At 60.2% G+C, this 41,937-nt stretch carries 28 protein-coding genes; 11 read left to right on the top strand and 17 right to left on the bottom strand.

The window, feature by feature from the left end:
• Positions 1–272: 272 nt before the first annotated feature.
• From HL671_RS35515 to HL671_RS35505, 3 genes are read right to left on the bottom strand one after another with little or no spacing between them, the layout of a single operon-like run.
• Positions 273–1,586, bottom strand: a complete 1,314-nt coding sequence (locus HL671_RS35515; protein WP_210264241.1) for an ABC transporter ATP-binding protein — start codon at positions 1,584–1,586, stop codon at positions 273–275.
• A gap of 31 nt (positions 1,587–1,617) precedes the next feature.
• Positions 1,618–3,354, bottom strand: coding sequence for an ABC transporter permease (locus HL671_RS35510; RefSeq protein WP_172243305.1), 1,737 nt, complete (start codon positions 3,352–3,354; stop codon positions 1,618–1,620).
• Positions 3,355–3,378: 24 nt separating this feature from the next.
• Positions 3,379–5,496, bottom strand: a complete 2,118-nt coding sequence (locus HL671_RS35505; protein ID WP_246706050.1) for a carbohydrate porin — start codon at positions 5,494–5,496, stop codon at positions 3,379–3,381.
• Positions 5,497–7,669: 2,173 nt separating this feature from the next.
• Here HL671_RS35505 and HL671_RS35500 point away from each other — a divergent pair.
• Positions 7,670–7,972: a metal-sensing transcriptional repressor gene (locus tag HL671_RS35500; RefSeq protein WP_283813112.1), complete on the top strand. Its 303-nt coding sequence runs from the start codon at positions 7,670–7,672 to the stop codon at positions 7,970–7,972.
• Between the two features lie 512 nt (positions 7,973–8,484).
• On the opposite strand, the gene mgtA is transcribed toward HL671_RS35500, so the two are convergent.
• Positions 8,485–11,115 carry a magnesium-translocating P-type ATPase gene (gene mgtA, locus HL671_RS35495; RefSeq protein WP_246706048.1) on the bottom strand — a complete coding sequence of 877 codons (2,631 nt, stop codon included), beginning with the start codon at positions 11,113–11,115 and terminating at the stop codon, positions 8,485–8,487.
• A 763-nt stretch (positions 11,116–11,878) separates the two neighbouring features.
• Here mgtA and HL671_RS35490 point away from each other — a divergent pair.
• A complete protein-coding gene (locus HL671_RS35490) occupies positions 11,879–12,187 on the top strand; it encodes a hypothetical protein (protein ID WP_172243299.1) in 309 nt (102 codons plus the stop codon).
• Between the two features lie 35 nt (positions 12,188–12,222).
• A complete protein-coding gene (locus HL671_RS35485) occupies positions 12,223–13,887 on the top strand; it encodes an NRAMP family divalent metal transporter (protein WP_172243296.1) in 1,665 nt (554 codons plus the stop codon).
• 957 nt (positions 13,888–14,844) lie between these two features.
• Here the strand turns inward: HL671_RS35485 and HL671_RS35480 are convergent.
• Positions 14,845–15,150, bottom strand: coding sequence for an AzlD domain-containing protein (locus tag HL671_RS35480; protein ID WP_172243293.1), 306 nt, complete (start codon positions 15,148–15,150; stop codon positions 14,845–14,847).
• Complete coding sequence (locus HL671_RS35475) at positions 15,143–15,868, bottom strand: AzlC family ABC transporter permease (RefSeq protein WP_172243290.1); 726 nt, start codon at positions 15,866–15,868, stop codon at positions 15,143–15,145. The genes HL671_RS35480 and HL671_RS35475 overlap by 8 nt, the downstream gene beginning before the upstream one ends.
• A 24-nt stretch (positions 15,869–15,892) precedes the next feature.
• On the opposite strand from HL671_RS35475, the gene HL671_RS39245 reads away from it, so the two are divergent.
• From HL671_RS39245 to HL671_RS35460, 3 genes are all read left to right on the top strand, one after another.
• Entirely contained in the window at positions 15,893–16,501 is a 609-nt protein-coding gene (locus HL671_RS39245; protein WP_172243287.1) for a CGNR zinc finger domain-containing protein, read from the top strand.
• A gap of 599 nt (positions 16,502–17,100) precedes the next feature.
• Entirely contained in the window at positions 17,101–17,457 is a 357-nt protein-coding gene (locus HL671_RS35465; RefSeq protein WP_246706047.1) for a YciI family protein, read from the top strand.
• A gap of 14 nt (positions 17,458–17,471) precedes the next feature.
• Positions 17,472–18,731: an RNA polymerase sigma factor gene (locus HL671_RS35460; protein ID WP_172243265.1), complete on the top strand. Its 1,260-nt coding sequence runs from the start codon at positions 17,472–17,474 to the stop codon at positions 18,729–18,731.
• A gap of 255 nt (positions 18,732–18,986) precedes the next feature.
• Here the strand turns inward: HL671_RS35460 and HL671_RS35455 are convergent, their stop codons facing one another.
• Both HL671_RS35455 and mntR read right to left on the bottom strand, forming a co-directional pair.
• Positions 18,987–19,664 (bottom strand): response regulator transcription factor, encoded by a 678-nt coding sequence (locus HL671_RS35455; protein ID WP_172243262.1) that lies wholly within the window; start codon positions 19,662–19,664, stop codon positions 18,987–18,989.
• A gap of 348 nt (positions 19,665–20,012) precedes the next feature.
• Positions 20,013–20,474 (bottom strand): manganese-binding transcriptional regulator MntR, encoded by a 462-nt coding sequence (mntR, locus tag HL671_RS35450; RefSeq protein WP_172243317.1) that lies wholly within the window; start codon positions 20,472–20,474, stop codon positions 20,013–20,015.
• A gap of 174 nt (positions 20,475–20,648) precedes the next feature.
• On the opposite strand from mntR, the gene HL671_RS35445 reads away from it, so the two are divergent.
• Positions 20,649–21,962: an Nramp family divalent metal transporter gene (locus tag HL671_RS35445; protein ID WP_172243259.1), complete on the top strand. Its 1,314-nt coding sequence runs from the start codon at positions 20,649–20,651 to the stop codon at positions 21,960–21,962.
• A 1,727-nt stretch (positions 21,963–23,689) separates the two neighbouring features.
• On the opposite strand, the gene HL671_RS35440 is transcribed toward HL671_RS35445, so the two are convergent.
• The 3 genes from HL671_RS35440 to HL671_RS35430 all read right to left on the bottom strand — a co-directional run bounded on the left by HL671_RS35440 (position 23,690) and on the right by HL671_RS35430 (position 30,214).
• Positions 23,690–25,231, bottom strand: a complete 1,542-nt coding sequence (locus tag HL671_RS35440; RefSeq protein WP_172243256.1) for an efflux transporter outer membrane subunit — start codon at positions 25,229–25,231, stop codon at positions 23,690–23,692.
• 461 nt (positions 25,232–25,692) lie between these two features.
• Positions 25,693–28,950, bottom strand: a complete 3,258-nt coding sequence (locus tag HL671_RS35435; RefSeq protein ID WP_172243253.1) for an efflux RND transporter permease subunit — start codon at positions 28,948–28,950, stop codon at positions 25,693–25,695.
• Positions 28,951–28,993: 43 nt separating this feature from the next.
• Complete coding sequence (locus tag HL671_RS35430) at positions 28,994–30,214, bottom strand: efflux RND transporter periplasmic adaptor subunit (RefSeq protein WP_172243250.1); 1,221 nt, start codon at positions 30,212–30,214, stop codon at positions 28,994–28,996.
• Between the two features lie 915 nt (positions 30,215–31,129).
• Between HL671_RS35430 and HL671_RS35425 the strand changes: the two genes are divergently transcribed.
• Positions 31,130–31,345, top strand: coding sequence for a hypothetical protein (locus HL671_RS35425; RefSeq protein WP_172243247.1), 216 nt, complete (start codon positions 31,130–31,132; stop codon positions 31,343–31,345).
• 2,249 nt (positions 31,346–33,594) lie between these two features.
• Here HL671_RS35425 and HL671_RS35420 read toward each other — a convergent pair.
• The 4 genes from HL671_RS35420 to HL671_RS35405 all read right to left on the bottom strand — a co-directional run bounded on the left by HL671_RS35420 (position 33,595) and on the right by HL671_RS35405 (position 36,308).
• Positions 33,595–33,897 (bottom strand): hypothetical protein, encoded by a 303-nt coding sequence (locus tag HL671_RS35420; protein WP_172243244.1) that lies wholly within the window; start codon positions 33,895–33,897, stop codon positions 33,595–33,597.
• Between the two features lie 118 nt (positions 33,898–34,015).
• Complete coding sequence (locus HL671_RS35415; RefSeq protein WP_172243242.1) at positions 34,016–34,819, bottom strand: COG4705 family protein; 804 nt, start codon at positions 34,817–34,819, stop codon at positions 34,016–34,018.
• A gap of 231 nt (positions 34,820–35,050) precedes the next feature.
• A complete protein-coding gene (locus HL671_RS35410; RefSeq protein WP_246706044.1) occupies positions 35,051–35,344 on the bottom strand; it encodes a hypothetical protein in 294 nt (97 codons plus the stop codon).
• Positions 35,345–35,525: 181 nt separating this feature from the next.
• Entirely contained in the window at positions 35,526–36,308 is a 783-nt protein-coding gene (locus tag HL671_RS35405; RefSeq protein ID WP_210264239.1) for a COG4705 family protein, read from the bottom strand.
• A gap of 191 nt (positions 36,309–36,499) precedes the next feature.
• Here HL671_RS35405 and HL671_RS35400 point away from each other — a divergent pair, with 191 nt between their 5' ends.
• A complete protein-coding gene (locus HL671_RS35400; RefSeq protein WP_172243236.1) occupies positions 36,500–37,162 on the top strand; it encodes a response regulator in 663 nt (220 codons plus the stop codon).
• Entirely contained in the window at positions 37,159–38,469 is a 1,311-nt protein-coding gene (locus tag HL671_RS35395) for an ATP-binding protein (protein WP_172243233.1), read from the top strand. The genes HL671_RS35400 and HL671_RS35395 overlap by 4 nt, the downstream gene beginning before the upstream one ends.
• A gap of 160 nt (positions 38,470–38,629) precedes the next feature.
• On the opposite strand, the gene HL671_RS35390 is transcribed toward HL671_RS35395, so the two are convergent.
• Both HL671_RS35390 and HL671_RS35385 read right to left on the bottom strand, forming a co-directional pair.
• On the bottom strand, positions 38,630–38,875 hold the full coding sequence (locus tag HL671_RS35390) for a conjugal transfer protein TraD (protein WP_172243230.1): 246 nt from the start codon (positions 38,873–38,875) through the stop codon (positions 38,630–38,632).
• Position 38,876: 1 nt separating this feature from the next.
• Complete coding sequence (locus HL671_RS35385) at positions 38,877–39,203, bottom strand: conjugal transfer protein TraD (RefSeq protein WP_172243311.1); 327 nt, start codon at positions 39,201–39,203, stop codon at positions 38,877–38,879.
• Between the two features lie 215 nt (positions 39,204–39,418).
• On the opposite strand from HL671_RS35385, the gene traA reads away from it, so the two are divergent.
• Positions 39,419–41,937, top strand: a 2,519-nt coding sequence (gene traA, locus HL671_RS35380; RefSeq protein ID WP_172243227.1) for a Ti-type conjugative transfer relaxase TraA, incomplete at its 3' end; no start/stop codon positions are given.

Below are 41,937 nucleotides of genomic sequence, written 5' to 3'. Positions count from 1 at the left end.
ACACGCCTCATTCGGCAAGGCGGCCTTCACCGGACGGATACCGAGTGTCGGCGCAACGGCACAGTCAATCTGTTCGTGTTCTCGTCACAGAGACCGCCGCATGGGAGAAACATCGTAACGACGAGCGCGCCCAGATCAAATGGATGTTCACGACCGACCAGGCGCGCGCGCAAATTAGGTCGCGCCTATCCCAAAATACTCGACGGAGCAGCGAAAACGAAGAGTCAAAACCTCTGTGTCGATGTACTAGTCTCGTACATCCGACGGACTATTTAGCCCGGGTTCTCGAGACTGAATGTCTCCGACTGCTCGTCATATGCAAACAATTCGGCATAGCGCCCCCACGATACGATGGCCCTGAGTGTATCGTCGGCATCTTCTTCCGACATGTAGTCCTCGAGCTCGTTGCGGAAGCGCGCGGCCGGGGCAGTATGGGCAGGCCGTTCGTCAAGCACGCGCTTGATCAAGCCCATAACGGGCACATAGGCAACCAAGTGCTCGGCAAAGAGTTTTTTGCGTGCGTCGGTCTCAAGATGCGCGAAGCGCTGGCCCGCCTCGGTCAACATCAGGTCGCCTTCGCTCAAATGGGCAAACCGCAGCAACTGCAGGGACTCGCCAAGATGAAGGATCTCATCGGCTTCCAGTTGCAGGTTGCCCGCCAGCACGGGTAGGTCAGCGTGACCATTATAGGGCGCCGCTGCCAGCGTTTCGATCAAGCCCGAGAGCACGTTGGACGACACGTGGTGGATCACCATACCCACGCCGGTGCCTGGAATGCCTCCAGCGGCCGGAGTCGTGGGCTCCGCGCGTTGCGTCATGCGTGCATAAAGATTATCAACAAGCTGTCTGAACGTCGGATCGAGGCGATTGCGTGGGTGCGCCAAGTCGATCTTGAACTCGGCAGCCACTCGTCCGGGATTTGACGAAAACACCAGGACACGGTCGCACATCAATACCGCCTCCTCGATATTGTGTGTCACCATCAGGATCGACTTGATCGGCAATCGGCCTTCGATCCAGAGGTCGATGAGGTCCGTACGCAGTGTCTCAGCGGTGAGTACGTCGAGCGCTGAAAACGGCTCATCCATCAGTAGCAGATCCGGATGCACGACCAGCGCCCGGGCAAAGCCGACTCGCTGGCGCATGCCGCCTGATAATTCCTTCGGGTAGGCGGATTCGAAGCCGTCCAGACCGATCAGGTCGATCGCCGCAATCGCACGCTTGCGCCGCTCGGTCGCATCAATGCCGAGAGCTTCGAGGCCGAGTTCCACGTTTTGCAACACGGTCAGCCAGGGAAACAGTGCAAAGGACTGGAACACCATGGCGACCCCATTCGGTGGTCCCTGGATCACATCGCCGCGGCAAGTCGCTGCTCCCGATGAGGGGGTGATCAGGCCGGCGATGATGCGGAGCAATGTCGACTTGCCCGAGCCGGAGCGGCCGAGCAGGCCAACAATCTCGCCGGAACGGATGGTGAGGTCCACCTTGTCCAGCACCAGGAGATCGTCGCCGGATCCCTTCGGGAAGGAGCGGCTGACGTTGCGGATATCGATCAGTGTGACCGGCGGCTTGTTTGAATCCAGCATGGCTAGGTCTTCTATCGTGAGCTTTGAATCGTCAGCCGAGGCGGAGCCGGCGCTCGCCGAAGGCATAGAGCCGGCGCCAGAACAGCCGATTGAACAGGGTGACCATGATGCACATGACGGTGATACCGAGCACGACGCGTGGGAAATCGCCGTCCTCTGTTGCTTTCGCGATGTAGGCCCCAAGGCCCGCCGCTGAAAGGTGAGTATCGCCCCAGCTGGCGACTTCCGCCACGATGGATGCATTCCAGGAGCCGCCGGAAGCTGTGATGGCACCGGTGATGTAATAAGGGAAGATGCCTGGCAGGATCACCTTCGTCCACCAGCGCCAGCCCGTGAGGTGAAGGCTCGCGGCAGCCTCGCGCAGATCGCTCGGGAAGGCGCTGGCGCCGGCGATCACATTGAACAGGATGTACCATTGCGTGCCCAGTATCATCAGCGGGCTCAGCCAGATGTTGGAGTTCAGGCCGTAGTGCACGATCCAGAGAACAAAAACCGGAAACGCCAGGTTGGCGGGAAATGCGGCGAGGAATTGCGCCAGCGGCTGCACCCGCTCGGCGATCCTGGGACGAAGCCCGATCCAGACCCCGATCGGCACCCAGATCAGCGTGGCGAGGGCAATCAGCACGATCACGCGAAGCAGGGTGGCAAGCCCGCCCAGGAACGCCTCATATACATCCGACAGCTGCAGATTGGCCGAGAGGTAGCTATAGGCTTTGTAGGCCGCGTAGCTTGTGGCGATACCGATGAGGGCGAACCATAGCGCATCGATGAACCGCGACGGCGGAGCATCGGGTTTGGAAGAGGGCCGCAGCGCCTGAGGCCATTCGACGCTCAGATTCGAGAAGGCGCGGTTGAGCGCCGCAAAGGGCAGCGTCAGCGCCCGCAAGGTCTTGGTGCGGCGAAAGAGATCGAGCATCCATGACGTCGGGACCTCGCCGGAGGCGGTCTGCTCGAAGCGGAATTTGTCAGCCCAGGCGACGATGGGACGGAAGAGGAGCTGGTCATAGGCGATGATGACGAGCAGCATGGTGAGGATGGCGTAGCCGATCGCAGCGAGGTCGCGCTTTTCGATCGCCAGCGCCACATACGAGCCGACGCCGGGCAAGGTCACCGTGGTGTTGCCGACCGTGATCGCTTCCGAGGCAACGACGAAGAACCAGCCGCCCGACATCGACATCATGGCGTTCCAGATCAGGCCGGGCATGGCGAAGGGCACGTCGAGTCGCCAGAAGCGTTGCCAGCCGCTCAAATGGAAGCTCTTGGAGGCCTCGTCGAGATCCTTCGGCACGTTCCGGAGCGACTGGTACATGCTGAAGGTCATGTTCCAGGCCTGGCTCGTGAAGATCGCGAACACGCAGGCGAGCTCAGCGCCCAGTACCCGTCCAGGAAAGAGGTTGAGGAAGAAGACGACAGTAAAGGTGAGGAAGCCAAGGATCGGCACCGACTGCAGGATGTCCAGCAGTGGGATCAGCACCATTTCTGCGCGTCGGCTCTTCGCTGCGACCGCCGCATAGATGAAGGTGAAGACGGTCGAGCAGACAATGGCGAGCAGCATCCGCAGCGTGGTGCGCAGCGCATAGAGCGGCAAGTTGGCCGGGTCGAGCGAGACCGGCGAGACATCCAGCGCAGACAGCGGCAGTGTGGTCTGCTTGCCACCGTAGACAATCAGGACCATGGTGCCGACCACCAAGATCAGCGCAACCAGGTCCCAGACATTGGGCCGTGGCGCGCGTGTCAGCACCGCGATACGGAAATCCTGTAGCGTCATCAAACGGCTCCCTCTCGGCAAAGCCTAATATTGTGTATGTAGGCGTACACCCAATACCGAAGCCGGGCCTCGGTCACGATTGTAGGCGGGATTGACGATCAGCTGATAATCAAGCGTGATCCGCGAGGCGAACCACGGAAAGCTGTAATAAGTCTCCAAGATTCTTTCGTCGCCCGGATGCGGAAGCTGCCCGTCGCCGACCAGAATACCGAGACCCCCGGCGTTGAGAAACGCCTGGTGCACTTTGGTGATGCCGTTGTCGACCCCGGCAATTGCCCAGATGTCGTCGTTGCGCCCCCACAGCCGGCCTGACATCGAAAATCCCGCTGCGACGCTGCGGTCGATGTCGGTGAATTCGTAAGCCTCCTTGTGGCCGTCCGCCCATCCCGCGCGGGCGAAAAAGCCGACATTCTCGTTGATCTGCTGCTCCAGGTTCATGCTGATGCCGCCGCGGCTTTGGTAGCGGCGGACCGCGGTGATGTCAGCAGGTGCTCCCGTTACTGCCGCGAGCTGGATCGCATCGTTAAAGCTCCCCATCCCGCCGCGCGTCAGGAAGCCGGTGACGGCGATTTTGCCGGGCTGGCCTAGAATTGAATAGCGACGCTCGATTTCGCCGATCCATTGGAATTGCCCGAAGCGGGAATCCAGCGAGGTCGTGTTCGGCGCGACCGACAGATCGAAGATGCCGCCGCGGAAGGTCCACGGGCCAGTATACCACTCGATGGCGCCGCCGAGCGCGTAGCCCCAGGCGTCGGCCGCATAGTCGAACGTGCCGGTATCGACGATCGACCAGTTCATGAAATCGCTGCGCGGATCGTGGGCATATTTGTTGGTGTCGAAGATGTCGGGGATGCCGATCTTGCCGAGCGTGATCACCAGGCGATCGGACGTGGTCGATCCGGCGAATTGGTTGAAGCCGGAATCGATCTTCTGAGCATCGCCGCCGAGGTCGATGGTCTGGCGGAGGAAAGCGCGATGGAGACGCACGTAAGGATAGTTCGCGCCGACCTTGTAAGCCTCGCCGCTTGGGAAGCCGGCCGCCCCTACCGAACTGCTCAAACCAAAGCCCTGGTCCATCTCCGGATTGACCCAGGCTTCGGCGCCGTCCCAGAGCTTCATGCCGGCGTAAAACGTCGCATCAAAGGTCTCGCGAGCCTGATTCGGATTGAGGCTGTTGGTGCCGACATAGGGCGAGCGAAACGGCGAGGCGTACTGCTCGAGGAGGGTCGACTGGGCGTGGAAAGCGAAACGGTCAGTCTCTAACGCCTCAGGCGTTCTGGTGATCAGCGCCGGTATCGGATTGGTGTCGCCGATCTTGTAGTTTAGCCCGACGCGGACGCTTTGCATGGCAAGGTCAGACTGAAAGCCGTCCGCCGAAGCCGGGAAGAACGTGCCCTTGCGACCAAACCCAGTTTCCAGAAACTCGGCCTTGGCCGACCAGTTTCCAGTGATCGGGATCTCCACACCGACGCCTGCGACCCATCCGAGCCGCCACAGCAGTTTGGACTCCAGCGTGCCCGCAGGTGCGAGACTGCCGGCAGGGGGAGATGCGTCCTGGCTCCGCGTCACCTGGTCATAGGTCCAGGCGAACCCGCCCGTGCCGTAGAGGAGGAAGTGATCGAAGGCATAGCCGACCCGGCCACGGATGCTGCCATAATGGATGACGGATTCGCCGTAGGTAACCTGGCCGATCGAGGACGAAGCGGCGCTCTGGTTGCCCTTCACCGAGTACGGCACCACCACGTCGGAATTTGGGACGCTCACATCGCCTTCGATACCCAGCATGACTCGCGACGGCAGGACATAATTGTATCCACCTTGCAGGCCGAGAACGTAGCTGCCGGTCCCGGCCATGAAATTGAAATTGAGCGGAAGGTCGAACGCACCGTTCAAGGGCAGTCCTCCAGGCCCGAGCGGCGTCGATGTCCAAGTCGTAGAGCCCCTCAGCGCACCCGCATGCGCGCCGATATACCAGCCGGTCCAGTCGTAGGTCGTCGACGTGTAGGGCACGGAGGCGCTGACCGCGAGGTCCGCCGCGAGAGCCACGTGTTCGAAACTAAACATCGCACCAAGCCCGATGCCGACGACGAGCCGTATGCGCCGTCGTCCGCCGGCGCCCCGCTTATCGGCCGCTACCGCCATTTCTCTGGTCTCGTTCGTCATAATTCCGGGCAGCACCGACCGCCAGAAGATAGGGAAACACTGCTCCACGGCGACCCGCGGAGCGAACAGGACGCAGGCACGATTCACCCCCGTCCGTTTCGCAATTGCAACAAGCCTGTTCCGCAGCATGGTGAGATGGCATCGGCAAGTGACGTGCGTGCAACACAGCGATGAGACCGGTCGAGCAAGGTCTCGGCTCTCGAACCAGTCTCGTGCTGCAATTTCTATCGCGCGTTGGCTTTGCTGCCGGATGACGCGCGGGCCCTGGGACAGCCACCTCAGCCTGCCAAGGTGCGAGTACGACGATTGAAAGAAGGTTTTGTGAAATGCGGTGCTGGGCAACCGAGACCCGGAAACAACCGGCCGAGACTTTGTGATGTTCGGGATCATCGCTCATTTTCCTGTCGCCTTACGGCAGGATGAGCGACGCGGGTCATCTATTGACCACGAACGCCTCCACGGCTGCCGCCGGCGCGGTTGATCTCAAGGAGTGACGGCAATACCGATCCAATCGCGTGGAGTGGAGTGACGTTGCCAGAGGTCGTACTGCCCATAGCTCTTTCATCAGGGTTGGGACGCGCTTCGTCATCGCATGATCCGCGACGGAAGCGCCGTCGTCCCCTAGGCTCGGTCTGGAACGAAGTCAAGCAAAAGCGGTCATCCTCCGGGGAGGATAGTGAGCAGCTGCCGGTGCGCCTATATTTCGATCTTTGGCTGATTGCGAATCTCTTCCGGCATGCGCAAAGATTGTACTGGTGCAGCCGAGCGCTGGTCCGCGACGACCCCGGATGAATCAGGCGCCTCGCAGCTCGTTGTCTGTTGCGAGCTGCTCTCAAATCGAAAAATGAACGCACTCCTGTACTTCCGCCGCATTCAGCATTAGACTATTTTTAGGTTTTCTCAGCCGGAACAGCAGCGCAATGTGTCGCATCAGCTTTTTGCTGTTGATCGTGGTTGTCACGATAGCGACCGCGTCGACGAGCAAGGCTGCTGGATCGTTTCAGACCAAGCCAGCCTTCCAAAGTGCGTCGACGACCGGTGTAGCGTCGTCGGTTCCAAGCGCGTCCGGGTCAACTGGATTCCCCAGCGAACTCGGTTGCGGCAGGGGCCGCGTCCGCGATCCTCAAACGCGCGCTTGCCGCGGCCCGGCCGACATCAGGTAGCGTACCGAACGAGCACACCGCTTCGGGTTTAGATGGATCGGGGGAGAAAGGCCCGCCAGCTCGCGGCTAGGGGACCATGCAACAGCCGCTCCGTGCCGGGGCTAGCGGTCGAAATCGGTCGGTTCAAGACTGTGCCGGCTGGCGATCTACTCAAAGATCGCACCACTGTTCGATTGCGCCGTAAGCTGTGCGATCGCCTCGATGCATCCGCTCTCTTCGAGTTCAGTGCTGTCCAGTTGCCGCAGGCTCCAGGCAGGCCCGCCAGTCGCTGACGCTATTGGCGCTTGAATCCAGTGCCAGCTCTCAAATCCGTCGCGGTGCAGAGGCAGATGATGGCTTGATCAATTGGTGTTATCATTTCAAAGATCTCGCTCGGCTCGCTTGCGCTTCCGCCGATGCCCGAGAGCTAACCAAGCTCCCAGCCGCTCCAGCACGCGTGTTCCAGATAGGATAGCCAGCAGACTGCCGTGTGAAATCCGGTGGGTCCGGTGAAGCATCATCGCACAGCGGAGCATTCGGCTGGCCAAGCGAAGCGCGCCGATCGCTCCCCAGCGTCGCGCCTCCAAGATGGCCGCGTTGATCATCTTCCGGCCCTCACCGCTTAAGCCAACGGCCAGGTCCGATCGAGGGAGCGTGATCTAGGCGGAAATCTTCGCGCGACGGTGCTGGGAACCAGCCGGCTTGTGTCGTGCAACTGCCTTGAAGGTCGCTCATCTCCCCCTCCGCTTCGTGCGGCAGGACCGTGAGCTAAAGGCCCGCTTATTTGCGGCGTTGATTCTCACGGCTATGGCCGTCGCAATAGCGACTTCTTGCTACAACGCGGATCGGGCCGGATAGATCGGGGACGCGCTGCCATTGCGAGGACTGCCATGGCTCTCTTTATGGCGGTTGATAGCGACCCGGAACGGAACATTCCGTATCGCCTAGTGGCCCATATGCGCGCGCTCATCGCGAGTCAAGTGGCCCATCCTATCCCCGCGGGAGGATGAATGATATATCCTTACAACGATAGGAGAAAAAAACCAATGCGTGACTATCCTCATCTTGCGATTGCCAGGCGGCTGAAACGCGCCAATGGTCATCTCGAGACCATCATCGAAATGGTCGAAAACAATCGACCTTGTGCTGAGATTGCCCAGCAACTGCAGGCGGTCGAGAGCGCGATCGAAAGCGCCAAGAAGGCGCTGATTCACGACCACATCAGCCACAGTCTCGAACGGTCCTTCAAAACGCACGGCTCGAAGGGGCAGGCAGCGTTGAGAGATTTCAAGCTGATTTCGAAATATTTGTAAGGTAGGCCGCAGCTTCCAGCTTTGACGCCCGTTGACAAGCAAGTTCCTTCGCCCACGAATGACGTGAGTCAGACCTTCCGGCGATCCGACCTTGTGCGTCGATCCGACCTTGTGGCGGATGTTGCCCGGCCGGCACAATCCGCCGTAAGGCGCGCGCTGTCCTCGCCAATCGCGGCGCCATCCCGGCGTGGCGCACGAACGTCCGACAGCACGATCTAGCGGCCAAACCAAATGAGTAGCACACCTGCGAGAACAAGCAGAAAACCACCCTCGTGCCAACGGGTAAGACCAGAACCGACAAACTTCTCTCTCGCAGTGTAAGCGGCCCACAGCACGACGGCTCCAAGCAAGCAGCTGAGAAGGCTGGCCGCTCGCGCAGGGGCGTCTCCAGACCAGAGCATGGACAGGGCAAGTATGACCGCCAACCGAAAGGCCAGTCGCCCCAACGTGGCAGTAGAACCCTGAGTGTTAAGCATTTGGCGTCACGCATAGGCTCGAACAGTAGGGGTATGTCAGAGGCCCCACCTTCGTGTGAACCAAACTTTGACGAAGTGCGTGAGGACTGCATACATCAGCAGCATGGCGGTCACCAGCGGCCAGTAGGTCCACGGCAATGGCGTGAAGCCCAGGGCAGCTCCCGCCCAAGTGAAGGGCAGCGCTATGCCGATCGTACAGATGATGATCGTCGTTGCGATGAGCGCGGGGCTTGCGCGGCTCTCGATGAAAGGGATCTTGGCCGTCCTGATGATGTGAATGATCAACGTCTGCGTCAGCAGTGATTCGACAAACCAGCCGGTTTGAAACAACGGCGCGTTATTCCAGGCATCGAACACAAAAAGCATCATGCCGTAGGTTGCGTAGTCGAATATCGAGCTGATTGGTCCGATAAAGATCATGAACTTGAATATGTTGCCGATTTCCCATTTTCGCGGTGAAGCCACATACTCATCGTCGACATTGTCGGTCGGAATCGTCGTCTGCGAGAAATCATAGAGCAGATTGTTCGTCAGGACCTGAATTGGCGCCATCGGCAGGAACGGCAGGAAGATGCTTGCCCCGAGCACGCTGAACATATTCCCGAAGTTCGAGCTGGCGCCCATCTTGATATATTTCGTGATATTCGCGAAAACCTTGCGACCTTCCGTCACGCCCTCTTGAAGGACGAGGAGACTCTTTTCGAGCAGGATGATGTCTGCGGACTCTTTTGCGATATCGACCGCGGTGTCGACCGAGATGCCGACGTCCGCAACTTTCAGGGCCGGACTGTCGTTGATGCCGTCGCCGAGGAATCCGACCACGTGTCCCTTGAGGTGTAGGGATCGTACGACTCTTTCCTTCTGCTCGGGGTTGAGCTTGGCGAAAACGGTGGTGCGGTCGGCGACCTCGGCCAGTTCGGCATCGCTCATCTGGCCGATCCGGTTGCCCAGCACGATTTCGCCCGCCTCCAGTTGGACCTCGCGACAAATCTTGCGCGTTATGACCTCGTTATCGCCGGTAAGTACCTTGATCTGAACACCTTTTCGCGCGAGCGCTGCGATCGCCTCCATGGCGCTCTCTTTCGGGGGATCCAGGAAGGCGATGTACCCTAGAAGCGTCAGATCTGCCTCATCCTCAACCGAATACGCCGCCTTCGAGGGGGCCATCTCCTTGTAGGCCACCGCAACGACACGAAATCCATCGGAATTTAAGGCTCTGGTCTGCTCTTTGGCTGCCTCAAAATGAGTGTCGTCGAGCCGACCAACCTCACCATTCAGGGAGTAGTTCGAGCAGACGGCGAAGATCTCCTCGACCGCGCCCTTGCAAATGAGCAGATGCTTCGCGCCGTCCCGCCTGACTACCACGGACAGGCGCCGGCGTGTGAAGTCAAAGGGGATTTCGTCGACTTTCGTATAGCCGCCGTCAGCCCGCAATCGTTGAACGAGTTCGGCGTGCGCAAGCACGGCCTTGTCAAGGAGGTTCTTCAACCCGGATTGGAAATGGCTGTTCAAGAACGCGTACAGGAGCACCTCATCTGAGTCGTTTCCCTCGATGTCGATGTGCCGTTTGAGAATAATTCGATCCTGAGTGAGAGTGCCCGTCTTGTCGGTGCACAACACGTCCATTGCCCCAAAATTCTGAATGGCATTCAGCCGCTTGACGATCACTTTCTTGCGCGACATTGCCATCGCGCCTTTGGCGAGATTGACCGTCACGATCATCGGCAGCATTTCTGGTGTGAGGCCGACGGCCACTGCCACCGCGAAAAGCAGCGCCTCTAGCCAATCGTGCTTCGTCAGGCCGTTGATCAGGAAAACGGCAGGAACCATCACGAGAATGAAGCGGATCATCAGCCAGGTGAACCTGTTGATGCCCTGGTCGAAGGCGGTCGGAACGCGGCGTCCAGCAATCTCGTGGGCAAGCTGGCCGAAGAAGGTGTTCCGACCGGTCTGCAAGATCACGCCGGTGCCGTACCCGGAAACAACGTTCGCGCCCATGAAGCAGACGTTCGGGAGGTCGAAGGGGTCCTCGCACGCGGACGTGCTGGATTGGCCGTGTTTTTCCGCAGGCATGGATTCGCCGGTCAGGACGGCCTGATTGACGAACAGATCCCTGGCCTCGAGCAAGCGCAGATCCGCCGGAATCATATCCCCGGCTGAGAGCCGCACCACATCCCCCGGCACGAGTTGATCCATTGGAATCTCTGTGAAGGGGTCATCCGCTCGGACAGGTCCGCGCCTGACACTTGCGGTCGTGTGAACCATGGCGCGCAGCCGGGCTGCGGCCTCGTTCGACCGGTGCTCCTGGATAAAGGCGGTCGTGATCGCCAGCACGACCATCGCAGCGATCACGACGGCAGCGCGAACGTCTCCCAAGAGAAAAGAGACCACCGCGAGCGTCAAGAGCAAGGCGTTCAAAGGGTTGCGCGCGCGGTTCCAAATCTCCTCGGGAATGGTCGGCTTGCGTTCCCGGGCGACCAGGTTAGGTCCATGCTTCTTCAGCCGCGTCGCGGCTTCAGTAGCTGAGAGTCCTCCCGGCGTCGAACCCACTTTCGTGCAGGCTTCGCTCGGCTCAAGGCGGCTTATTGCCGCGAGCCAGCCGTCGTTTGCCGCCACACCAGCACCATGGCGATCAATCGTCTTCGTCGGTTTCGATAGCAAGTGCATGGGTGTATCCGACTGTCGGGACAGCAGGAGCCATACAATCATGATGGGGTGTGGCTCTCTTGCGGGAGATCAAACAGATGGAGGCTTCAGCTATCCCGCGCCTTAGCGGCATGTGGCCGGTGGCGGAGGCGTTCCCGCATGGAAAGTGAGCGCGGGGAGCGGCGGGTCTTGTCGTCCAGATTTGAGAGGACGTCGCGGTGAACGGATGGTCTCGACGTGAGGCATGAAGGTTGGGTGCTCTTCTGATCTGCTCTTTGGCGGTTCGCCGCGAGCTGAGTTGGACCTGCCTGCGCGGGTGCAAAGGCCAGATCGGCCCAATGTGGACTGTATCGCTTCGTCCGGCGGCCGACTGCCTGTCCGCTCGTCGCAGTCGTATCGACAATTATTCGCAGATGAGCAGCGGTCCAGACGGTCCAGCAGCCCCCGCAAACGATCCTCCATGGCGGATGCGGCCTATCCTCCAGGGGGGATAGCCAAATTGCTTGACAGGGTCCGACAACAGGCGTACGGGCCGATCTGTGGTTGGAACCAGATCGTTCTGGACCGCATTGAGGACCAAAGGCAATCCGAGCGGAGTCGAGAGACTCCTGAAAGAACCATGGGCAGTAGCATCTCTGGCATGACCCGCCCCGTAATGGGGCCCGTGATGCCGCAGAAATTCAGAATCGATCGCGACGGCTGCGGCCGCGTGAGGATTGCCGGTCGCGCCTAGCGACCCGCCATGCTCACCATCCCGCCGCGGAGCGCGGGGTGGAGGTGAGCGATGTTCGAGAAATTCGCAAAAATCCGGCGTGGCGTGCAACGGCCGAACGGCCTGCGGAGCGCAGCGGTTGGTTTTTCCCCAATCTATACCAACGACAACCGGCCGGGTTTTGGTACCCAGCGTCCGCGCGAGGCGCTGGTCTGCCGTTGGTCGCTTACCTCTGATGGAGGGCGCCTGGAGTGCCGGTGGGAGTTCGCGGCCATTGCGGACGAGCCACGCGGCAATCAAGGCGAGCTGCCGTATTTTAGCGCTCCGCGCCTCGTTCCGGGCGGCGGGCAAGTGGCTGCGCTTGAGCAGATCGCCTTTTAGTCGAACATCGATCCCGCCAGTTCAGGTGATGCACAATGAACATCATGAATCCTGCTCACAAGGAGGTCAGCCGGGCCGCCGTGCTCGATGAGGCCCATATCGGCGATATCCATGGCGCACTCGGCACCATCCGGCACCATGATCATGGGCCGCGGAGGGGATTCTGGGCGCGATGGAGAACGCTGATCGCGATCCTTGGACCGGGCCTCATCGTCATGGTGGGGGACAACGATGCCGGCGCATTCGGCACCTACACGCAGGCCGGCCAGAATTACGGCACGACCCTGCTATGGACGCTGATGCTGCTGATCCCGGTGCTCTATGTGAACCAGGAGATGGTGGTGCGCCTCGGCGCGGTGACCGGGGTCGGTCATGCAAGGCTGATCTTTGAGCGCTTCGGCAAGTTCTGGGGTGCGTTCAGCGTGATCGATTTGTTCCTGTTGAACGCACTGACGCTCGTCACCGAATTCATCGGGATCAGTCTGGCCTTGCGCTATCTCGGCTTGCCGCAGTTCTGGGGCGTGTTGGCCTCGGCGCTGATCGTGATGCTTGCGGTCAGTACTGGTAACTTCCGCCGTTTCGAACGATTCGCGATCATCCTCGTCTTCGGTAGCCTCCTGCTGGTGCCTGTCGTCCTGATGGTTCATCCGCCGGTGGAGCAGATCGCGTCTGACCTCTTGGTGCCGAAAATGCCGAAGGACGGCAATTTTAGCGAAGTCATGCTGCTGATCATCGCCGTCGTCGGCACTACGGTTGCGCCCTGGCAGCTGTTTTTCCAGCAAAGCTATCTCATCGACAAACGGATCACACCACGCTTCATCAAATACGAACGCTGGGATCTTGGCTTGGGCATCGCGCTCGTTATTCTGGGCGCGGTCGCGATGATCGGCTTCTCGGCGGCGATTTTCGCGGGACGGCCTGAGTTCGGCAACTATACCGATGCATTAGGTACGGCAGTCGGCTTGGAGAAATATGCTGGCCGTCTGCCAGCGGTGCTGTTTGCGCTCGCCCTACTGGACGCCAGCATTGTCGGCGCCGCCGCGGTCTCGTTGTCCACTGCTTATGCAATCGGCGACGTATTTTTTCTGAAGCATTCGCTGCATCGCAAGCCATCCGACGCAAAAGGCTTCTATGGCGTCTATTTCGCGCTGATCATCGTGGCCGCTGTACTCGTGCTGACACCGGGGACGCCGCTCGGGCTGTTGACGAACGCAGTCCAGACCCTGGCTGGTGTGTTGCTGCCGAGCGCGACGGTGTTCCTGCTGCTGCTATGCAACGATACGGCGGTCCTCGGCCCCTGGGCGAATTCGCGGATGCTGAACCTTTTCACAGGGGCCGTTATCGCGGTGCTGGTGATGCTGTCGATCATTCTTACGGCTTCCATGCTTTTTCCGGACATTGGCGAGCAATGGATCCTGGGCATCCTGGTCGGCGGAAGCATTCTTGGTGCCCTACTGACGGTCGGCGCGAAAATGTTCGAGCTTTCGCGTCGCCCCTCTGCCGCGGGCGCCACGCCAAAGCGAGCCAAGCGGAAGGTTGACGTGTACGACGATTGGCGAATGCCGCCCCTTAGCGAGCTGCCTCCGGTCAGGCTCAGCGTGCTCAGTCGAGTGTGGATGATCGTCCTGCGCGGTTATCTTCTCGTGGCCGGCGGTTTGGTCCTTGTGCGGATATTTCAGCTCGCCATCGCAGGCGCTTAGCGATTGCAGAGGTAAGGGGCGCGCTTCGGTCCGGCGTGCTTGCCGTTGCAAGATCGAACGGCTACTTGGAAAATCGGTTGCCGTTCCATAACAGCTTCGAGACGCAAGAATTATCACAATTCACGTTGACGGCAGCCCGTCCCGCCTCGTCATCCATGTCGATTTCGTGCGCTTTGGCATGCCACACCTCGCGAGTCTGGCCCCTTTCATCGGTCAGGAAGATACGATGCGTGCAACCCGCGGAATTGCACAGTGCTGAAGGTTGTGAACAATGGAATTGGTCGAAGTGGAGCGACACAAACTCCTGTCCACTCTCTGCTCGGAGATACCGTAAAAATCCAGTTCGAGCCCTGGGTTCGTCATCTCCGCAGGCCTTCTGAGCTGCGCGGATGGCAGAGCTGATTGGTGCCGGCAAATGCTGAAGCTTTTCAGCGGACAATGTCGACCAGTCGTTTCGGGGGCCGACTGAGCCTCGGGGCGATGCCGGGGACGTCATTGCGAGGACAATGAGTGCTATGACAGGCGCCAAATTTTTCATTGTGGGTTCTCCTGGACTCTTGCCCCCGACGCTGCTCAAAACCATCATATCACTTTCGAGTCTGCCTTGCGCAGCGCCCTTGTTACATTGCAGCTCGTTATTCGTTGTGTGTTGCGGTGTGAAATCGGCACTCTCCCATGGCGGACCTCGTTCGAGTCGGTCCGATTTGGAGCCCTCCTCTACCCGGTGCCGGGAACATTGTTGGGACAGGTTCGAGAGCAAATACAGCGCATTTTGGTAGCTGTGCAGGCGAATTTGGGAAAAGAATCTCGCTGCGAGAATTTTGGGGGCGAGTGCCTCTTGGACGCCCTGCTGAAGGAGTTCGGGCTCAGAATCGTTAGGTTTCAAGCTTCGGCGGCGACGCCTCGCAGACAGGGACAGTCGGTGCTGAGGGGGGCTGAGAAAAATCGCCGAAAGAGTTACTTGAAATGCAAGACAGCTATGAGGGCGGCAATTGCGAAGCCTGAGGCTAGAGCCGCCCATTCTTTTCGGGTCAAAGCCATCACGCCGAATGCGGTGGTACAGCCGAGGAGGCTTGGCAAACCGCCCTCCAGGCAGGCCGCTGCGACGAAGGCGATGAAAAGGTTGCCGGGCGCCAATCGGAAGAACCTCGCGACGCTCCCGTCCTCGCGCATCAGCCCGGCAGCGAGGAATCCACCGGACCGCATGACATAACTGACGAGGCCGAGCACGGCGATCGTCGCAAGAGTTCGCCAGTCAAGCACGATCGCCTCGCAACATGCTGAGTCCTGTTCCGGCTGCACCGCCGATCAGCATGGCCCAGTTTGGCGCCGCGAACCGACTGACGAGGAAAGCGGTGGCCGCGGCCAACAGCCAGGGAAGAATAGAGCGCTTACCGCGCCACTGACTTGGAAGGAGCGTGACGATGAAGGCCGCCGGCAGCAACGAGGCGGCGATTGCGAGCGGGCCGCCCGGCTTCAGCGGCAAGCCGTAGCCTAAAGCCGTTCCGCCCATCCACCCGATCGCCATTGGCGCGCTTGCGCCGAGGAGATAGCCGGCATCGGCATCATTGCTTTCCGCATCAGCGGCCGTCATCAGCCATGACGCGTCCGCCAGAAGGAACAGGATGGGGAGCGTGATTCGCTTCCGAAGCCTGCCGAAAAGCTGGTGAAGGTGAGCGCCCATGACCAGGTAGCGCGCGTTGGTTGCCACGCACGCGACGATCATGGGAAGGATTGGCGGGGCCGCAGCCCACATCCCGAGCGTGACGGCCTGCGCTGTGGCGGAGTACACGACGACGCTAAACAGCACCGCAGGAGCGAAGCCAAGTCCAACCCCGCGATAGGCGACACCCATGACCACGCCCGCAACACCATTGCTGAAAAGGAACGGCAGCGCCTTGATGAAACCGCGCCTGAACCCGGCGCTTGAGCAGCGGGACTTTCTCTCAGAGACAGTCTCGGTTATAATGGTCATGGGCATTAGATAGGCCACGCCGAAGCAGCCATGTCAAGGGACCCACTACGAGCAGCGACGCAGTTTTTTGGCGGGCGCGTCTGTCTGGATTTCGGGAACACGCTTGACTGGCGAACATCGAATGATCCGCAGGAGCTTATCCCCGACTACGCGGCCTTCCTCGGCTGGTGCGCGCGCCGGGGAACGATGTCTGCGGCGGCTGTCGAGCGCTTGGTATCGGTCGACAAGCGGAACCCATCCATCGGGTCTGCAGCGCTGGCCGAACTTCTTTCCCTCCGTCAGGAGATCTGGAAGATCTGTGACGCGCTTCGCTGCAACGAGCCGCCCAATCTAGACCTGGTCAACGATCTTCTCGCTCAAGCTCCGCCTCAGCCAGGTCTTGTTGATCGTGGTGGAGTGTTTTTGCACGACCTTCCGGGGCGGGATGTCCGCGAGCCACTTTGGCCGTTGTTATGGTCATTGACCGCCGTTTTGACGTCGACAGATGCTGGACGAATTGGATGCTGCCAAGCTATCGGCTGTGGTTGGTTCTTTGTCGACGAGAGTCCGAACAGGACGAGGCTATGGTGCTCGAGTGAGGTGTGCGGAAATCGCGAGCGAGGGCGGCGCGCTTACGCGAAACGTCGGAAGGGCCTATGACGCCATGCCGTCCCTGCGTCGCGAACCAGTTGCCGATCGAGCTCCGTCCAGCCCTCGGCCTCCAGCTGGCGCTCGAGCGCCTGCCGGATATCAAGGACGGGGTTGAAACGACAGATGCTGAAACCGAGCAACTCGCGGATCATCGAAATTCGAGTGTGAGATCAAAGCGCAAATTTCTGACGGCTCGCCGGCACAATTCTTTGGCGCGTGAGGGACACTTTGTGACGCGAGATCAACGAGTTGCTATGGACGAGAATAGTACTTTTTCTGAGACCGCTGCCGGAAGGCTTGCAGCGCGGCCCTTCGCGGAATCTTTGAGAAAGTGCGAACTGTCGTAGCGTGGCCACGACTCACGGACCAAATTGGCCACGCTCTACATCTTTGACTTGCGGGTGCGATCTGTGCTCGCTTTTAGTCTCTACCTTCCAAGACCTTGGTCGGGCAGCCTCCGTCAGCTCATCCGAGAGTCCCGAGGGCCGCAAGCTGATTTTTTTAGGTCTCTGTCGATTCAGCCCGAGTTGGTCCGTCGAACTGTTTGACGGGATAGTCAGGCCGCGAGGGCGTCGCCGCCCGTCGAAGGAGTATCTTGGATGCGTTACATGTTTATCGTCAAATCCAGTCAGCGTGCTGAGCCGCCCCCTGCGCTGATGGAAGCCATGCACAAGATGGCCCGGCGCGAGATCGAGGCTGGTCGTATGCTCGACGACGGTGGGCTAATGCCGCTCGCGATGGGCTGCCAAGTCTCGATCGAGAAGGGCGAGTTGAAGGTGATCGACGGTCCGTTCATCGAGGCGAAGGAGATGATCGGCGGCTATGCGATCTTCGATTTGCCCGGTCCGGCCGAGGCCCTCGCTTCCGCACGAGAATTCATGCGGTTGCACACGGATTTCATGCCCGGATGGGAAGGGACTTGTGAGGTTCGCGCTATCGGCGGCTCGATGACGAAGGGCGCTTAACGGAGGCGTCCGGCGTGACCCAGAGTGACGTCCATCGCGCGATTCTCGCCGCCTGGCGAATTGAGCAGCCCAGGCTGATCACAAGCCTTGCGCGGATGCTACGCGACGTGCCCTTGGCCGAAGAGCTAACACAGGATGCCCTCGTCGCCGCGCTGGAGCGGTGGCCCGAAGCTGGCGTGCCCGAGCGGCCAGGCGCCTGGCTAATGGCCGCCGCCAAGCGCCGAGCCTTAGACCACCTGCGGCGCGCGCCGATGCTTGCCCGCCAGCATGGGATAATCGCGGCGGCGCTGGAAATTGAGCAGAATACCATGCCCGACCTCGATTCAACCCTCGATGACGACATCGGCGACGAGATGCTGCGCCTGATCTTCACCGCCTGCCATCCGCGGTTGTCGCGTGAATCACGAGCGGCCTTGGCGCTACGCATGGTCTGCGGCCTGACTACCGAAGAGATCGCCCGCGCGTTTCTGCTCTCGGAGGCGACCGTGGCCCAGCGTATCGTCCGCGCCAAGCGCCTCCTGTCGGAATCTGGCTTGTCCTATGAGACCCCACAGGGCGAAGAGCGCAACCGGCGTCTGCCGACGGTGCTGGAGGTCATCTACGTAATCTTCAACGAGGGTTACACCGCCGCGCGTGGCGACGACTGGTTGCGGCCTCAGCTTTGTGACGAAGCCCGCCGCTTGGGCCGGGTGCTGGCGGCCCTCGCGCCGGATCAGCCTGAAGTGCATGGTCTAATGGCCCTGATGGAACTGAACGCGGCACGCAACGCGGCGCGCACTGGGCCCGACGGTGAGCCCATCCTCTTGATGGATCAGGACCGCCGCCTGTGGGACGCGCTGCAGATCCGCCGCGGCTTCGATGCGCTGAGTCGGGCGCGAAAACTGGGCGGAGGAGCGGGGTTCTTTACGTTGCAGGCCGCCATCGCCGCCTGCCACGCTCGCGCGCCGACCATGGAGAACACCGACTGGCAGAGCATCGCCGGCCTTTACTCACGGTTATCGGCCCTGACCAACTCGCCGGTCGTCGAACTCAACCGCGCCGTCGCCGTTGCGATGGTCGCGGGGCCTGCCGCGGGTCTCGATATCGTGGATGCGCTGGCGGATTTCCCGGCGTTGAGGGGCTACCACTTGTTGCCGAGCGTGCGCGGCGATCTCCTGCAACGCTTGGGCCGTCTGGCCGAAGCCCGCGCGGCCTTTACTGCCGCGGCCGCGCTTGCCGTCAACACCCGCGAACGGGCGCTGCTCGAGCGCCGGGCGGCGGCTTGTGCGCGCTAGGCTTATCTCTTGGCGACAAGGCGGAACTCGACGATGGAGACGTGGTAGACGCCTATGCGCGCCCTGTCACCGGGGGATGTCCTCACTGCAGGTGAGTGTGCGGCCGGAATGAAAGCGATTGAGCTCCTGCTTCCCGTTTCGGCTGCCGCGGCTGGCACGAATCCGACATCAACCGCTGGATCGCAGATCCCGTCGGATGGCGCCCGAGACGCGAGTTCGATGAAGGCCGGTGAGCCTCGGACCAGCGCCGCGGATTCAAGCTACGAGGCCGTGCTCGGCATCTTCAAATGGCTCACCGACCACCTTGCGCAAGAAACGAGCAAGCGCCGCCTTTCGAGGGTGGCGGTCCAGGGCGTAGGTGGTCTGATTGAATTCCACGCCGTCGCCGGACAACCCGAAAATGTGGTCCTCGATGTTTTTCTTCGGCATCACCCGCCCCCGCCACAGCAGCAAGATTTCCAGGACCGACGTTTCACGCGCGGAAAGCGTCCGGGGCGCGCCATCGACAAAGACCTGCCGGCTCTCGGTGTCGTAGACGAGTTTCCCCAGCGTGAGCGAAAGGCCGAGCAATTGCCCTGGACGGCGCAAGATCGCCTCAAGCCGGGATACCAGCTCCTCCAGCGCAAACGGTTTGGCGAGGTAGTCGTCGGCACCACTTCGGAGGCCGTTGACGCGATCCTGCACGCCGCCGCGCGCGGTCAGCACAATAACCGGCAGCGGGTTGGACCGGTGACGAAGCTCGGTCAAAACCGCAAGGGCGTCATCGTCGGGCAGCCCGAGATCGAGAATCATCGCAGCATAGCTCACATCCTGGAGCGCGTTCCGCGCCTCCGTCGCCGAGCTCACGACATCGACCTCGTATCCAGCGGCCATCAGCTCGCTGGCCACCAGCTTCGAGAGATCGATGGTATCTTCGACCAGCAAAAGACGCATCAGCTTACCTCAATCCCGCCGCCCCGCAGCACTGGCGACATCCGATGGTCCCCCCTTCACGGGAAGTTGGTTGACTCAGACCATATCCCGACGGCGCCGTACAAAGGATTCCCAGAGACAGATTTCGTGTGGGCTCTGCGTAACGGAGCGGGCCGCCTTGTGCGGAGGCATCAGCTCAATCGCCCTCTTTCTACATCGGAACGCCCAAGGCCAGCGATTGCTGCGTCTTCTGCTCCGATGGGACCTCCCGTGTCGGTCGGTTAAGGGGGTAGCGGTTACCGCAGCTAGCCCCACATCAGACGGTCGTATTAATTTCCTTACGCAAGCGGCATTCCCTTACATCGGCGCTTAGGTGTTTGATCGCAGGAAGTCCGCAAATGCCGCGAGGGTCGCTTCCGAGACGTAGTGCTCGATGCCTTCGGCGTCGGACTCCGCGGCTTCCGCGGGAACGCCCAAGGCCAGGAGCACATCGACCACCAGCCTATGTCGCGTCCGAACGCGAGCCGCCAGCTTTTGTCCTTTCTCAGTCAGAAAAATTCCGCGATAGGGCCGGCCGGTTGCCAGCCCTTCGCGCTTCAGCCGCGAAATGGTCTTGATGGCGGTTGGATGGGAAACACCAAGCCGGCGGGCCACATCCGTCGGACGCGCCTCTCCGCTTGCGGTCAGCAGATCGGAAATGAGTTCGACATAGTCCTCGAGCAGAGCACCCGACTGTGCCGAGCGGGTCTTGCCAAACCTGCGAGCCTGCGTCCCTTCGGTCGGAAGCTCCATCGCGGCATCGACCGGCTTGTTCTTCGGAATTCGTGACATTGCCGCCCCCTCATAGGGCATTCGCTTAGGGCAAATCGCCGCGAATCTCAACTCTCATGATCAAAGTGTAGCATAGGCTATATTTCGTGCGTTGACAGCCGAATATCACGCCATACTATTTGGTGTAGCCTTAGCTACATGTTGCCGGAACCGAGACGGAGTAAAATTGGGACGATGACCGAAATTCTTGTCCGGCGAGAAACGCTTACGGCCCGGACCGTCGCTGCAGCCAGAGACGTGCTCACTGGCCGGCGCAGCGGGTTGCGGGCCTATCTGGCTTTTGCCGGTCCCGCGGTGGTTGCCTCGATCGCCTATATCGACCCCGGCAACTACGCGACCAACATCCAGGCTGGCGCGAAATACGGCTATGGCCTGCTCTGGGTGGTTTTGCTCGCCAACCTGATCGCGGTCTTGTTCCAGGCGCTTTCGGCAAAACTGGGGATCGTGACGGGACGCAATTTGGCGGAGATGTGCGTGGCGCATTTTCCGCGACCGGTGGTCCTTGCGATGTGGGTCATCAGCGAGGTCGCGGCCATGGCGACGGACCTAGCCGAGTTCCTCGGCGGCGCCATCGGGCTCTCGCTGCTGTTCGGCATTCCCCTGCTATACGGCATGCTGGTTACCGGGGCGGTCGTCTACGGCATCCTGACCTTCGAGCGGTTCGGATTCCGACCGGTCGAACTGATCATAGGCAATCTGGTCGCGGTGATCGCCTTGTCCTATCTCGTCGAGATGTTCATCGTGCCGGTGGATTGGCGCGCGGCAGCCCTGCACGCAGCACTGCCGCAGATCGCCGACGGCGGCGCGCTGTTGCTGGCCGTCGGCATCATCGGTGCGACCGTGATGCCGCACGCCATCTATCTGCATTCCGGCCTGACGCAAGCGCGGGTTCCGTCTTGCAGCGAGAGCGACAAGCGGCAGATCGTGCGCATCTCGAACATCGAGGTCGTGATCGCGCTCGCGGTCGCCGGCCTAGTCAACATGGCGATGGTGATCATGGCCTCGGGCGCTTTCCACGCCGGCCATAGGGACGTTGCGGAGATCGAGACCGCCTATCGCACCCTGACGCCACTGTTCGGCGCCGCTGCGGCCGGAATATTCCTAATCTCCCTGCTGGCGTCCGGCGTGTCGAGTTCGACGGTCGGGACGATGGCGGGGCAACTGATCATGCAGGGCTTCGTCGGCTTTTGCATACCGATCTGGGTCCGTCGCCTAGTGACGATGTTGCCGGCGTTCGTGATCGTCGGCCTCGGCGCTAATGCGACCGATGCGCTCGTCATCAGTCAGGTCGTGCTCAGCATTGCCCTGCCGCTTCCCATGATTGCCCTGCTCATGTTCACGCGACGGCGCGACATCATGGGGCGCTTCGCGAATGGGCGGCTCACCAATCTCGCAGCGCTTGCCGGCACCATCTCGGTGCTGCTGCTCAACGTCTTCCTGATCTTGCAGACCGCTGGTGTCCAAATTCCGGGGCTGCCTTCGCCGTGATCGCCCATTCGCTTCAAAACGAGCGCGCAAGCACATGAGCGTTAACGTTGTCGTCTGCGCAAGTTTCGGACTCGACAACGTTAGATTTTCATCAACGCGGGCAGGCGAGCACCGCCGATCTAGGCCCCTTCTCACGCCCGAGTTGGGACACCGGCCATACAGGAAAATTCGGTTGGACCGACTGCGATGAGAGCCTTTCCGCTCGTGCCGTGCTGAAGGGGAGGTCCTGGGGTGCGCGAACGACAAAATCGGCGTGGGCGGAGTGATTGAGGGCCTTTCGAGCTACGCTCGCGCAGCTTGCCGTCCGCAACTAGTGATCGACGCCTGATGGCTGGACTACTCGCCTTCCCAGCAACCGATTTGCCTCATAGGAAATAGCAACGATTGCCGCTACGCCATTTTGGCTGGGCCAGGCTGGAGCGGACATTGGTCGAGATGTACGGAAAAGCTGACCGCTGGCGGCGCGAGGGTCCGGACTGCGGTAGACGGCCCTATGAAGCAGATTCTCGGAGGTCCCGCCGCTCAAAAATCGCTTGTGCTTCTGCGACGGCTCGGCCAACCTCCCGACCATCTGCGGCGTTCGCGAGAGTGAAGCTTTGAATGCGTCGGTTTGTGCGAAATCTCGTTAGCCTCGCAGCGAGCGTGGGAGCTTTGGCCGGGCTACCAAGTTCGCTACCTGCTCACGCCCGAGACCTATCCGCTAAAACACGGCATCCCGCTGACCAGTACGAGTATGTCGTCCAGGTCCCGAACACCTTCAACTACGGCTACAATCCTGAGGTGAGGGAAGACCGTCATCGCCTCGCTCTCCGACAGATCAGGCCCTATTGTCGAAGGGGACGCGTTGTTGGAGACAATATATTCTCGACCGAAATGTGGGGTCTGACGAGCAGTCCCCCCGATTATGTTGTCTACATAAATTGTGCTGCGCGGCCCAAATAGCTTGGCCGGCTTGCTTCGAGACCGCGCGAGTTATATTGTTTCTAGGTTCGGCTGCCGGGCTTGTGGGTGCAGTGCAGTGAATGCCGCGGTGAAAAGCAAGAGTTCCGACGCGAAACCGTCGAAGACCCTTTGGCTGGCCGGTCTGACGGTTAGAACGCTTTTTATTGCAATCCTCGTCATCATTACGTTGCGAGTTTCCAGTCCCCAGGTCGAGCATATCTCGTCCGTTTTGGAAACTCCGACCGACGTCGTTCGTCTACTACTCGGTTTGGGCGTTTGTATATGGCTCGTGGTACACGTTTTTGTCTGGCCTAGAGACGACGGCGCTTATCGAACCTGGACGCAATTGGGTTTCATCTTGCTACCACTCGCAGCGCTCTGTGCGTACATTACGTGGTAGCGGCTGCTGTTCTTCAGGACAGTGCCGGAGGATCTGAGCTTCATTTCAGTATCTCGAGGGCAGCGGACGGATCACAACCGATATTCCGGACCTTCCCCCGTCTCGGCGGCGGCACCTGCCACGGTCTCTCACCTTCGAGCATGACCTCAAATGATGCTCCCGTGGGTGGCGTAATCCGCACCAGCGCGCGAACGCGGTGACTGAAAATGGGACCCCAGGGCAGTTCTTCCGAATGGAGTACCTCGGCCATACATCGTTTTGCGCCGCGGCGAGCTGGCGTGAAGCTCTCTTTGCCCGTGACGGGCGCGGCACAGCTCACGAGAAAAAGAGCCAGGACCGTCCAACGATTCATTTGGTTAGCCCTCCCCGCCTGTCATCCAACTTACTAACGAACGAGGGAGCTCTGTTCGCCCATGGCGCACTCCCGCCAGACTGGTGATGAGCAACTTGTCGGCCATCCGCCCCCGAGAGCCATGAAGAGCGCAGCAGTATCTGCCAGCCGATTGGCCTCGGCCTGCACCTTAATCACCAATGCGTTCAAATAGGTTTGCTGCGCATTGAGCACCGATTGCTGGCTAACCTGGCCCTGATTGAGCTGTGACTCCACGACGTCAAGGCTCGCCTTTGCCGCCTCTTCGGAATGAACCGCCGCTTTCATTGCTTTCGCGTCCGCCTGAAGCGCCCGGAGAGCATCGGCGACGTTCTGAAACGCGGTAATCACACTTGCCCGGTATTGGGCTTCGGCCTGCTCGAGCGCCGCCTCGGCAGCCTTTTGTTTGTGATAAAGAGTAAAGCCGTCGAAGATCGGTTGCGTGACACTGGCCGCCAAGGTGTAAAATCCAGTTCCCGGGGCAAAGCTCTGAGCCCAATTGTAACCGCTTGATCCACCGTTTGCCGACAGCTGAATGTTGGGCAGTCGGGCCGCAATAGCGACGCCTATTTGCGCGGCGGCGGAGTGCATCGATGCTTCCGCCGCACGCACGTCCGGCCGCTGATCTACGAGCTTGCTTGGAAGACTGATGGGCAGATTGGTCGGAAGCTTGAGCTTTGAGAGTTCAAACTTCTCCCCAATTTCGTTTGCCGACAGCTGGCCCGCAAGCGCGGTCAAGAGATCTCTCTGCTGAGCCAACTGCTTCTCAAGCGGCGGAAGCAGTTGCTCCACCTGCGCCAGCGCGGCCTCTTGAGCTAGTACGTCGGCCTTTGACACCTGACCAAGCTCGTTCTGCCGCTTCAATATCCCAAGCAGCCGGCGTTCTATGGTGATGATTTCTTGAACGGCGGCCATCTGAGCGCGGACCGACGCTTCCTGCACCGCAGCCATGACGACATTGCTGGTCAGGCTCAGGTAGGCGGCCTCCAGCTGAAACAGTTGTTGCTCCGTCACCGAATCGAGGCTTTCGACAGCTCGCGCGTTCCCGCCCCATACGTCGGGGACAAAGCTTACCGTGAGCTGGTGAGTGACAAGCGAGTAGCCCGTTTGCGGAACCGAATCGAGAGGTGCTCCAAAGACGGAGCCGGCATTCGATGTCAGAATCTGAGAAGTTGTCGAATTTCCAGTCACCTGCGGGAAAAAGAGGCCGCGCTGTGCCAATGCGTTGTAGTTTGCAACCTTTATCGCCGCTTCCGCCGCTTGCAGGCTAGCGTTATGATTGACACTCTCCCTGATGAGATTGTTCAGCGGCTGCGACCGGAAAGCGGCCCACCAGCGGGCAGATATATCCGTCCCGCTTACGAAGTGCTGACTGGTGACCACTGGTTCTCCCTGCCCGCCGGTAGGCGAGTCCAGCTTCCCTTTGACGTAGCCCCCCACATCAGGTGCCGGGGGAGGCTGGAAGTTCGGACCAACTGCGCATCCTTCCACGGAGGCAGCGACCGCCAGAGCTACCCACACGTGGCCAATGCGTCTACAGGCGAGCGTTATGGACATCACGCGGCTCTGTCCAGATTCATCGGGCTCACTCTGTTACCTTCCTAGCTGGGTGTCCGTTGGCGTCAGCATCGTTGGCAAGAGCGTGGACGCTCTCCGCTATCGGGAACGTCCGCCACAGAACGGGGGCCACAACGAGCAGCGATACCGGCCCGGTAAACATTCTACCCACCACAGCTGTAGCCAAAGGACGCTGCACCTGACGTCCGATCGAGGTGTTGGCGAGGGTAAGCCGAACACCGACCGAACCGTCGTGATTGCTCTTCAACCGCGGCGGAACTGGTCGAATCTGAAAGCCCATTGCCGCGGGCAGGCAGCTCGAGCAGCGCACGCGAAATGAATTTGAAGCCGCCGACGCACGCAGCGCGAGCAAGGACAACGCGGCTCGCGGCCACGCCCCGAAGTTGCTCTAACCGTCGCTGGGAAACACGCGCCTTCACGCCCTCAACCCCCAATGGACGTCATGACGGATCTTCTGCGGATTCAGCTTCCTGCGCCGGCGTATCCTCCTCGTCCGGCACCCTTACACTTTCTCTCGAAAGGAAGACCTCGCGCAAGGCCGGCGCGACCACAAGCAACAAGATTGGACCGATGAACATGCCCCCCACGACGACCGTCGCAAGGGGCCGCTGCACCTGACTACCAATACCGTGTGAAATGGCCGCCGGAAACAATCCGACACCAGCGGAAAGGGCAGTCATCAGCATCGGCCGCATGCGCTGCTCCGCCCCGCGGAACACCGCCTCTGAAACCGTCATGCCCTGTGCTCGGAGCTCCCGGAAGTACGTAATGTTGAGAATGCCATCCATCACGGCAACGCCGAACAGCGATATGAACCCGATCGCAGCCGAAACGCTGAAATTGAGGTCGGCGAAATAGAGAGCAATGATGCCGCCGCCGATCGCGAACGGAATGCCGGCGAGCGCAAGGAGGCTATCGCGCAGCGAATTAAACAGACCGTACAGCAGCACCAGAATCAGGAGCAGCGTGATCGGGATCACGACAACGAGGCGCTCCTTGGCGTTCTGCAGGTCCTCGAACTCGCCCGCCCACAGGATCTGATATCCATTCGGCAGATTGACCGCCTTGGCGACCCGCTCCTGAGCTTCGGTAACCGTGCTGCCGAGGTCACGGCCCCTAACGCTGAACTTGATCGGGATGTAGCGCTGGCTGCGCTCGCGGTAGATGAAGGAGGCGCCGGTATCGAGCGATATATCGGCAAGTTCACTGAGCGGAATGTAGGCATTGGTGCCGGATGGCGTCTGATAAGCAATCTTCACGGTACGGATAGCATCTAGACTACTGCGATACTTGGGCTCCAGCCTCACGGCCAGAGCGAACTGCCGATCCCCTTCCAGGACCGTTGTTGCATTGGTGCCGCCAAGAGCTGCCTGAACGACCGAGTTGACGTCACCCGTGTTGAGACCGTAGCGCGCTGCCTTCTCGCGATCGATTTTGATGTTGAGATTCGGCTGGCCCTGCAGGTGGAAAATACCGAGGTCGGCAACGCCCCGGACATTGCTCATTTCGGCCATGACCTGGCCCGCGAGTTTTTCCAGTACGTCGAGGTTGGGCCCAACGATCTTGACGGAGTTTGCACCCTTGACGCCGGACAGAGCCTCCTCGACGTTGTCCTGAATATATTGGGAGAAGTTGAAGTTAATGCCCGGTAATTCGTCGCTGAATTCCCTTTGCAATTCTTCGGTCAAGGTTTCCTTTGTGACATTCGATGGCCATTCGTCAAACGGCTTCAGTGGCGCGAACAGCTCGACGTTGGAAAAGGGCGACGCGTCGCTGCCATTGTCGGGCCGTCCATGTTGAGACACCACGGTGATCACTTCGGGATGCCGCATGAGGATTTCCCTCATTTTACGCGTTGCTGTTGTACCTGCCTCCAGGGAGATGGTTGGCGGCAGAGACGCACGAATCCAGAAGTTGCCTTCCTCAAGTGCAGGAAGGAATTCACTGCCAAGCCGGCTTGCCGCGACCAGACTGATTGCCAGAAAGACGATCCCAACCACGATTGCTGTCTTGAAACTGCCCAGCGCCCAGCGCAATACCGGCGTGTAAGTACGACGCAACGCACGCACAATGCGCGTCTCGACCTCCTCAACATGACGGGGAAGCAGCAACGCGGCTAGGACCGGGGTTACGGTAAAAGTCGCCAGTAGCGCACCGGCAAGCGCGTAGCCGTAGGTACGCGCCATCGGTCCGAAAATTTGGCCTTCCACGCCCTGCATCGTGAAGAGCGGAACGAACGCGGTCACGGTGATCGCCGCGGTGAAGAATACGGCCCTATCCACCTGCAAGGCGCTCGCGAAGATGATGCGTAGTCGTTCCGGCCAAGGTCGCGCAACTCCTGGTCCCGCCGATGTCGGATCTGCTCCCCAATATCCTTCGGAAAGCTGCTGAAGCAAGGTGCGCCGATGCTCCGGCACCGATTGGAAGTTGCGGTAGATGTTCTCCATCATGATGACCGCAGAATCGACAATGATGCCGAAGTCGACGGCCCCAAGCGAGAGAAGGTTCGCATCCTCGCCTTGGAGGACCAGAATGATAATAGCGAAGAACAGCGCGAGCGGAATGTTGGCACTCACGATGATGGCGCTACGCAGGTCGCCGAGAAAAATCCACTGAATCAAGAAGACGAGCAAGCAACCGAAAATCAGGTTATGCAGGACCGTATGTGTAGTAACCCCGACCAGCGAGCTGCGGTCGTAATAAGGAACGACCTTCACGCCGCGCGGGAGGCTGCCGTCCTTGTTCAGCTTCTCGACCGCGGCCTCTACCCGGGGTATGACATCATTCGTGTGCTCCGTCCGCCGCATGACGACGATGGCGGCGACGATATCGTCCTGGTCGTCGCGCCCGGCAATGCCCAGGCGCGGCACGTAGCCAACCTCGACTTTGGCGATATTCTTGACCTGAATCGGGCTTCCGCCGGACTGAGTGAGTACAACGTTCTCGATATCGCGTACTTGATATCCCTTGGTAACGTCGTCCGCCCCGCCAGAGTCGACGAGACCGATGCCACGGATGTTGACCGATTGCTGACCGATCGAGATTTCGCGGCCGCCGACGTTAATGTTGGCGTTGCCGAGTGCACTGATCAACTGCGGTACGGTAATGTTGTAGGCTTCAAGCTTGTCGAGATCCGCCTCCACGCTGAATTGTTTGGTGGTGCCGCCCCAACTGTTGATCTGCGCCACACCAGGCACGGTCAGAAGACGCCGCGTGATGACATAGTCCTGCAGGGTTCGCAGATTTGTCAGACCGAAGTGCGCCGGTCCGACCACTTGATAGCGGAAGATTTCGCCGACCAGGCTCGACGCTTGAATCGTAGGAACCAGATTGCCCGGCAGACTCACGTTCTGCTGCAGGCTGTTTGAGGCTTGAGTTAGGGCGAAGAAATAGTCGATTCCATACTTGAACGTGACGCGTACGAAGGACAGGCCGTAGAACGACGTCGAACGGATATTGACAACGCCTGGAGTTGGATAAAGCCCGACCTCCATGGGAATCGTGTAGTACTTCTCCATCTCCTCCGCGGAAAGGCCAGGAGCCTGGGCGGTAATTTCAAGTATGACTGGTGCCGGGTTGGGGTACGCTTCGATGTTAAGCTTCGTGAAAGCAACGAGTCCGGCGGCGCAGAACACCACAACGCCGAGGACAATGATGGCGCTACGCGTCAATCCGAATGCTAGGACAGATTTAATCACGCCGGCGCACCCATCTTACAATGATCAACCAAGCCGCGCTGGATCATCCGGCATCCCCCAGCAGGAGCTTGTTGCTCAAGTAAATGGCACCATCCGTGACGACGGTTTCACCAGCCTCCAGACCTTCGAGAATCTGCGTCCATCCATCCTGCTGCAACCCGACCTTAACCGCTCGTCTTAAGAACCGTCGACCGTCTTTTGTGACCCAGACTGTCATCGTGCCGTCGCCCTCGCGAACGACGCAATTCGCGGGTACGGCCGTCGATTGCACTGGATTTTCAAGCCGAATCACGAAGCTCGCATACATGCCCGAGCGCAGTAGGTGGTCGGGGTCGGCAATTTCCGAGCGCACCAGCTGACGGCGCGTTGTAGGGTCTATTGTCGAGCCTAGATTGGTAACACGGCCTTTGAAGACGCGGCCCGGGTAGGCCGGCACTCGAACTTCAACCTCCTGCCCAAGTTTGTACGCCGGCGCATCCGTTTCGATAACATTCGCGACCATCCACATCGTCGCTATGTCAGCAATCTGATAAGGCGCCGGCGCATTGCCCGGTTGCGTCAGCAGGCCAGGCGCCGCGCTCCGCGCCACCACCCGCCCTGAAATCGGACTTGGCACCAGAAGAGTGGAGTCGACCTTGCGCGTATTGACGATCTGGTCAATCTCATTATCCGTTTTACCAAAAATGCGAACGGCATTCCGCGCGGCTCTATAGTTGCCTTCGGCAGTTTGTTCGTCCGAAGTCGCTTGATCAACGTCCTTTTGAGCGCTGCCTCCGGACTTCAAGAGATTCGTCGCTCGCGCCAGATTCCGTTTCTGAAGCTCCAGCACACCGGCACTAGCCAGTAACGTCGACTCAGCCTGCAGAAGGTCGGGGCTGTCGATCGTGAACAGAATGTCGCCTTGCTTGACGTCGTCGCCGATGTTGAACGACGCTTTGATGATCTTCCCCGAGTATTGCGAGAACACCTGGACGAGCATGTTTTCGTTGAAATCAATTGTGCCGACTGTGGTTTTTCGCAAAGAGAATTCGCGCGAGCCGGCCTGACCGAGTTGCACCGCAGCTGCCTGCTTCTCGGTCAATTCAACAGCAGCACCTTCGCCATTGGGTACCGGTGCGGCCCGTCCGACGGCTTGCTTTGGCGTGGACACCTCGGGCTGACTGTGCACGACGGCAAGCCTTGTCCAAGCCAAACCAGCCAAGGCAATCACCGCGAGAATCGCCAGCACCGTTTTGGTCCCAACGAATTGTTTGACAATATTCATTGCGAATTCGGCGCCATGGTCGGTTACACAATACCGGGAGTCGGGGCGTGGCTGAGCTCTCGCAGAACCGCGAAGCACCTCGCGCACAAAGCGTTGAATAAATGGTTGGGCAGCGCGGAGCAAGCGCCCAAGATTCGCCTGGGCAGGTCGCCCCGGGAGCACGGCATCGCCGTTACCTTACACCAATCTTACAACTAGCTTACACCAACCTTACAACGCGACGCCAATGGTCCTGATCGCTATGCAAGCAGCGAGACAGATCGATGTCGCAATCGCAAATTCCGTGGTACTTGGACATATTCTGGGGTTAGGCTCGCTCACCTGGGTCTCGGCGGTCGAGCTCCGCCTTGAAAAGCGATGAACTCGTCAATTAATCGCGGCACGTCGCAATCGAATTACCCCCATATCTCCCGCTTGCTTCGTGCGACAGCCAAGCAGGGCTAACGAGACGGAAACGGAAATGCGGCCGATGTGCGATTGGTTCCAGAGCTTCCGATGTGTTGTGCCAGGCCGTTGTACTCCTCTCTTCGACCGCACAAGGAACAAACGCCGAAGACCTCGTCGTCCAGTGCAATACGAATCGCCCGCTCATTGAAGGCTACGTGGCAGGGGCATTCGACAAGAGCATCGCGGACAGCGATAATTTCGTCAGGTTCTATTTCGAAACGTTCGATGGGAGACAAACACCAGAGCTCGTCCAAAAAAGGAGGCAAGCGGTTATCCGCTCGTCGTTGGCCGTTGAGGGCTACAGCAGTCCGCAAGATGTCACTCTTGAAGAACGAGCGGACGTCGACCGTAGGTATCTCGCTGCGCATCCCAGCGAAAGGATGAAGACCGCTGCCGAGCTGCTTGGCGGCAACCGGAAGATGGCCCTGCCAATGAAGTTTCGCCGAACCTCGCCTTCTGAGCATGACTATGAACAAACATCTTGCCTTTTGGATCGCCTTTCTCTCGGCATTCCTCGCGAGCGGTTTGGCACTGCTAGTGGCCTTCAGCCTCGGGTTGGCTTATCAAGTCGATAGCTTTTTCTTAGCCTCTGAATTGGCCGGACAATCTAAATGGGCCGCCACCGCCGCGTTGGCTGCGCTCGTGTCGGCGATTGCACAGATCATCGAGAAAGCATCGAAGTAAGCGAAACCAAGCCCATGGGCTCGCTCGGAATTCTTTGGATCGACGCAAGCTGGCGGCCACAACTGGTAATGTATATGCAAACACGTTGCACTTCGATCGCAAAGACGGGAGATGGCGTAGTCTGGACTATCATCAATGGTGGCTGTCTTGAACTCGTCGGCACGCGGTTGGTGGACAATCCCGAATTTTGTCCCATCCTATCGTATGTGGTCCAGCCTGAGGTCATTTTGCCCAGATGACCTAGGAGAACGCAGTGGCTGAAGAAGTCAGGGAAGCCCGGACCCCAAACCCGACTTAGCTAGGCTTTGGCCGGTTGCGGACTAGGGTGGGGGAACAAGTGCGCGCGCGGCTACGTTTTGAAGACCGGCGCCCCTTGCGGACGACGATGGCCGGCCGTACGCTAGCTTTTGTTGAGGTTGGTGTCAGGTGAGTAGATTAGACCCTGCGCCGTGCGTGGCTAGCTGGTCCGAGATCTTGGTTCGCCGGTCAAAACGGCACGCTAATCGGAAGGGCTCATCGCCATGCTTGATGGCAGCTCGAACCAAGGCTTCCGTGCCGTCCCGCAGAAAAGATCGCTGAATTGAGGTGCAAAGTGAGACGGGCTTCCTGCTTGGTTTTGATACTTGGTAGCGTTCTCGTGTCGACGGGACAACTGAAGGCGCAATCATTCGTCGGTGGTCCAAAGAAGCCGACCTCGCTGGGCGGCCCCGTTGCCCAGACTAATCCGGTCGTTGCGTCACCTAAAGGAAATCGAGCTTTTCCTCAGGCCACGCCGCATCCCACAAAAAAGCGCTAGCGCGGGTGGTCGCGAATTTTCAAGCCGCGACAGGAAGAGTGAAGAGTAAAGAAGCGTCTTTCGTAGAGAGCCGGCCGACAACCAGGATGCCGTCCAAGGGCCGGGGCTGATCTCTATCGCTGGCCTGGTTCGCTACTCGTCGCATGCGGTGTAGTAGCTTCTTGGCAAGCGGTAGCCAAGGCCCACCAACTCCTTGCGGAGACAGCTTGGGCCAATCCGAAACCCAGACCGATTATCGCACTGGGACAACTCGAAGTGCGGCCGGACAATCCTGGCGTCGATCAACGAGGTCGCAAAGTAATGGGCCAGTCCTCGGCTCCCGCGGCACATCTGAAAAACAACAGTCCGACATCAGGCGGCAGCTGATCGATGTTGAAGGGATTCAGTGGAGCGTCGTGAATTACGGTGCTTCCGAGCCCAAGCGCATAGCTCAGATCAAGCACGACGCAAACAAGTGAGGCCGTTAAAGCGAGCAAGAACCGTGTTCGTCGGGTCATGTTCATGACATCATCTTGCTCCGACTCAATCGATCGTAGCTTACCAGAACAGTGCGTAAAGAGTTAACGCAACCGCGTGATTGTTGCACTTCGAGACGGCCACCCCGGAAGCAAGGACACGCGCTATGCATTGCAAGCGACTTGCATTGGAAATTGGATAGAGCTTCCTCGCTGTCGCACCGGGCTGGACTACCTGGTACGTCGGTCCGGACGCCAGAGGGCGATGTCAGCGAGACCATTTCAGAGGCGCCGCCCTGCGCCGTCCATTTCGCCAAAGCATTTCTCCATCAAGTTGACTGTGACGAGGATCTGAACCGAGCTCTCCTAAGCATGCGCGGCGAACCGAAAGCGACCATGACGTCCTAGGCGATTCTCCGCTCGCTTGTTTCAACAACGGGATGACGTTTGCGAGCCTTCGCGATTTAGAGGGAGATTTGAAGTGTCCGAACACAACAAGTGCTGTCAGCTCGCTGGCCGCCTACTCCGCCCCTGCTTTGTGGGAGCCATTTCTCTTAACTTCAGCGCCTGATCTGCTGCTTGTGTGCGACGTGTCCACGGTCGGTTGACTTAAAGCGCGCTACCATGCTCCGCAATGGCTTCGCTGGATCGCTGATGATTGCCCAACCTTTTGCGTCAGAATTTTGCGCGAACGGCCAATCCCGATGTTCGGACGCTGGCAGTTCAACCTTCGATCCTGACCGACCTTTCATTGATCTTGAGCTTCGCTATTTCGATCCTAAGCGCGATACCGCTCGGGCACAAGAGATCGCGATTGGCGAGGGCTCGCGCTGGAAACCTCGACCTGATTTTCAGCGTCGGCTGGCATTGTTCGTATTGCATTCGCTCCCGCGTTCATCTCGCTGCCGACGGAGAGTAACGTCGATAAGAGCGCCGATCCGGTCAGTTGCTCCAAATGATTGGTGACCGCGTCCTCAAGACCCGATAGCCGCCGGGATCTACCTCCTGCTGGGGCCCGCCGCGAGAAAGCGGTATTTCGCGGCGAGCTCAATGTTGCTCAACCCGAAATTGGTGCGGCCACCCGCAGATTGGCTGAAGCACGCGGGCAAGGTCGCCGTAAGCTGAAGATCAGGCGCTGCACCATAGTTGAAATCTACTCCGGTCTCGCCATCCGTACCGTCGCGCTTATTTGTTCCGTTGTTGAAGGTGTATATCTCGAACTGATGATAAGGGGGCGGTTCGGGATCGTCGGACACAAATGGAGGACCTGCGATCGCCGGGCGCGCCAACGCGGCCAGCACTGTAGCGCTCACCAAGCTCAAGAGAACCCGCATTGTCAACGACGTCCGCTGCCAAACGATTTGTCCGGGGGGACGAATGCGAATGTCCTCGGCAGAATACGAGGACGCCATTCTGAAGTCACTGCACTTGCGCTGCTACGCCGGATCCAGGATGCCGTCCCGGCCTCTGCGGCAAGACCAGAATCAGCAGAACGATTAAGGCGAGGATCACTCCAGAGGCCAAGGGACGACTCAGCGCCAAGCCACCGTGGCTCGTCGGCTTGTCCAGGAAATCTCCGACGGTCGCACCAAGCGGCCGCGTCAATATGAAAGCCGCCCAGAACAGGAACACGCGCGAGATCGTAGTCCAATAGTACAAAGCCGCAAGGAGGCCGAGCCCTGCGCAGAAGACGAGAGCGCCTCCCTCATATCCCAGCCCGGTGCTATCCGCCATCCAATCTCCGAGAGCGGTGCCAAGCGTCTGCGAAAACGTGATCGTTATCCAATAAAAGATTTCCACCTTTGGCGTTGCGACCGTCTGAACGTCGATTGAACCGAGAGTGAAGTACCAGGCTCCGAGCGAGCATACGACGCCCGCCAACAGGATCGACGATCCTCCGGTGTAGCCGATGCCCAACGAGCGATCGAAAAAATCGGCCATGGCCGTGCCCACTGTCGTGGACGCCACGATCGCCAGCCAGTAGATCCAAGCGTTGAATCTTCTCGTTGCGATTTGGGCGATCACCGCTGCAACGAATACCGCAAGAAAGATGCCTGTGCCGATTAAATAGCCCCCGTTGTGAGCATTTTGGTCGGCGTGCAGCCAGGTCATCGTCACCGCATCGCCGCCCGTTTCACCGAGCGTCGTGGCCAGGATCTTGATCACCCAGAAGCCGAGCGTCACCTCGGGGACTTTGCTTAGGATCTCGTCTTCGTTTTGCATTGTGCCTCTCGCAGACGTTCAGGTCACTTCGGCGTCGCACCTCAGCAAGTCTTCGCGCACAACAATGCAGGAGGCATGACAAGGTCGCTTATTGACGACACATTTTTGCGACATTGCCGCTTAGCGAGCGCCTCAGGTCGTATTCTCGGGACTGCATCAGTGCTCGCGCGGCGCGGAGTCGTGAAACCTCTAATTGACGTCTCTCAGGGCTTCCAACCCCGCAGACTCCGGTCAGGATTTTCCGATCGATTCCATAACAGACAGCAGGTCAGCGATCGTCTGCTTGCATTTGGCCGCATCCGGCGTCGCTGCCCGCAGCGCCTCGAGAGTACGATCGATCGCCTTGTCAACGGTGTGCCAGTCGGCAGCCGCGCGCGGCTTCAGGCCAGCCTCGGCGTTGTCCCACTGCTCCTCTAAATCCCGAATCCGGGTTTTGGCGCCGACCAAATCGCCCTTTTCGACCAGGCCAGCGACGTCGACGACGATCGCGCGGAACGGCGAGAGGTCGCCGAGCTTCGAGGACATCCCCGCTTCGGCGCGGGACAGGAACGAGGCGGGCCCGCCTACAAGCACCGGCCCGCCGAGGACCCATGTTGCCAAGCCGACCATCAGCGCCGGAAGCACTCGATTCATGAACAATCTCCTCGTGATTTGTGTTGCGCGATCGATGCGGCTCTTGGGTGGAAGATCAGGATCATTTGGATGATCACTCGGCTGGATCGGCGGTTTCGGCGCGGTCGCCTTCGAAGGTAACCCAGACGACCAGCGCGATGATCACGGCCAGGAAAACGAGGCTGGTGTGAGTTGTGCCGAAACCCGCGCCGCCATAGTCCCGCGACTGCGACAGCAAATCGCCAACGGAAGCGCCAAGGGGCCGCGTCAGAATGTAAGCGAGCCAGAAGGTGAGGACCGGACTGACTCCGAGGGTATAGAAGACCGCAATAAATGCGATCAGCACACCGAACGCGATGACCCCGAACTGGAAGCCGAGTCCGAGCGCTTCTGTGGCAAGGTCACCTGCCGCGGTGCCGAGCGCAAAGGTGAAGAGAATGGCGGCCCAATAAAACAGTTCACGGCGGGTGGTGACGATGGTGCGGATCGAAAGTGTATGCTCGACGGAGTACCAGATCGCGAAGGTCGCAGCCAACGTACAGGCGAATATGGCCGTGCTGACGTACAGGCTGATCTCGAGCTTGTCGCTCATAAAATCAGTAATCTGGGTTCCGACGATGCTGACCAGCACCACTGTCAGCCAATAGATCCAAGGGACATAGCGGCGCGCGCGTAGCTGCAGGATCAGGGCTGCGATCAAAAGGCCGGCCATGCATGCCATGGTCAGGTCTGCGCCGAGGCCGACGTGCACCGCGAGATAGTCGGCGCCAGTCTCGCCAACGGTTGTCGAGAGGATTTTGATGGTCCAGAAGATCAGCGTGATCTCCGGAACTTTGTTCAGCATAGGCGAAACGCGCAATTCCCAAGTCGTGGACATCCTGGTCTTCCCCGAATCGCGAGCGACGCCGATCTGGCCATGGCCGACTTAGCTGCGCCTTAGGATCGACCAGTTCTGGCGCGGCGAGAAATACTCTGTTTAAAGCGCGGCTTAGCGGACGTCGCGCTAAGTCTGCGCTAAGTCTGGAGCACAACAGTTGGCAGTGTGCCTCCGGGTTGGAGGAAAGGACAATGCGAATTCTGCTGATCGAGGACGACAGGATGATCGGCTCCGCCATGCAACAGGCGCTCAAAGATGCCGCGTATGCAGTTGATTGGGTTGCCGACGGCGAGACGGCGATCCACGCGGCGGAGAACGAACGTTACGATCTGGTCCTGCTCGATCTGGGGCTACCGAAGGCGGACGGCCGCGAGGTGCTTCGGCGCTTGCGTACCCCGGGGCGGAGGGTCCCCGTGATCATCGTGACCGCACGGGACGCGGTCGACGATCGGATCGACGGACTTGATCTCGGCGCGGACGACTACCTTGTGAAGCCATTCGAGCTTCGCGAACTACTGGCTCGGATGCGTGCCGTGCTCCGGCGCGAAGCGAGTGGCTCCCCGCCGCTTCTGAGCAATGGACAGCTTAGCCTTGACCCGTCGACCCGGGCGGCGTCGTTTGTCGACCAGAGCGCCCTGCTTACCGCACGCGAGTTCGCCCTGCTGCAGGCGCTGCTCGTGCGGCCGGGCACGGTCCGGTCGCGGAGCGACCTGGAACGGCAGATTTATGGTTGGAATGAAGAGGTCGAGAGCAATGCGATCGAGTTCCTGATCCACAACATCCGCAAGAAACTCGGAGCCACGGCCATCCGCAACGTGCGCGGCATGGGTTGGATGGTGGACGGCTCGTCATGATCAGATCGTTGCGAGGACGCTTCTTTGTCGGGTTGACTGCAATGATCGTCCTGACCGGCGCAATCGGGGGTGCATTCGCCTATAATTGGGCATTTGACGAGGCGATTGAGATCCAGGATTCGGCGCTGACTCAATTTGCAAGCCTGGCGCAAAATGGCAGCCTGTCCGACGGCCCACCGTTGCAGGGGATTGAGGAGGACGCTGAAATCCAGCTGATCGAGCTGGGGAAATTGGCTCGCGGCTCGCCCGATGACCGCCAGCTGTTTGGATTGAAGGACGGTCTGCAGACCGCGCGGTATAAAGGTCGGAGGATCCGTGCCCTGTTGCGGACGCGGCCGGACGGAAGTCGGTTCGCGGTGGCACAACCGACAGCCGTCCGCGACGAGACGGCGCGCGACATGGCACTCCGTACCTTGCTACCCATTGCGGCGCTGGTTCCGTTCCTGCTGCTCGTCACTGCATTCGTCATCGCGCACTCGCTACGCCCGTTGATCCGGCTGGCCGGAGATCTTGACAACAGACGCGCCGATGACATGGCTCCGCTACCGCTGAAGGAGACGCCCAGTGAGCTACATCCGTTCATCGTCTCGATAAACGGACTATTGGAGCGAGTGCGGCTGTTGATGGACCAGCACCGGCGCTTCGTGGCCGACGCGGCGCATGAGCTCCGGACCCCAATCACCGCCCTCAGCCTTCAGGCGGAGAACCTCGATTCAGTCGCGCTGCCAAACGAAGCGCGTGAGCGCGTCGCGGCGCTCAAGCATGGAATGCACCGCACCAAGCGTCTCCTGGAGCAGCTGCTTGCGTTGGCGCGGCATGAAGCAATCCCTTCCGGTGCTGCCGAAATGCCGCTGACATCATTGGACGATGTAGCAAAGGAAGTCGTGACCGATCTGCTGGCCGCGTCGCTTGATCATGGCGTCGATCTGGGCTTCGCACTTGTCGAACCTCTCATGGTCCGCAGCGAACCGGTGATGATCGCGGCAATTATCCGCAATTTGCTTGACAATGCGCTTCGATTCACGCCCCGGAGCGGAACAATCGACATCGGGGTCTATCGACAGGACGCCTTCGCGATCTTGCAAATCGAGGATACCGGTCCCGGCGTCGCATCGACCGACATCGATCAGATCTTCGAGCCATTCTTCCGCGGCTCCCGCCCGGAAGGAGAAGGAACCGGTCTCGGCTTGTCCATCGTGAAGCGGATTGTCGCTAACCTGGGCGGTACAATCGCGCTTGAGAATATCGCGGGCACAGGTCGGTCAGGACTCCGTGCCACGGTTCGGCTGCCTATTGCCAGCGATTGAGGCGTCGCCCCAATGAGCGAGGTAGTCGAGAAGCGTTGGTTGGGCCCGTCCTAGAGTAGCAAATCGACCCTGCTTGCCTGCCTGTCTGGTCTCGATGAGCCGGAGGATGTCACTAGATGCCTTCATCGTCGCGCTGGGGGTAACGTACCATTGTCGCGCGTTAACGATCTTTGCGTGCGTGGGTTGCCGGGTCCATGTCGAACGCCCGCTTCCCCCTTGCGGCCCACGCCGCCCGCGCCCGTTCGCCTTGATCGCTTTGGAGTTTGACAGCCATCCAAAGCAGCGCGCCGAAGATCGTGGCACGATCATCGCCGGTCAGGTCCACGATACCCGCCTTGACGACAAGACCGCCGAGTTCGATGAGATGCCGCGTGCGCTTGCGGCGCTCGACCTGCCACGTGCGCATGTCATGTCGCGCCCTTGCGGCTTGATGCCGGTTGCGCGCCGCTTGGTTGCGCAGGAGCGCGGTCCGTGTGGCCGTCAGTTGTTGCTGCATTTCGCCGCGCCCGGCTTTGAAAGAACGCGGCCCCGCGCTTGGCCCATGCCTCCCTCTTTCCAGCCTCTCTTGTCTCGGCAAGCACGATGAGCGCGCCGGCCAGTTCATTGGCATCGAGCGCATCTGCCCCCGTGGCGATGACCAGCTCGCCGAGCTGCTGCACCTTGCGGTTCTTGAGGTCGCGCGCCTTGTCCCCGAGTGCCTTCAGTTCAGCATCAAAGTCTCGTGGCTTACGCATCATCTTCTCCGTGAGCGTTGATGGAGAAATGATAGCTGGGCACCCGGCGGAATTCTGTAATGTCGCCAGGATGGCTTGAGACGGTGTAATCCCTCCCGAGATCTTTTCGAGGGAGGGCGCGCTTATACGTCGTGCCGACGTGCGCTTCGCTGTGTAGATGATCCNCTTATACGTCGTGCCGACGTGCGCTTCGCTGTGTAGATGATCCGGTCGCGATGGCGATCTATCATCTTCACGTCAAGGTCATTGGTCGAAAATCCGGCTCGAGCGCGGTGGCGTCAGCCGCCTACCGTTCGGGCTCGCGGCTGCGCGACGAACGCTTGGACCGCAGCCACGACTTTTCTGGCAAGCGCGGCGTCGTCCATTCCGAGGTGATGCTGCCGGAGAATGCGCCGCAGGCATGGAGTAACCGCGAACGGTTGTGGAACGATGTCGAGGCGGCCGAAGTCCGCAAAGACGCCCAGCTGGCCCGCGAGGTCGAATTTGCCCTTCCCCGCGAGATGAGTGGGGCTCAGGGCATCGAACTGGCCCGCGATTTCGCTCTAGCCGAATTCGTCGATCGGGGCATGATCGCCGATCTCAATGTGCATTGGGATGTGACCGAGGACGGCATGCCCAAACCGCATGCCCATGTCATGCTCACCATGCGCGCCGTGGACGAGAACGGCTTTGGCCAAAAGGTGCGGGACTGGAACCGCACGGAGATGGTCGAGCGCTGGCGCGAACGCTGGGCCGAACTCGCCAACGAGCGCCTAGCGGAGCTCGACATCGACGCGCGCATCGACCATCGCAGTCTGGAAGCGCAGGGTATCGCACTCGAGCCGCAAAGCCAGATCGGCGCCCCCGCCAAGCGCATTGAGGACCGCGGCATCGAGGGCGAAGGCAGCGAGGCCGATCGCGCCGAGATCCACCGCGAGATCGCGCGCAGCAATGGCGCGCGGATCATCGCCGATCCCTCCATGGGGTTGGACGCTATCACCCGGCAACAATCGACCTTCACACAGCGCGACATTGCGAAGTTTGCGCACCGGCACAGCGACGGTCTCGACCAGTTCAACGAGGTCATGAGTGCGATGCGTAGCGCCCCCGGTCTGGTCGAACTCGGCAATGACAGTCGCGGCGAGGATCGCTTCACCACCCACGAAATGATCGAGGCCGAACAGCGCCTGCACAGCGCCGCTGAACTCATGGCAGAACGGGAACGCCATACGACGCGGGACGCGGACCGCGAGGCCGCTTTGGCACGCGCGGAAGCGCGTGGCCTTGTGCTTTCCGGCGAACAAGCCGAGGCGCTGGCGCATATCACCGATGGGCGCGATCTCGGCATTGTCGTCGGCCATGCCGGCACCGGCAAGAGCGCGATGCTAGGCGTGGCGCGGGAAGCCTGGGAAGCGGTAGGCTATGAGGTCCGGGGCGTGGCGCTGTCCGGCATTGCGGCGGAAAATCTCGAAAGCGGATCGAGCATCCCGTCACGCACCATTGCGAGCATGGAGCACGGGTGGGAACAAGGCCGCGACCTGCTCACGAGTCGCGATGTGCTGGTGATCGACGAGGCGGGCATGATCGGGACGCGCCAGTTGGAGCGCGTGCTGTCCCATGCAGCCGAGGCCGGCGCGAAAGTGGTGCTGGTCGGCGATCCGCAACAGCTGCAGGCCATCGAGGCGGGCGCGGCGTTCCGGTCGATCCATGAGCGACACGGCGGAGCAGAAATCGGCGAAGTGCGCCGTCAGCGGGAGGACTGGCAGCGCGACGCCACGCGTGATCTCGCCACTGGCAAGGCCACCAATGCGCTTGAAGCGTATCGCTCCCGCGGCATGGTGCATGAGGCCCAGACCCGCGAGCGGGCGCGCGCCGATCTGATCGAGCGCTGGGACCGCGACCGGCAGGCGCCGCCCGACCAGAGCCGGATCATCCTGACCCACACCAACGACGAAGTCCGCGCTCTCAACGAGGCAGCGCGCGAGCGGATGCGGGCCGCCGGCGATCTGGGGGATGACGTCCGCCTGACCGTCGAGCGCGGCGCGAGAAACTTCGCCAGCGGGGATCGCGTCATGTTCCTGCAGAATCAGCGCGGGCTTGGCGTGAAGAACGGCACGCTCGGGACTATCGAGCAGGTCGACAGGCAATCGATATCCGTGCAGACCGACGATGGCCGATCCGTTCGCTTCGACCTCAAGGATTACAACCGGATCGACCATGGCTATGCCGCGACCATCCACAAGGCGCAGGGCATGACGGTCGACCGCGTCCATGTGCTGGCAACGCCGGGAATGGACGCCCACAGCAGCTATGTCGCCCTGTCGCGCCATCGCGACGGCATGGACCTGCATTATAGCCGTGACGATTTTGCAGGTCAGGACCGGCTTGTCCGCACGCTGTCGCGCGACCGGTCCAAGGACATGGCCTCGGACTACGATCGTGCCGATCCGGTACAGAGCTACGCCGAACGGCGTGGGATCAGCTTCCGCGAGCGCGTGGCCGAGATCGTGCGCAAGATCGTGCCCGAGAAGGTACGCGACATGTTCGGCGGCCTTCGCTCTCCGTCGGATGTGCCCGACCCGGATTGTGGACTGAGGCCAGAGCGGGAAACGCCGGAAAGGGAAAGGGGCGGCACGGAAGCCCTTCGGCGCGAGACCGAAGCGCCGGAAAGGAAGGTGGCGGAAGAGGCAGAAAAGGAATTGCGTCGCGTGCGTACCCGAGCGCTCGTGCGCCATGCCCGCGCCGTGGATGCGAT

Origin of the sequence: Bradyrhizobium denitrificans, assembly GCF_013179005.1 — a bacterium.
GTDB classification, from domain to species: Bacteria; Pseudomonadota; Alphaproteobacteria; order Rhizobiales; family Xanthobacteraceae; genus Bradyrhizobium; species Bradyrhizobium denitrificans.
The sequence above is the reverse complement of the archived record's forward strand: the minus strand, read 5'-3'. Positions and strand labels throughout refer to the sequence as shown.

Excerpts from the sequence above, each read along its gene's own strand:
- HL671_RS35515 (WP_210264241.1), bottom strand. The coding sequence starts at position 1,586 with ATGCTGGATTCAAACAAGCCGCCGGTCACACTGATCGATATCCGCAAC.
- HL671_RS35510 (WP_172243305.1), bottom strand. The coding sequence starts at position 3,354 with ATGACGCTACAGGATTTCCGTATCGCGGTGCTGACACGCGCGCCACGG.
- HL671_RS35505 (WP_246706050.1), bottom strand. The coding sequence starts at position 5,496 with ATGGCGGTAGCGGCCGATAAGCGGGGCGCCGGCGGACGACGGCGCATA.
- HL671_RS35500 (WP_283813112.1), top strand. The coding sequence starts at position 7,670 with ATGATATATCCTTACAACGATAGGAGAAAAAAACCAATGCGTGACTAT.
- mgtA (WP_246706048.1), bottom strand. The coding sequence starts at position 11,115 with ATGCACTTGCTATCGAAACCGACGAAGACGATTGATCGCCATGGTGCT.
- HL671_RS35490 (WP_172243299.1), top strand. The coding sequence starts at position 11,879 with ATGTTCGAGAAATTCGCAAAAATCCGGCGTGGCGTGCAACGGCCGAAC.
- HL671_RS35485 (WP_172243296.1), top strand. The coding sequence starts at position 12,223 with ATGAACATCATGAATCCTGCTCACAAGGAGGTCAGCCGGGCCGCCGTG.
- HL671_RS35475 (WP_172243290.1), bottom strand. The coding sequence starts at position 15,868 with ATGCCCATGACCATTATAACCGAGACTGTCTCTGAGAGAAAGTCCCGC.
- HL671_RS39245 (WP_172243287.1), top strand. The coding sequence starts at position 15,893 with ATGTCAAGGGACCCACTACGAGCAGCGACGCAGTTTTTTGGCGGGCGC.
- HL671_RS35465 (WP_246706047.1), top strand. The coding sequence starts at position 17,101 with ATGTTTATCGTCAAATCCAGTCAGCGTGCTGAGCCGCCCCCTGCGCTG.
- HL671_RS35455 (WP_172243262.1), bottom strand. The coding sequence starts at position 19,664 with ATGCGTCTTTTGCTGGTCGAAGATACCATCGATCTCTCGAAGCTGGTG.
- mntR (WP_172243317.1), bottom strand. The coding sequence starts at position 20,474 with ATGTCACGAATTCCGAAGAACAAGCCGGTCGATGCCGCGATGGAGCTT.
- HL671_RS35445 (WP_172243259.1), top strand. The coding sequence starts at position 20,649 with ATGACCGAAATTCTTGTCCGGCGAGAAACGCTTACGGCCCGGACCGTC.
- HL671_RS35440 (WP_172243256.1), bottom strand. The coding sequence starts at position 25,231 with ATGTCCATAACGCTCGCCTGTAGACGCATTGGCCACGTGTGGGTAGCT.
- HL671_RS35430 (WP_172243250.1), bottom strand. The coding sequence starts at position 30,214 with ATGAATATTGTCAAACAATTCGTTGGGACCAAAACGGTGCTGGCGATT.
- HL671_RS35425 (WP_172243247.1), top strand. The coding sequence starts at position 31,130 with ATGAACAAACATCTTGCCTTTTGGATCGCCTTTCTCTCGGCATTCCTC.
- HL671_RS35415 (WP_172243242.1), bottom strand. The coding sequence starts at position 34,819 with ATGCAAAACGAAGACGAGATCCTAAGCAAAGTCCCCGAGGTGACGCTC.
- HL671_RS35410 (WP_246706044.1), bottom strand. The coding sequence starts at position 35,344 with ATGTCCTCGAAGCTCGGCGACCTCTCGCCGTTCCGCGCGATCGTCGTC.
- HL671_RS35405 (WP_210264239.1), bottom strand. The coding sequence starts at position 36,308 with ATGTCCACGACTTGGGAATTGCGCGTTTCGCCTATGCTGAACAAAGTT.
- HL671_RS35400 (WP_172243236.1), top strand. The coding sequence starts at position 36,500 with ATGCGAATTCTGCTGATCGAGGACGACAGGATGATCGGCTCCGCCATG.
- HL671_RS35395 (WP_172243233.1), top strand. The coding sequence starts at position 37,159 with ATGATCAGATCGTTGCGAGGACGCTTCTTTGTCGGGTTGACTGCAATG.
- HL671_RS35390 (WP_172243230.1), bottom strand. The coding sequence starts at position 38,875 with ATGCGCACGTGGCAGGTCGAGCGCCGCAAGCGCACGCGGCATCTCATC.
- HL671_RS35385 (WP_172243311.1), bottom strand. The coding sequence starts at position 39,203 with ATGCGTAAGCCACGAGACTTTGATGCTGAACTGAAGGCACTCGGGGAC.